This is a genomic window from Parapontixanthobacter aurantiacus, from assembly GCF_009827635.1.
Taxonomy (GTDB): domain Bacteria; phylum Pseudomonadota; class Alphaproteobacteria; order Sphingomonadales; family Sphingomonadaceae; genus Parapontixanthobacter; species Parapontixanthobacter aurantiacus.
In genome coordinates this window covers 287351-344139 of record NZ_WTYW01000003.1, presented here as the reverse complement: position 1 = coordinate 344139, position 56789 = coordinate 287351, and the positions used below count along the sequence as shown (strand labels likewise).

The window sequence follows — 56789 nt, the reverse complement described above, 5'->3', positions numbered from 1 at the left end:
ACGTCTTCTCGCCCTCGACCGAGAGAATGTCCGAAATCTGCATCACGTCGAGCATCGCGGCGACGCGCGGCGCGATGTTCTTGCCGGTCGTGGTGGCTGGCGCGAGGAAGGCGTCATGGTGGTCCATGAGACCTGCGATCAGCGGCGCGACGTTTTCGGCGAGGCCGTGTTCGTATGCGGGGTCGTCGGCGACATGGACCTTGCCCACGCCAGCGACCTTGGCGGCTTCCTGAGCCACCGCGTCGCAGGACGAACCCGCAACGAGGAGGTGAACTTCGCCGAGCTTGCTCGCCGCTGTGACGACGCTCAGCGTTGCGTCCTTCATGGACTGGTTGTCGTGTTCGACGAGTACGAGAGTCTTCATTTCTGGCGTTCCTTACAATCTTGTCCGTCCGGGACGGGGTCCATGCTGGGGGGGGAAGCACGGACCCGCAAAGGCGGCGGTCAGGCGATACCCAAGGCCTTCATCTTCATGACCAGCGCGTCGACGTCCTCGACCTTTTCGCCGGCCTGGCGAACAGGCGGTTCCGCGACGTTGGTGGTGGTGAGGCGTTTCGCTGTATCGACACCGTAATCGGCCGGCGTCTTCACATCGAGCGACTTCTTCTTCGCCTTCATGATGTTCGGCAGCGAAGCATAGCGCGGTTCGTTGAGGCGCAGGTCGGTCGTAACGATGGCGGGCATCGTCAGCTTCACCGTTTCGAGGCCGCCGTCGATCTCGCGCTTCACGATCACGCTGTCGCCGTCGATTTCGACCGTGTTCGCAAAGGTGCCTTGCGGACGCTGCATGAGCGCGGCCAGCATCTGTCCGGTCTGGTTGGAATCGTCGTCGATCGCCTGCTTGCCGAGCATTACGAGGCCCGGCTGTTCTTCTTCCGCGATGGCTTTCAGGATTTTGGCGACGGCGAGCGGTTCGACTTCATCGTCGGTTTCGACGAGGATGGCGCGGTCTGCGCCCATGGCAAGCGCGGTGCGCAAGGTTTCCTGCGCCTTGGCCGGGCCGACCGAGATCGCGACGATCTCTTCCGCCTTGCCCGCTTCCTTCAACCGGATCGCTTCTTCGACGGCGATCTCGTCGAAGGGGTTCATGCTCATCTTGACGTTGGCGAGATCGACGCCCGACCCATCGGCCTTGACGCGCGGCTTCACATTGTAGTCGATAACCCGTTTGACGGGTACGAGGATTTTCATGGAATGCCTTTCTTCCAAAGAATTTCTGCCCTCCGCCTAGCTTGCGCTTACGTAAACGTCAAGTCGCGCCCCGGCGGCGTTCATCTGCTGAACGCACGACCGGCACACAATATCCGCGCTGGCATTCGCGCCGGCGGGGCGCGCAGGGGCTCGGCCCGTCAGGCGGCCTCTTTGACTTCGGCGACGATCTTCTTCGCGGCATCGCCGAGGTCGTCAGCGCTGACGATGGGAAGGCCGGAATTCTCGAGGATTTCCTTGCCCTTTTCGACATTTGTTCCCTCGAGGCGGACGACCAGCGGAACCGACAGGTTCACTTCCTTCGCCGCCGCGACGATCCCGTCGGCGATGATGTCGCACTTCATGATCCCGCCGAAGATGTTGACGAGAATGCCTTCGACCGCATCGTCCTTGAGGATGATCTTGAAGGCCGCCGTCACCTTCTCCTTCGTCGCGCCGCCGCCGACGTCGAGGAAGTTCGCGGGGAAGGCGCCGTTCAGCTTGATGATGTCCATCGTCGCCATGGCGAGGCCGGCCCCGTTGACCATGCAGCCGATGTTCCCGTCCAGCTTGATATAGGCAAGATCGTATTCGCTCGCCTCGACTTCAGCCGGGTCTTCCTCGGTCTCGTCGCGCATCTTCTCGATGTCGGGATGGCGATAGAGCGCGTTGCCGTCGAAGCTCATCTTCGTGTCGAGGACCAGCAGCTCCGCATTGCCGTCGCCGTCCGGCTTCGTCTCGACCAGCGGATTGATCTCCAGCATCTCGCAATCCATCTCGATGAACGCGTCGTAGAGCTTTTTCGCCAGCTTCTGGCACTGCTTGTTGAGGTCGCCGGAAAGTTTCAGCGCGAAAGCCACCGCGCGGCCATGATGCGGCATGAATCCCTGCGCCGGATCGACGGTGATCGTCGTGATGCGCTCGGGCGTTTCGTGCGCGACGTCCTCGATATCCATGCCGCCTTCGGTCGATGCGACCATCGCGACCTGTCCGCTTGCCCGGTCGACGAGCAGCGCGAGATAATATTCCTGAGCGATGTCGACGCCGTCGGTCACGTAAAGGCGATTGACCTGCTTGCCCTCGTCGCCGGTCTGCACCGTGACGAGCGTATTGCCGAGCATTTCCTTCGCGGCTTCCTCGACCGCATCGACCGATTCGGCGAGGCGGACGCCGCCTTTCGCATTCGCGTCCAGCTCCTTGAACTTGCCCTTGCCCCGGCCACCGGCATGGATCTGCGCCTTCACCACATAAAGCGGTCCCGGCAGCTTCTTGGCGGCAGCGACGGCTTCCTCGACGCTCATCGCGGCATGGCCTGACGGGACGGCGACGCCGTGTTTCGCAAGCAGTTCCTTGGCCTGATATTCGTGGATGTTCATGAGGCTGATGTCCTTCGTCGCTGATTGGGCACGGCGGTCGCCATGCGCGAGGGGGCGTTTGGCCGACGCATAAGCATGTATCGCGGGTCTTGAAAAGTGGCAGCTTGCACCACAGTGCCTATCTTCATTCTCGCATAGACCGGGTTTCCTGATGATCGACCGTCCCCGCCTCGAACAGATCGTCGCCGAAGCGGCGCGCATCGCCCACGACCAGTGGCCGGGGGCGGGCCATGACGTCGAGATATGGGAGAAGGGGCCGGGCAATCCCGTCTGCGCCGCCGACCTGGCGGTGGACCGCTTCCTGAAGCGCGAATTGTCGGCTTTGTTGCCGAGTGCCGGCTGGTTGTCGGAGGAAACGGCGGACGATGCCGCCCGGCTGACGCGCGGGCTCGTCTGGGTGGTCGATCCGATCGACGGCACGCGCGATTTCATTCGCGGACGCACCGGCTGGGCGGTGTCGGTCGCGCTGATCAGCGAACGCCGCCCGCTGCTCGGCTATCTGGCAGCTCCTGCGAGGGACGAATTCTGGCAGGCCGAAGCGGGCCGCGGGGCCTTCCGTAACAAGGAGCGGCTTGCCGCATCGAACGCCACGTCCTTTGCGGGTGCGAGGATACCGTCCGACGGCCTTCCGAAGATCGACCGCATCCTGTCGCCGGTCGCCAAGCCCAACTCGATCGCGCTGCGCATCGCGATGGTGGCGGCGGGCGAGGCGGACATCGTGCCGACTCTGCGCTGGGGATTCGAGTGGGACGTTGCCGCGGCGACGCTTATCGCGCGGGAAGCGGGGGCGGCGGTCAGCGACGCCTTCGGACAGCCGCTCGCCTACAACCAGCGCGACCCGCGCTCCTTCGGCCTGCTGGTAAGCGCGCCCGCCATTCACGGCGATGCGGTGGCGCATGTCGCGGAGCGGGCGGCTGAATATGCGCGACGGAAGTAAGCGCCAGCCAAGCGCCCAAAACTGGCTTCGGCAATAAAGAAGGGGGCGCTCCCGGTTAAAGGAACGCCCCCTCACGGTTTTGCAACCCTGCCACGACCTTAAGAGGTCGCAGCCTTACTGCGGCTTCTTTTTTATTGCGCTCTCGCGGCGGCCACATCTTCCTGACTGATCGGCGTGATCTTGATTTCCACGCGGCGGTTCAGCGCACGCCCTTCCGGCGTGTCGTTGCTGGCGCGGAAATATTCCGGGTTCTCGCCATAGCCCTGCGTCGCCATGCGCGAGCGGGCGACGCCCTGCATCGCGAGATAGTCGGCCACGGCCTGCGCCCGGCGCTGCGACAATTCGAGATTATAGGCTTCGGAGCCGGTGCTGTCGGTAAAGCCGTACACGTCGATCAGGCTGTTGGGATAGTTCTTCAGCGTCTGCGCGACCGAATCGAGCGTAGTGCGGAAGGACGGGCTGATCGTCGCCGAATTCACCGCGAAGGTGACGCCGTCGGGCAGTTTCAGCAGGATCGCCTCCTGATCGCCGATTTCCTCGACCTCGACGCCCGTTCCTTGCGTCGCTTCGTCGAGTTCGCGGATCTGGTCGTCGAACTGCTTGCCGATGACCGCGCCCGCGCTGCCGCCGATGCCCGCGCCGATGATGCGCGCGGTCGAGCCGCCGATGACGTCGCCCAGCAGATAGCCGGCCGTGCCGCCCAGAACCGCTCCGATGCCGGTGCGGGAAATCTTGCGCTCGCCGGTGTTGGGGTCGGTGACGCAGGCCGACAGTCCCAGCAGAGAAATGCTGGAGAGTGCGGCCACGAGAACTTTCGATGTCTTCATTAACTTTCCTCCTCGAACAAGGCGCTTTCCCGCCACCGGCCCGGACGGTTTCATACCGTCATTCTGGTGCCTTGGCGGGATCGAACCGGTTGGGACGCGCCGACCAGCGCCTTGATGCACACAACACTGCTCGCACGAAGCCGTTCCGCACGAACGAGAAAAGGCGTGCGCGCCCGTCGATGCGGCTGGCATCGAGTGCGATTTCTGCTAGCGAGACCCAATCGTGACCCCGTTTCCCTGGACAGACCTGTTCATCATCGCCGGGCTGATCTTGCTCAACGGCGTCTTCGCCATGTCAGAGCTGGCGATCGTTTCGGCCCGCACCTCGCGGCTGCGTTCGGCTGCCAAGAAGGGGCGTGCGGGCGCGCAAACCGCGCTCGACCTTGCGGCGGATCCGGGCAAATTTCTCTCCACCGTGCAGATCGGGATTACGCTTATCGCGATCCTCACCGGAGCTTTTTCGGGGGCCAGCCTCGAAGGTCCGGTGGGCGAACGACTCGCTGCGATCGGAATTCCGGCGGACATCTCGCGTGAGGTAGCCTTCGTGGTCGTAATCAGCCTGACCACCTATTTCAGCGTGGTGGTGGGCGAACTCGTGCCGAAGCAGCTTGCCCTGCGGCTCGCCGGGCCGATTGCCATCTTCATGGCGGCGCCCATGGCCCTGCTCGCAAAGATCGCCGCGCCGGTCGTCTGGTTGCTCGACAAATCCTCCGGCGTCCTCATCCGCCTGCTCGGCGTCAGGCCGAGCGGGCAGGCCAGTGTCACGGCGGAAGAACTGCACATGATCTTCGCTGACGCCACCCGCTCGGGCGTCATCGAGACCGAGCAGCACCAGATGCTCGCTGGCGTCGTGCGCCTCGCCGAACGGCCCGTGCGCGAACTCATGACGCCGCGCACCGAACTCGACTGGCTCGATCTGAGCGCCGACCCCGAGACAATCCGCGAGACGATCTTCTCCTCCTCCCACTCGCTCCTGCCGGTGGGCGACGGCACGGCGGACAAGGTGGTGGGAGTCGTCAAGGTCCGCGACATGCTCGCCGAGTGGGTGAAGGGAAACGATGCGCCCGTTGCCCAGATGATGAAGCGAGCCGAGATCGTCCCGGACCAGCTCGATGCCGTCGATGCCCTGCGCGTCCTTCAGCAGGGCGAAGTGGCGATAGCGATGGTGCATGACGAATACGGCCATCTCGACGGGATCATCACGCCTGCAGACCTGCTGACCGCGATGGTCGGCAGTTTCGCGAGCGACAGCGACGACGGCGAAGTGCCGACGATCGTCGAGCGGGCCGACGGCTCCCTTCTCGTTTCGGGCGGTCTTCCGGCCGATACGCTCGCGAACCGGCTCGACATCGAATATGGCGAGGACCGCGAATTCGCGACCGCGGCGGGCTTCGTCCTCGCCGTCCTCAAGAAACTGCCGCAGGAAGGCGAATCGTTCGAGCAGCATGGCTGGCGCTTCGAGGTGGTGGACATGGACGGTCGCCGGATCGACAAGCTACTGGTGAGCCCGGTCGACGCTTCGGAGGACTGACGCTGCACAAAGTGTCGCACAAGGCAATTCGCGCTCGCTCGAAGTGATGGATTGCGAACTCGACTGAGCGCCGGACCGCCAGACAGGACGCAACATCAATCAATAAAAATCAGCGCCCCGTCAGGGGATTTGATCGAGATCAAAGAGCCGGGTTCGCGAAGGGCCTAACGATGCTCCTGCAAACGAAGGAGCACAGGCCATGTCCAGATATCTCGTCCGCGAACGCATTGCCCAGCATGCGAAGATCCTGCCCGCGATCGAGGTCGCGCCGCAGCCAGCCCTGCCGGAGGTCGATCGTAGTTTCGAAATGCCGCGCGCACTCTACGGTGCGATGGTGGCAGCGTTTCTCGGCTTCATCGGCGTGCTCGGCATCGGCCTGCAAAGTCCCGGTCTCGTCATCCCGATGGCGATCTTCGCTTTCTTCATCATCGCGGGGTTCGCCGTTCCGGCCATCTGGACCCGCCTCGCCCCCGATAGCGGCCAGAAGGCCATGACCGTCGAGCAGCTGATGCGCCGCGGCATCGCGACCCATACCGGGCGCTGCGAAGGTCTCGATGCGGCGGTCCAGATGCTGGTCCTGCCCGTCCTCATCCTCGGCTGGGCCATCGCTATTGTCATCATCGCGGCAACCGTCTGAGGCGGCAACTCAGTCGAACAGGTGGGAGAGGCGCGCGGGGTCGAGCAATTCGATCCCGCGTTTGCCCTCGCGCCTTATCGCGCCTTCCTGTTCGAGTGCGGTCAGCTGGCGGCTGACGGTCTCGATGGTGAGGCCGAGCATGTCGGCCATCTCGCCCCGCGATAGCGGCAATTCGAACCTCGCCGCCGGGTGACACGGCGAGTCGCTGGCGCTCTCGGCAAATTTCCAGAGCAGCGCGGCGACCCGCGCCTTGCCCGATCCGGCCATCACCAGCGATTGCATGGCCCGGCTGGCGTGCAGTTCCTCCTGCGTGCGCCGCAGCAATGCCCGCGCGAGTTCCGGATGCGCGGCAATCGCCGCGTCGAAGTCGCGATCGGCAAAGACGCACAAGCGGCACTCAGTCAGGGCCACCACGTCAAAATCGCTGAACGGCTGGAACAACTCGCCCACGAAGCCCGCCGGATGAACGAGGGCAAGGATCGTCTCGTGCCCCTCCGCATCGAAGCGCGTGACCTTCAGCGCTCCGTCGATCAGCGTGGCACAGACATCGGTGGCTTCGCCCGCGGCGAACAGTGTCTCTCCGGCGCGCAGCGTGCGATGCCTGCCGATGCGGGACAGTTCGTCGCGCCCGGCCTCGTCGAGGACGGAACAGGCGGCCCGGTCGCGGACCGGACAGGTTTCGCAGGCAAGGCTCACCGCCGGTCCACCTGCGCACCGGCGGCGCGGGGGGTCGGTGTCCTTACCATGCGCCCTATTGCGGGATGACTGCCTGCGCGAACTGGCCGTTGCCCGAAGGGGCGGCGATGATGTCGCGCGTCACCGTGCCCTTGGCGACGGTGTTGGTTTCCGGATCGCCGACGGAGGACCGGATGCCCGCTTCCGCTGCACCGGCGCGGTCGAGCGCGCTGGTTTCCACGCCGCTGCGCGGTGCGGTTCCGCCGAACAATGCCTCGAGCGTCTGCTCCGCTGCCGAATCGGCAGGGCGCGGCGCACCCTGGGAGGGCGGAACGACGTTGAAGTCCGGCGGCACGACGAGCGGCGCCTGACGCTGCACGGCGAATTCGTCGGGCCGTTCGCGCTCGAGAAAGCCGGTGCTGCCGCAGGCGGCAAGGCCGAGGGAAAGAGCGCCCGCAAGCGCGAATTTGCTCATATTCGTCATATCAGTTCTCCGCGCCACGGGGCGCATGGGTCGGCGTGTCGTCTTTCGCGGACGCCTTCGCAACGTCGTCATTCTGACGGACGAAGAAGGCGCGCACAAGGATGATTACGACGCCGATGGTAATGGCGGCATCGGCCAGGTTGAAGATCAGGAAGGGGCGGAACTCGCCGAAATGCAGATCGGCATAATCGATGACGTAGCCGAGCGAATAGCGATCGACGATATTGCCGAGCGCGCCGCCCAAGATCATGGCGAGCGCGATGATATCGCCGAGCAGCTTCTCGCGCAGCATCCAGACCGTCACGACGCAAGCGATCGCGGCGGTGACAAGGACGAGCGCCCAGCGCATCTCGATGCTGGTCGCCTCGAACATGCCGAGCGAGACGCCGTAATTCTGCGTCCAGCGCAGATCGAAGAACGGGATCAGTTCGATGACCCGCTCCTCGCGCAGATTGAGCGGTCCCGTGACATAGGCCTTCAACCCCTGGTCGAGGATGAAGATAATCGCTGCCAAAGCGAGGCCATAGACGCGATATTTGGCGATGCGTGTCATGCCGCTTCGTCCAGCTGCGCGACGACGTCCTCGCAGCGGTCGCACAGCGCCCCGTCCTCGGGAACGCTGGGCAGCAAGCGCCAGCAGCGGCCGCATTTGTGATTGTCGGTCTTCGTCACGGCGATTTCCTGCCCCCGCTCGACTGACGCGGTGATGAACAGTTCGGCAAGTTCCGCATCGTCGAAGCCTGCGGGAACGGCGCTTTCGGGCACGGTGACTTCGGCTTCCAGCCCGGACCGGATGATCTTCTCGCGGCGCAGCGGCTCGATCGCTTCCATCACGTCCTCGCGCAATGCGCGCAGAGCTTCCCAGCGGGCGGTGTCCATGCCGCTGACGTCGGGCAAAACCGGCCATTCGAGCAGGTGAACGCTGCCGCCTTCATCGACGGTTTGCGGATAGCGCGTCGTCCAGACTTCCTCGGCCGTGAAGACGAGGACCGGCGCGGCATAGCGGACGAGCGCGTGAAACAGCACGTCGAGCACCGCGAGATAGGCCTCGCGCTTGGGATCCGCGGGGCCGTCGCAATAGAGGCAGTCCTTGCGGATGTCGAAATAGAAGGCGGAAAGATCTTCGCTCGCGAATTCGGTCAGCGCGCGGACATAGGCTCCGAAATCGTAATCGGCGACGGCCTGGCGAAGGCGTTCGTCGAGGGCTGCCAGTTCGCCGAGCATATAGCGTTCGAGTTCGGGTAGCTCACCGACCGCGATGGGGGCGTAGGTGCCGCTAGACCCCTTCTCGGTGCCATTGTGCAATTCGTCCCGTTCGGGCAGCGCACCGAGCAAATAACGGAACGTATTCCGTAACTTGCGGTACTGATCGCCGACGCCTTTCAGGATTTCCTCGCCGATCCGGTGGTCTTCTGTGTAATCGACGGTCAATGCCCAGAGGCGGATGATATCGGCGCCGTATTGCTCCATGACGGTGAGCGGATTGACGGTGTTGCCGAGCGACTTGGACATTTTCATGCCCTTCGCATCCATCGTGAAACCGTGCGTTAACAAGGACTTGTATGGCGCGTGGCCGCGCGTCCCGCAGCTTTCGAGGAGGGAGGACTGGAACCAGCCGCGATGCTGGTCGGAGCCTTCGAGGTAAAGGTCAGCCGGGCTCGACAATTCGGGCCACTCCTCGCTTTCAAGGACGAAGGCATGGGTCGATCCGGAATCAAACCACACGTCGAGGATGTCCGTAACCATCTCGAATTCCTCGGGATTTCGGTCCGGTCCGAGAAATTCCGCGGCGCTGTTCTCGTGCCAGGCGTCGACTGTTTCACGTGAAATAGCTGCGGCGATGCGCTCGTTCACTTCCCGATCGACGAGCAGTTTGCCCGTTTCGCGGTGAACGAACAGGGCGATGGGAACGCCCCAGGCCCGTTGCCGACTGATGAGCCAGTCGGGCCTGCCCTCGACCATCGAAGCCAGCCGATTGCGCCCTTTTGCCGGGATGAAGCGGGTATCCGCTATCGCCTGCATCGCTGTTTCGCGAAGGGATTTGCCGTCCAGATGTTCCTTCGGCTCGTCGATGGCGATGAACCATTGCGGCGTGCAGCGATAGACGACCTTGGCCTTGGAGCGCCAGGAATGGGGATAGGAATGGCGGTAATCCGCGCTTGCCGAGAGCAGCGCACCTGCTTCGCGAAGGTCGCTGCAGATCGGTCCGTCGGGCGCGTTGAAGGGTTTGTTGATGACGCTGCGTCGCCGTTCGTCATCGCCGCCGAGCCAAGGCCAGTCGTCGCGATAGCGCCCGTCCGCCATGACCGCGAAAACGGGGTCGATGCCGTGCTTGCGGCACAGTTCGAAGTCGTCCTCGCCATGATCGGGGGACATATGGACGAGGCCTGTGCCGCTGTCGGTCGTGACGAAATCGCCCGCGAGCAAGGGCCGCGGCGTCGCGTAGAACCCGCCGAGATGCTGCATCGGATGGCGAACCATAGTTCCGGCAAGGTCGGAGCCGCTGCCCTGCCAATCGGTCAGGACGTCCCTAGCATCGATTCCAAGACGGCCCAAAGTCGCTGCTTTCAGGTCGGAAGCGACGAGAATATGACTGATTCCGAACCGTTTCTCTTTCGGCAAACGATTGAGATGGAGAAGCTCGTACTCGACATCCCGCCCATAGGCCAAAGCCTGGTTGACCGGGATCGTCCACGGCGTCGTCGTCCAGATCACCGCATGCGCGCCGACCAGCTCCGCAATGGGCGACTCCATGATCTCGAAGGCGACGTCGATCTGCGGGCTGTCGGTCAGGTCGTGATATTCGACCTCGGCATCGGCCAGCGCGGTTTCCTCGACCGGCGACCACATGACCGGCTTCGCACCGCGATAGAGCTGCCCTGTCTCTGCGAATTTGTGGAGTTCGCGCACGATCTGCGCCTCTGCCTCGGGGCGCATGGTGAGGTAGGGCTTGTCCCAGCGCCCGCCAATGCCGAGCCGCTTCAGCTGCTCCTTCTGGACCTCGACCCAATGCGCTGCATATTGTCGGCATTCGGCGCGGAATTCCGCGGGCGGCACGTCCTTCTTGTCGCGCTTCTTTTTGCGATACTGCTCCTCGACCTTCCACTCGATCGGCAAGCCGTGACAGTCCCAGCCCGGCACGTAAGGCGCATCCTTGCCGAGCAGCGTCTGCGTGCGAACGACGGCGTCCTTCAGCACGTGATTGAGCGCATGGCCGATATGCATGTCGCCATTGGCGTAGGGCGGACCGTCATGGAGAATGAACTTCTCGCGGGCTGTTCGCGCCTCGCGCAGCCGCTCATACATGCCGATCTCGTCCCAACGCTCGGCGATGCCCGGCTCCTTCTGCGGCAGGCCGGCCTTCATCGGAAAGTCGGTCTTCGGCAGGAAGACGGTGTCCTTGTAATCGCGCTTCGTATTCTCGGTCATGCTGGCCCTAATTCGCTTGGGCGCCGCTTAGAGCCCTTCGCGCATCCTCGCAATCCTTCTCCATCTGCGCGACGAGCTCGTCCAGGCTGTCGAATTTCGCCTCTGGCCGGATGAAGCGGTGGAAGGCCACCTCGATTTCCTGCCCGTAGAGATCGCCCGTAAAATCGAAGAAATAAGGCTCAAGCAGCTCCTTGGGCGGTTCGAACTGCGGACGAATGCCGATATTGGCCGCACCGTTCAGCCGCTCGCCTGTGGCGAGGATCCGCCCCGTCACCGCATAGATGCCGAAGCGCGGGCGCAGATAGTTCTCGATGGTAAGGTTCGCCGTGGGATAGCCGATTTCGCGGCCACGCTTGTCGCCATGTTCGACGATCCCGCGAATGGCGAAAGGGCGGGTGAGGAGGCGGGTCGCTTCCTCGCAATTCCCTTCGCGCAGGGCCGCCCTGATACGGCTGGAGGAGATGATCTCCTCCTCCGACTTCACTGCTCCGACGGTGCGTGTTTCGAGGCCCAGCCTGCCGCCGAGGTCGCGCAGCATGGCGACATTGCCCCTGGCGCCCTTGCCGAAGGTAAAGTCCTCGCCGGTCACGATGCCATGCGCGCCGAACCGTTCGACGAGGATATCGGCGATGAAATCCTCTGCACTCGTTCCTGCCAACTGCCCGTCGAAGTGAAAGACGAGCATCGCGCTTGCCCCGGCGGCGAGGTAAAGTTCCTGCCGCTGCTCCAGCGTGGTCAGGCGAAAGGGCGGTACGTCGGGCTTGAAGAAGCGGACGGGATGAGGGTCGAACGTCGCGATGATGGCGGGTCGTCCCTCGGCCCGCGCCCACTCGATGGCCTCTCCCGCGACCGCTTGGTGCCCCTTGTGGAAACCGTCGAAGTTGCCGAGCGCGATGATCGCGCCGCGCAGGGATGCCGGAATCGGCTCGCGATGATCGAGCCAGCGCATCAGGAATTGCGTTCCGCGCCGGCCCGGCCATAGGTCAGGAAGGAGAAGGCCGGCTTGTCGCTCTCTGCCTCAAAATCCTCGCGTCCGACAATTTCCCATTCGGCCCCAAGCGGCGGCATGAAGACGTCGCCGTCGAAGTCGGCATGGATCTGTGTCAGTTCGACGCGGTCGGCGCGAGGCAGGAAGACGTCGAAGATGGCGGCACCGCCGATGACGGCAATCTCCTCACCATGATTGGAGGCGAGAGCCAGGGCCTCCTCCAGCGACTGGGCGCGTTCGCAGCCTTCCGTTTTCCAGCTTGTCCGGCGGGTCAGCACAATATGGGGACGGCCGGGCAACAGCCCCGGCAGGCTTTGAAAGGTCTTGCGCCCCATGATCATCGGCTTACCCATCGTCAGCGCCTTGAACCGCTTCAGGTCGGCGGGCAGATGCCAGGGCAGGCGTCCCTCCTTGCCGATCGCCCCATTTGCGGAGCGCGCATAGACGAGAAAGATGGAGCGGCTCATGCACCCGCCCCGTTGCGCTCGAGCCGGGTGACGTGGCCCATCTTGCGGCCCTCTCGCGCTTCGCTCTTGCCGTAGAGATGCAGGTGGCAGTCGCGTGTCCCGAGGCAGCTCGTCGCATCCGCGAACCCGTCGCCGATGATGTTGTCCATCACGATGCGCGCTGCCGTCAGCGCGGTATCGCCCAGGGGCAGGCCGCAGATCGCGCGGATATGGTTTTCGAACTGGCTCGCGACGGCTCCCTCGATCGACCAGTGGCCCGAATTGTGAACGCGCGGGGCCATCTCGTTGAAGACCGGACCGTCGGCAGTCGCGAAGAATTCGAGCGTCAGGACGCCGACATATTGGAGGGCATCGGCGATCTTCCTGGCGAGTGCGCGCGCTTCGTCGATCTGTCCGGCAATCGCAGCGGGTGGGGGCAGGGTGGAGCGGGCGAGAATGCCGGAGCGATGCTCGTTGGCGGCGCTGTCGTAGAAGCGGACTTCGCCATCCTTGCCGCGCACCAGAATGACGGAGAATTCCGCTTCGAAAACCACGAAACCTTCGTAAATGAGCGGGTCCATCGGCAGATTGAGCGAGGACAGCGAAGTGCCCGCATCGATGCGCCACTGCCCCTTGCCGTCATAACCGTCGCGCCGCGTCTTCACGATGCCGGGCGTGCCGATCCGTTCGAGCGCGCCGCGAAGATCGTCATGTTCCTCCAGCGCAACATAAGGTGCTGGCCGACCGCCGAGTTCTTCGACGAATTGTTTTTCGAGCAGGCGATCCTGCGCCACTTCCAGCGCGCGGACCGGCGTGACGAGCTTGTCCGCGATCGCGTTCAGCGGGGCGGTCGGCACGTTCTCGAATTCCCAGGTCACGACGTCGCATCGGGCCGCGAAGTCCGCCATCGCTTCGGCATCGTCCCACGGTTTCGCGATCCAGTCCGCACTGAGTTCGGCGGCAACGCTGTCGGCTTCCGGCGAATAGGTGACGACGCGATAGCCGAACTGCGTCGCGGGTACGGCGAGCATTCGCCCAAGCTGTCCTCCGCCGAGGATGCCGATGGTACTGCCGACGGCGAGCATCAGTCTGTCGGACGCTCCGCCACGCCTTGCGTTTTCGCCTCGCGATAGGCCTTCAGTCGTTCGGCGAGCGCCGCATCGGAAAGCGCGAGGATCGAGGCGGCAAGGATACCGGCATTGGTCGCGCCGGCCTCTCCGATTGCCAGCGTTCCGGTGGGAACGCCGCCGGGCATCTGAACAATGGAGAGAAGGCTGTCGAGGCCGGACAGGGCCTTGGAACGTACCGGAACGCCGAGCACGGGCAGGTGAGTAAGCGCAGCGATCATGCCGGGCAAATGGGCCGCGCCGCCCGCCCCTGCGATCACGACATGGAAGCCCTCATCCGCCGCCCCCTTGCCGAATGCATGAAGGCGGTCGGGCGTCCTGTGAGCGGATACGATGCGCGCATCGTAGGCGACGTCCAGCTCGCCCAGCACCTCGGCAGCGCAGCGCATGGTCGGCCAGTCGGACTGGCTGCCCATCACGATCGCGATTTTCGCCTCTCCGCCGTTCATTCAGCCGTCCTTGAGATAATAGCGTTCGCCGGGCTTCATCGCATCGTCGAACTCGTAGACGATCGGCTGACCGGTCGGAATCTCGAGGCCGGTGATGTCGTCGTCCGAAATGTTCGAGAGGTGTTTTACGAGCGCACGCAGGCTGTTGCCATGCGCCGAGACGATGACCGTCTCCCCGGCAGAAAGCATCGGCAGGATCGAACTGGTAAAATAGGGCAGGACCCGCTCGATGGTCAGCTTCAGGCTTTCCGCCTTCGGCACAGGAATGCCGGCATAACGCGAATCGTTCGATAGGTCGTAGCCGCTGCCCTCCTCGATGTCAGGCGGCGGCACGTCGAAGCTGCGCCGCCAGATATGGACCTGTTCGTCGCCATGCCGGTCGCGCGTCTCCTGTTTGTCGAGACCCGTCAGTCCGCCATAGTGCCGCTCGTTCAGGCGCCAGTCCTTCGTCTCGGGAATCCAGAGACGGTCGGCCTTGTGAAGTGCGATGTGCAGGGTCCGGATCGCCCGCGTCTGGAAGGAGGTGAAGGCGACAGTCGGCAGGACGCCGCGCTCCTTCAGCAACTCTCCGGCAGCGGCGGCTTCCGCCTCGCCCTTTTCGGTGAGATCGACGTCCCACCAACCGGTAAAGCGGTTTTCCAGGTTCCATTGGCTCTGGCCGTGCCGGACAAGGATCAGTTTCGCCATGGGTTCGGGCCTGCCTTCATGCGTCGTTCGTGTTCGGGTCGGGCGCTTGCGTTACAATCGGCAGACCAATTTGCAAGGTCTATGGCGACCGTTCACGAGCATCGCCGTCTTCCGCTTCGCTCAAAGTCGCATCGTCCATCGCACGGGCCTGTGCCTTGCGCCGCTTCAGATTGGCACGAAGCTGCGCGGCAAGGCGTTCTTCGCGTTCGTTCCTGTCCGCCGGTTTGGTCATGCATCATTCCTAGGCGATCAGGTGGCCGCATCCAAGCTTTGCTTGACATTGTCCGCCATGCTGACAATAGCGCAGCCGCTCCGATTGAAGCGGGATATGCTGCTGTAGCTCAGTGGTAGAGCGCACCCTTGGTAAGGGTGAGGTCGGGAGTTCAATTCTCCCTAGCAGCACCATTCTCCCGCCCATCGGCCTTTCCCTTTTGCAGACAGCGCAACGCGGCCGGCTTCGATTCGCGGATCGGGCCAAACCGCTTGCACCATCGCGTCGAGTCAATAAGACGGACCCGCCGACAGGTCTCGAAACGCAATCGAACGGAGCCTCAACCATGGCCACTGCCGCCTCCGATCCTTCCGCGCAAGGGCGCGCCGACCCGGGCTCCGCGGTGCGAACGATCGATCCCGCCGACGAGCAGGCTTTCCTCGATGCGATCGAGACATGGGTCGCGCGCGAAGTGGTGCCATCGGTCAAGCGCTACGACCATGCCGACGAATGGCCCGGTCCGCTCGTCGAACAGATGGCGGAAATGGGGCTGTTCGGAGCGACGATTTCAAGCGAATATGGCGGCCTCGGCCTGCCCGCGACGACCTATGCCAAGATCGTGATGGCCATTTCGAGCCGCTGGATGGCGGTCACCGGCATCATCAATTCGCACCTCATCATGGCTGCGGCGATCGAACGGTTCGGGACTGAGGACCAGAAGCGAAAATGGCTGCCGAAACTGGCGAGCGGCGAATTGCGCGGCGGTCTAGCGCTGACCGAACCCAATGCCGGAACCGATCTTCAGGCGATCCGCACGGTCGCTGCGCAGCAAGCAGATGGCAGCTATCGCCTCAACGGCACCAAAACCTGGATCACCAACGCCATTCACGGCTCCTGCTTCGCCCTTCTCGCCAAGACCGATCCCGCCGCCGATCCTCGCTATCGCGGCATCAGCCTGTTCATTGTCGACAAGCGGGAGGGCGAAAGTGGACTGTCCACGGGCAAGAAGTTCGACAAGCTCGGCTACAAGTCGATCGATACGGCGGAATTGATTCTCGACGATTATCTCGTGCCGCAGGACCACTTGATCGGCGGGGTAGAGGGGCAGGGCTTCTTCCAGGCGACCGGCGGCCTCGAACTCGGGCGGATCAACGTCGCAGCGCGCGGAGCGGGGGTGGCTGAAGGCACGCTGAAACTCGCGGCAGACTACGCGCAGCAGCGCGAGACGATGGGCAAGCCGATCGCACAGCATCAGGCGATCCAGCTGAAGCTCGGAGAAATGGCGACCCGCGCACGTGCGGCGAAGCTGCTGACGCTCGACGCTGCCGAAGCTTACGACAAGGGTGAGCGGTGCGACATGGAGGCGGGCATGGCGAAATATTTCGCGTCCGAGGCGGCAGTGAAGAACAGCGAGGAAGCCATGCGCGTCTTCGGCGGATACTCCTATTCGAAGGAATATGACGTCGAGCGGTTCTATCGCGACTCGCTGTTCATGTGCATCGCGGAGGGGACGAACGAGATGCAGCGCATGATCATCGCGAAACAGTATCTGAAAGCCAATCCGGCATGATGCCGGGCTGTTACCGTCCATGACCGGCAAGCTCTCCGGCCTGACGGTCGTCGATCTGACCCAGTTCCTGCCGGGTCCGATGATGACGATGATGATGGCGGAGCAGGGCGCACGCGTCGTGAAGATCGAGCCGCCCGGCGGCGACCCTGCCAGAATGCAGGAGCCGTTCGAGAACGGCCATTCCATCTGGTTCGCAAACTGCAACCGCGGCAAGGAAGCGCGGATCCTCGACCTCAAGACCGGGGCCGGGAAGGACGCACTTGCACAGTTAATTCGCGAGGCGGACGTGTTCGTCGAGGGGTTCCGGCCCGGCACCATGGCGCGGCTGGGGTTCGGATACGAGGCGGTTCGCGAACTGCGCCCGGACATCGTCTATTGCTCGATCTCGGCCTTCGGACAGGACGGCACTTTGTCGCAGCATCCCGCGCACGATCTGGCGGTTCAGGCGCTGGCAGGCTTCCTCGCGGTCAATGACGACGATGAAGGTCGCCCGGTCGTGCCGGGGGTCGCAGCGTCGGACATGGCGGCCGGACTGACGGCGCTTGCTGCGGTAACGATGGCGCTGTTCGGCAGGGAGCGCAGCGGCGAGGGCGCCTATATCGATTGCGCCATGTTCGACGCGCTTCTGCCGTGGTGCGCGCATACTGCGGGCAGCGCGATCGCCGGCGGCGCGGCTCCGCAATCGACTAATCAGCGATCGCTCGGCGGTGCGGCACTGTATCGCGTCTACGAGACGAAGGACGCGCAACACATCGTGCTCGGCGGACGCGAGCTGAAATTCGCGCGCAACCTGCTAACCGCTCTGGAGCGAACCGATCTCCTTCCGTTTGCAGAGGCGCCTGCAGGGCAGCAGGGGCCTTTGATCACGTTTCTCGAAGAGACCTTCGCCCAGCAGACCCGTGCCGAATGGATCCGCTGGTTCGCCGACAAGGATGTCGCCTTCGCCCCGGTCCTCGATTTTCGCGAGGCGTTCGACGAGCCCCATGTCGCGGAACGGGGCCTGCTGTCGCGCTCGCAGGACGGAAGTCATAACATCGCACCGGCCATTCGCTTTGCCGGGCAGGATTGGAAACCGGGCGACGTTCCACAGATGGACGACCGATGAGCGATACGATGCTGGCCGCAATCGTCGCTCGACTGTCGCCTGAACCGGGCGAGGAAGAACGCCGCATTGCCCGCATCCTGCTGCTCGACTGGCTGGCCTGCCTTGCCGGTGCGCGGACCCACGAGGCGGGTGCGCTGGGCGGAGCGATCTCGTCTGCGGCGTGGGAGAAAGCGACCTATCCCGGCAATGCGCTCGGCCTGTCCGACCGCCACCCGGCGAGCGGTATCAGTCCCGGCCCGTTCATCTGGCCAGCCGCGATAAGCCTGCCGAGTGCAGGAATGCAGCAACGCCTCGACGCCGCGATCCGCGGCTACGAGGCGAGCATTGCTATTGCCGCGCTGTTCGACGGGCGCGACACAGGCTCCTGGAACGTGTCTGCCGCCGCGGGAATGTTCGGCACGGCAGCGGCTTTCGGTTCGCTCATCGGATTTGCCGGCATCGAGTATCGCAATGCCTTGGGCAATGTCGCCGCCGTTGCCGGATTGCTCGCTCCCGCCCGGACAAGAGACGTGCTCACCGAGCAATGGCAGACCTACCATGCCGTGCGCACCGGGCGCGATGCAGCGCTGCACGTCCATTACGGCGCGACCGGCTCCGACACGTTGCTCGACGGCGAATTCGGCCTCATTGCGGCTATGTCGGGATCCGAGGAGGCGTTGCCGGAAACCATAAGCGATTGGGCGATTGCCGGCGTCGGAGTGTTGCCGGTCATGGCGCTTCAGGACGCAGAAAACCTCGCTGACCGACCGGACGCGGCCTCGGTATCCGACAAGGTTCGGCACCTGACGAAATTCGGCGAATTGCCGGACGAGGAGGCGGACAAGGCGATCGGTCTGGCGTTGGAGAGCGACGATGTTGCAGCGCTCGACAATCTGTTGCAACGCTGGCTCTCATGACGGTCCGGCTCGAACTCGACGGCGATTGCGCGCACCTGCTGATCGATCGGCCGGAGCGGCGCAACGCGATCGACCTTGCCATGTGGGAAGAGGCTTTCATCCTCTTGCGGCAAGTCGAGGCGAACGACCGGCTCCGCCTCCTCGTCCTGCGCTCCGCGAATGGCGGGACCTTCAGCGCGGGTGCCGATCTGAAGCAGATGCGCGAGCATCGCGGCGATCCGGAGTGGGCGGCGGCGAACCAGGCGGCCATCAATCGCGTGCAGAGCAAGCTCGCGCGGGCCCGCTGCGCGACACTAGCCTTTGTCGAGGGCGACTGCATGGGCGGAGGATGCGGGCTGGCGCTTGCCTGCGATCTGCGCATAGCGACATCGGCGGCACGGTTCGCGATCACGCCGGCGCGGCTCGGTCTCGTCTATCCGCTGCATGACGTGAAGCTGCTGACCGATCTGGTCGGACCGGGTCATGCGCGGCGGCTGCTCTTCACCGGCATGGCGGTCGATGCCGACGAAGCGCTCCGCATCGGGCTCGTCGAGATGGTGGCCGAGGATTACGTCGAAGTCGCAGAGGCTATCCGTGCGGCCAGTCCGCGCTCCGTCCAGGCGATGAAGCGCTTCGTGCAGCGCGTGCTCGACGGCGAAGGGGCGGAAGACCGGCAAAGCCTCGACATCTTCGCGCAGGCATTCTCCGGACCCGATTTTGCGGAAGGCGCACGCGCTTTCGCCGAGAAGAGACCGCCGAAATTCTCCGACTGATCCGCCGGGCCGGGAAGGCTTCGCTCTTGCCAAAACTGCCGCCTTTTATCAGACAGGCGGGCATGGACGAAGCAGGCGCAATAGAGGGCGGCGCAATACCGCACGAAGGGGCGGTAGTCGAGCGACAGGATGAGCTGACGCCTTTGCATCCCGACCACGTCAAGGTGCTGCGGATTTCCGCTCTATTCTATCTCGTTCCCCTGCTCATCGCCGCCATCGTGTTTGAGCTGATCGGCTTTGCCCCGGCCGGGATATTCGTCGTGCCAGTGCTGGTCCTCGCGGTGTTGATCCTCTGGAGAGTGCCGCTGCGCCGCTATCACGCGAAAGGCTATGCGATGGGCAGCGACCGGTTGCGGGTCGTGCGTGGGCTGTGGTTTCGGAGCGACACGGTCGTCCCCTTCGGCCGGGTCCAGCATATCGACGTGCATCAGGGTCCGGTCGAGCGGCATTACGACCTCGCAACGCTCGTTCTACACACGGCGGGAACGCATAATTCGTCCGTTGCATTGCCGGGCCTGCTGAACGAGACTGCACTGGAGATGCGCGAGACGATCCGAGAGCGCATCAAGCGGGACACGATGTGATCGGGCCGGACGAGGAAGCCCGACCTGATCCGCTTGCCGGGGGCGATCAAGCCCGCGTCATCAAACTCGACGGCACGGCCCCGTCGCGCGCCGCCACGATCGCAAATGACGGCGAGGAGCAGCGCACCGACCCCAAGGGCTTCATCGCCAGTGGAGCGAGCCTTTCCTCAAACATGCTCCTGCCGCTTCTCGCTCTTGGCTACACGTTCAGTTCGGACGGCATCTCGATACCCTTCATCCTTTCGATGTTCGGTATTTTCCTCTGCGCGGCCATGGCGCTCGCCTATCTGAGCTGGCGGCGCCTTACGTACCGGGTCGGAGAGACCGATATCCGCGTGACGAGCGGCATCCTTTCGCGGCAGGCGCGGTCGGTCCCTTACGAGCGAATTCAGGACGTCAGCGTGGAGCAGTCGCTGGTCCCGCGACTGCTCGGCCTCGTCGCGATCAAGTTCGAGACGGGCGCCGGCGGCAAGGACGAACTGGCGCTCGCCTATCTGGGCGAGGCCGAAGGAGAGCGGCTGCGCGAACTCGTGCGCGAACGCCGCGACGGGCAGGCCACTGCTGCCCTAGCGAGCGCCGATGGTGATGCCGAGGCCGTGCCGGGTGACGCGGGCGAAGTCATCTTCGCGATGGACAGGCGGCGCGTGCTGACATTCGGCTTCTTCGAGTTCTCGCTGGCCGTCGTTGCGGCTGCCTTCGCAGCTGTGCAGCAATTCGATTTCGCCTTGCCTTTCGACATTTACGACTTCGATGCCTGGCAGGATCTTCTCGCAGGACCGGGCGCGGCACTTTATGGAATGGGGGCGATGGCGCAGGTCGTCGGCGGGATCGTGGCGGTCCTCAGCCTCGTCCTAATTGGCCTCGTCACGGGGCTCGTCCGCACGGTGCTGCGCGAATGGGACTTCACCCTGCTGCGAACCCCGAAGGGCTTCCGCCGGCGGCGCGGGCTCCTGACGCGGACCGACGTCGTCATGCCCGTCCACCGCGTACAAGCTCTGAAGATCGCGACCGGCGTCATCCGGCGGCGGTTCGGCTGGCATTCGCTGAAACTGGTCAGCCTCGCGCAGGATAGCGGCGGGGCGAGCCACGACGCTGCCCCCTTCGCCAGAATGGAAGAGATCGAACCGATCGTGCGCGCGGCGGGCTTCGATCCGGTTCCGGCAGCGACCGAATGGCGCCGCGGCAGTCTCAATCACGCCAAGGATGCGGCGTTCGTTACGGCTTTGCTGCTCCTGTCGATCGCCGGCGCAATTGCCGTTTTCCTGTTGTTCGGCGGGCAGGACATTGCGCGCGGATACTGGCTCGTTCCCTTCGGCCTCCTGTGTCTTTCAGGAGTGCTTGCCGCCTGGGAGATACTTGGCTGGTCGAAGCGGTTGAACGCTCTGGACGATCACCAGCTATATTTCAGACGCGGCATTCTTGCGGGCAAGACGGACATCGCAGATCGGGCCAAGCTGCAATCGGTCGAGATCTCGCGCGGTCCCATTGCGCAACGGCGCGGCTATGCCACCTTGAAGCTGGGTCTCGCGGGAGGCTCCTTCGTGCTCGAAGGCCTGCCGGTCGAACGGGCGCATGAATTGCGCGAGGCTTTGCTCGAAAGCATGACCAGAAGCGATTTTTCGGTCGTGGTCGCCGCCTAGAGCGCCCGAAGATCGCTCCATTCTGGATGCTCGTCGAACTTCTTTTCGACATAGGAGCACTGCGGAACGATCTTGAAGCCTTCCTGCCGTGCGTCTTTGATCAGCGCGTCGACCAGGGCGGCGGCAATGCCCCGACCTCCGATCTCCTTGGGAACGAGCGTGTGGTCGGCCACGCGGACATTCTCTCCGCGCTTCTTCCAAGTCAGGCGGCCGATTTTGTCGCTATTCGACAGATGAGCGCGATATTCGCCCTGCGATCCCTCGTCGTGATGCCGGATTTCAAGTCCTTCGTTGCTCATGCAGAAAATCTCCTTCTTGCCAAGAACGCCGCGCCCTCTACAGCCGTTCCGCCATGAGCGCCGATCGCCCCAAGCTGTTCCTCTCCGACAATTCCGCCAGTGTCCATCCCGCCATCTGGGAGGCGCTGCGGCGCGCCGACGAGGCCGATACGCCCTATGACGGCGATGCCGTTTCGACCGGGCTGGACGAGCGCATGGGGGAAGTGTTCGGGTGCGAGGTCGCGGTCCTCTGGGTGGCGACCGGAACGGCTGCAAACTGCCTTGCCCTTGCCACGATGGTACAGCCGCATGGCGGCGTGGTATGTCACGAGGAAGCGCATATCGAGATGGACGAAGGCGGCGCGCCCGGTTTCTACCTTCACGGTGCGAAGCTGCTGACCGTTCCGGGCGAGGGCGCGAAACTGGCGGTAGCGGATGTCGCGGCCCGGCTCGATGCGATCCGCGATGATGTTCACCAGGTGCAGCCACACGCGCTTTCCGTGACGCAGGCGAGCGAATATGGCCGCGTCTATCGGCCCGAGGAACTGATGGCGCTCGGCGAACTGGCACGGACGCGGGGACTGGGCTTTCATGTCGACGGTGCGCGCTTCGCCAATGCCGTCGCGCATCTCGATTGCGAGCCGATCGACGCCGTGGGCGCGGCGCAGGCTTTGTCCTTCGGCTTCGTCAAAAATGGCGGAATGACGGCGGAAGCCATCGTCTTCTTCGATACCGGCCTTGCCGACGTCGCCCGCTATCGCCGCAAGCGAGCGGGGCACCTGCAATCCAAGGGACGGTTCCTCGCCGCGCAGATCATGGCCATGCTGGAGGACGACATCTGGCTTGCCAATGCGCACCATGCGAACGCCGCCGCACAGGAAATCGCCGGAGCGTGCGGTAATCGGCTGCTGCACCCGGTCGAGGCGAACGAGATCTTCGTGACGACCACGCAGGAAGAGCGAGACGCGATCCGCAGGCAGGGCTTCGACTTTTACGACTGGGGCCGGGACGCTGCCCGGTTCGTCACCGCCTGGAACACACGCGATGAGGACGCGCGCGGTCTTGCCAAGGCCATCGCCAATCTATGACGGACGACACCGCCGAGCAAAGCCTGCTCCGACCGCGCATCGTCGTACCTTTTATCCTCACGGGCATCATCTGGGGTTCGACCTGGTGGGTCATTACCGACCAGATTGCCGGAATGCCGCCGAGCTGGTCGGTCGCGATCCGCTTTGCCGTCGCCACGCCCGCGATGTTCGTCCTCGCAAAACTCATGCGGCGCAATCTTGCCATCGGGCTCAGCGGACAGTTGCTCGCGCTCGCCATCGGCATCACGCAGTTCTGCGGCAATTTCAATTTCGTCTACCGTGCCGAGCAGCATCTGACCTCGGGCATCGTGGCCGTGATGTTCACCATGCTTATCGTCAGCAACGCCGCGTTCGGCTGGTGGCTGCTGGGCCAAAGAATCACCCGCAACTTCGTCCTCGGAACGCTGGTCGCGCTCGCCGGTATCTCGCTACTGCTGATCCACGAGGCGCGCCTGTCGCCGCTGGGCGGCAGCATCCCGCTCGGCATCCTTTGGGCCGTTCTCGGCATCCTTGCGGCCAGTATCGCCAACGTCGTGCAGGCGAACCAGACCGGGCGCGCGCTGCCGATGGTCAGCCTGCTGGCATGGTCAATGCTCTACGGCACCATTGCCGATTTCGCGCTCGCCTGGCTGACCGCCGGTCCGCCCGTGCTGCCTGACCGTGCCACGTTCTGGCTCGGTATCGGCTGGCTGGCGCTCGCAGGAAGCGTCGTGACCTTCCCGCTACACTACACCCTCGTTCGCGAGATCGGCGCGGGGCGGGCAGCCTATAATGGCATCGTGACGGTCATCGTCGCCATGCTGCTGTCCACCCTGTTCGAGAATTATCGCTGGAACCCACTGACGATCCTCGGAGCGCTGCTCGCGCTTGCCGGCCTCGTCATCGCACTGCGCGCCCGGCAGACCCCGCCGCCCGCACTAAAGCAGGCTGCGTAGCCCCTCGCGATAGGTCCTGTAGCGCGGACGCCAGCCGAGCACCCGCTTCGCCTTGCCGTTCGCTACCCGGCGGTTTTCGGCATAGAAGCGGCGAGCCATATCGCTGAGGCCCGCCTTGTCCATCGTCTGCAGCGGCGGGGGCGCCATGCCGAGCAGGCGGCAGGCTTCCTCGACCACCCTGTTCTGGCTCGTCGGCAGGTCGTCGGCGATGTTGTAGGCGCCTGACGGAGCGGCAACACCCGCAATCACTGCCGATACGATATCGTCCACATGGATGCGACTGAAGACGTGGCCGGGCAAGTCGATCCGGTGTGCGCTTCCGTTAGCGACGCGATCGAGGATGCTGCGGCCCGGACCGTAGATACCCGGCAGGCGGAAGACGTGCGCACCCAGCTTCACCCATAAAGCATCGGCTTCCGACCGAGCAGAGCGGCGGCCCGTTCCTGTCGGGCTGGCTTCGTCGACCCAGGCACCCTGCTGGTCGCCATAGACCCCGGTGGAAGATAGATAACCGTACCATGCCCGGCCGAAATCCCGGCCATAAGTGCTGAGGACGGGATCGAGGCCGCTCTCCCGGTCGGGCGGAACGCTGGAGAGAACATGCGTTGCCTGCGCCAGTTGCTCACGCACCGCCTCGGCATTCTCGAAGTCGATGTCGCCGTCGCTGCCGGTGGCGGCTACCGTCCAGCCATCTTTCCTCAGCGCTGCGGCAATGCGCTTCGCCGTATATCCGAGGCCGAAAATGAACATCTGCGCCATCGCCGCGTTGTTACTCACAAAGGCTTCGCTGGTAAACAGCGACCGGACAGATCAAAGGCATCACATGGATATTGCACGCACCCCCTCGACCCCTCCCGGCAACCCCCAGATGGCAGATGCCGCGCGCGAACCGAAGGCACCGCCGATCATTTATCGCAAGGATTACAAGCCCTATCCCTGGCTCCTCCCCTCCGTGCGGCTCGAATTCGACCTCGCGCTCGAAAGAACGCGGGTGGTCAACACGATGGAGGTGCGCCGCAACCCGGCGGGTGAGGCGACGCCGGTGCTGCGCCTCGATGGCGATAATCTCGAACCGCTCGAGGTCAGGATCGACGGCGAGGCAACGCAAAGCTGGACGATGGACGGACCCGCGCTGCTCGTCACTGTGCCGGGCGACGAGCATAGCGTCTCGATCGTCACCGAATTCGATCCCTCGGCCAATACCGTCCTGATGGGTCTTTACGCATCGAACGGGATGCTCTGCACGCAATGCGAGGCGGAGGGCTTCCGCCGCATCACCTTCTTCCCCGACCGGCCCGACGTTCTTTCGACCTACACGGTCAGAATGGAAGCCGAGAAGGAAAGCTTTCCGGTCCTCCTGTCGAACGGCAACCGGACGGATGCGGGCGACCTCACAGATGGCCGGCACTATGCCGAATGGCACGACCCGTGGCCCAAGCCGTCCTATCTCTTCGCCCTCGTCGTCGGTGATCTGGTCGCGAATTCGGACAGCTTCACCACGATGAGCGGTCGCGAAGTCGCCCTCAACATCTACGTGCGCGACGGGGATCTGGAGCGGACGCATCACGCGATGAGTTCGCTAAAGGCAAGCATGAAGTGGGACGAGGAAGCCTTCGGGCGCGAATACGATCTCGACCTGTTCAACATCGTCGCCGTGAGCGATTTCAACATGGGCGCGATGGAGAACAAGGGGCTGAACGTCTTCAACACGAAATACGTTCTCGCCGACCCGGAAACTGCCACGGACGGCGATTTCGACGGTGTCGAGGGCGTCATCGCTCACGAATACTTCCACAATTGGTCGGGCAATCGCGTGACGTGCCGCGACTGGTTCCAGCTGTCCTTGAAGGAAGGCTTCACCGTATTGCGCGACCAGCTGTTCAGCCAGGACATGCAGGGCGAGGCGGTCAAGCGGATCGAGGATGTGCGCGTCCTTCGCGGGGCGCAATTTCCGGAGGATAGCGGGCCGCTCGCGCATCCTATTCGCCCCGATTCCTATCGCGAGATCAGCAATTTCTACACCGCGACGATCTACAACAAGGGGGCCGAGGTCATCCGCATGATGCGCACCATGGCGGGGCCGCAGGCGTTCCGCAAAGGATGCGACCTCTATTTCGAGCGGCATGACGGCGAAGCGGCGACTTGCGAGGATTTCGTGAAAGCGATGGAAGACGGGGCCGGTCTCGACCTCACGCAATTTCGCCGCTGGTACGAGCAGGCGGGCACGCCGACGGTGACGGTACGGCTCGACCATTCGGGTGACGAGGCGACGCTCTCGCTGCGCCAGGACGTGCCGCCCACGCCCGGCCAGCCCGCCAAACACCCGATGCCGATCCCGCTGCGCATCGCGCTGTTCGACCGTGACGAGGGAACGCATCAGGGGGAGCAGCTGGTGATGCTCACCGAAAACGAGAAGACCATCACCTTCGACGGTTTCGCGAAAAAGCCCGTTCTGTCGATCAACCGCAATTTTTCAGCGCCGGTCATCATCGAGCGCAAGACCCCCCGCGACAAGCTCGTATTTCTTGCAGCGCGCGACGACGATCCCTTCGCCCGTTCCGAAGCGATGCAGGATCTCGTGGTCGGCCATCTGCTCGACGACGTGTCCGAAAAGCTGACCGACAGCGAGAGGGATGGGGTCCGTGCGGACATCGCGCAGGCCTATGCCGCGGTGATCGCGGACGAGGCGCTCGACGATCAGATGCGCGGCGAACTCATGCTGTTGCCGACCCAGACCTATCTCATGGAAAAGATGCGGATTGCCGATCCGGGCAGAATCTTTGCCGCTCGCGAAGGGCTGAAGGCCTATCTCGGCAAGGAATTGCAGGAGCAGTTCCATCGCCTTTACGAGCGCGTCGAACAGGTGCTCTTCTCGCTCGATCGCGAGGCGAAGGGTGCGCGCAAGGTCAAGAACCTCATCCTGACCTTCGCGGCGGCAAGCGACCCATCGAAAGCATCGGAACTCGCCGCCCACCAGTATAACCGCGCGGACAACATGACCGACCGGCAGGGAGCGCTCATGGTGCTGGCCGGCCTCGACGGGGTGGAGCGAACCAACGCGCTGATCGATTTCTACAACCGCTACGAGGACAATCCGCTGGTCATCGACAAATGGTTCTCGTTGCAGGCGATCTCCCTGCACCCCAATGCGATAGAACACGTGAAGGCATTGGCCGCGCACAAGGACTTTACCCTGCGCAATCCCAACCGGGTCCGCGCGCTTTACGGCTCCTTCACCGGCAATCCCCATGCGTTCCACGCGGAAAGCGGCGAAGGCTATCGTTTGATCGCGGACTGTATCCTCGCGCTCGATCCGCTCAATCCGCAGATTGCTGCGCGCTTCGTCCCGGCGCTCGGTCGATGGCGCAAGATGGAGCCGAAGCGTGCGAAGATGATGCGCAAGGAACTCGAGCGAATTTCGGAAGCCGACGCGCTTTCCCGCGATACGTTCGAGCAGGTGACCCGCTCTCTTGTCTGAACCGCTGCGTTCAGACCTCTTGAGTGCGGTTCCGCACGGCTTCTTCGGGTGGTGTAAACCCTCCGGCGAGGCGGGCGAGTTCGATGCCCGGCAGGCGGCGAATCGCGTCGTTGCCGCCGAGCAGGTCTCGCCGAAAGGCCGCCTCGCGACGGTGACGCAGGTCCATTCGGCGCGCACCGTGATCGTCGAGCAACCCTTCGCACCGGACGCCGCGCCGGAAGCCGATGCGTTGGTCACCGCTACGCCGCAAGTCCTGCTCGGAATCGTGACCGCCGATTGCGCGCCCGTGCTGCTGGCGGACGTCGAAGCGCGAGTGATCGGTGCCGCTCATGCAGGATGGCGCGGCGCGCATGGCGGGGTTCTCGAAAGCTGCGTCGAGGCAATGATCGAATGTGGAGCGCGGCGCGAGAGCATCGCCGCGGCCATCGGCCCGACCATAGCGCAGGAAAGCTACGAGGTGGACGATGACTTTCGCGCCCGCTTCGACGAGGTCGACGAGGCATTCTTCCGGCGCAGCCGCGAAGGGCACTGGCAATTCGACCTGCCGCATTACGTCGCCGCGCGCTTGCGAAGGGCGGGCGTCTTCGCGGTAGACGTGACCGGCAAGAACACTTTTGCGGAAGCAGACCGCTATTATTCCTATCGCCGCGCTTCGCAGACCGGCGAAGCGAACGACATGCGACAGATCAGCATTATCGGCCTGCCCGTCGATTAGTTGCCGCGCGTTTTTGCGCGGGCTTTGCAGTTGCACAAAAGCGTACCGGGTTTGCCAAAATGTCGGTTGGCAATCTTCGGCTTTGCGGCTATCAGCGCGCCCAAACGGGCCGTACCGTCGTGTGGCGGCCTCATAGCGAAACTGGCGATACCGCGCCTCTTCACGGCCTTGTGGCTTGCGGGGAGCGGATCGGGGCAAGGCAAAGGCAATGGCTGAATTACGCACTGAACCTACTGTCGGAACGACGCAGGAAACCGACGCCAAGGATGGCGTGCGCCGTCGCGACTTCATCGACATCGCCGCGCTCAGCGCTGGCGGCGTCGGAGCGCTGGCCGTTCTGTATCCGCTGATTTCGCAGATGGCCCCGTCGGAAGACGTACTCGCCGAGAGCACGACCGACGTCGATGTCAGCGCGATCGAGCCGGGACAGGCGATCAAGGACGTCTTCCGCAAGCAGCCGCTTTTCATCCGCCGCCTGACCGACGCGGAAATTGCGGAGGCGAACTCCACGCCGATCGGCGCCTTGCGCGATCCCGAAACGCTCGACGATCGCACGCTGGAGGGGCATCGCGACCTCCTCGTCACGATGGGCGTCTGCACCCATCTGGGCTGTGTTCCGCTGGGCGTCGCCGAGGGCGAAAATCGCGGTGATTACAACGGCTATTTCTGCCCCTGCCACGGTTCGCACTATGATGTCGCAGGCCGTATCCGCAAGGGCCCGGCACCGACCAATCTTCTCGTGCCGGAATACAATTTCACGTCCGACACGGTCATCCGCGTAGGCTGAGAATACGAAAGAGACGACGATGAGTTTTGCCTGGGCCAGACAGTACGAACCGAAGAACGGGTTCACCAAGTGGGTGGACGAGAAGCTGCCCTTGCCGCGCCTCGTCTACAACGCGGTGGGCGCCGGCTATCCGGTTCCGCGCAACCTCAACTACATGTGGAACTTCGGCGTCCTCGCCGGTTTCGCGCTCCTCCTTCAGATCGTCACCGGCGTCATCCTCGCGATGCATTACGCCGCGAATGCGGAAGTCGCCTTCGCCAGCACCGAACACATCATGCGCGACGTCAACTGGGGCTGGCTGATGCGCTATGCCCATGCGAACGGCGCCAGCTTCTTCTTCGTCGTCATCTACCTGCACATCTTCCGCGGCCTGTTCTATTCGTCCTACAAGGCGCCGCGCGAGATGATCTGGCTGCTCGGCGTGGTCATCTTCCTCCTCGTGATGGCGACCGCCTTTATGGGCTACGTCCTTCCGTGGGGTCAGATGAGCTTCTGGGGCGCGAAGGTCATCACCGGACTGTTCGGCGCGATCCCGCTGGTCGGCGAAAGCATCCAGGTCTGGCTGCTCGGCGGTTTCGCCCCCGACAATGCCGCCCTCAATCGCTTCTTCTCGCTGCACTTCCTGCTGCCCTTCGTGACGGCGGGCGTCGTCATCCTGCACATCTGGGCGCTGCACATTCCCGGATCGTCCAATCCGACCGGCGTCGAGGTGAAGAGCGAGAGCGACACGGTCCCGTTCCACCCCTATTACACGGCGAAGGACGGCTTCGGGCTGGGTATCTTCCTGCTCGCCTATTTCGCAATGGTCTTCTTCCTGCCGAACTTCCTCGGCCATGCGGACAATTACATCGAGGCGAACCCGCTCGCGACACCTGCGAACATCGTTCCGGAATGGTATTTCTGGCCGTTCTACGCGATCCTTCGAGCATTCACCTTCGACTTCATCCTGCCGGCTAAACTGTGGGGCGTCCTCGCGATGTTCGCGTCGATCCTGCTATGGTTCTTCCTGCCATGGCTCGACAAGTCGCCGGTCCGCAGCGGCCATTATCGTCCGCTGTTCCGCAAATTCTTCTGGTTCGGCCTCATTCCGTGCATCCTCGTGCTCGGCTATTGCGGCGGCGCGCACCTGTCCCCGATCACGATTGCGCTGAGCCAGATCGCAACGGCGTATTACTTCCTTCACTTCCTGGTGATCCTGCCGATCATCTCCTCCGTCGAGAAGCCGGAGCCGCTGCCGTATTCGATCACCGACGCGGTCCTTGGATCGGACAAGAAACCGGTCCTCGGCGAAAATACGACGCCTGCGGTTTAAGACGAGAGAGAAAGCACTCAGAACATGGTTCGTATTATCGGAATTCTCACCGGCCTCGTCTTCACGCTGGCCGTCCTCATTTCATTCGGCGTTGATACCTACAGCAATCTGACCACCGAGGCGGAGGAAACGGCGGAGCATCACTTCCACGCAGAGCCGCTTGACGTCTCGTTCCCGCATGACGGTCCCTTCGGCAAATGGGACACCGCGCAGTTGCAGCGCGGCTACGTTGTGTACAAGGAAGTGTGCTCGGCCTGTCACAGCCTGAAATACGTCGCCTTCCGCGACCTTGCGGACCTCGGCTATACCGAGGCCGAAGTGCAGGCATTGGCTGCAGAATGGCAAGTTCCCGGGATCGATCCGCGTACCGGCGAAACGGTGATGCGCGCGGCCGAGCCGACCGACTATTTCCCCTCGCCCTATCCGAACGATGTCGCCGCGGCGGCAGCGAACAACAATGCCATTCCGCCCGACCTCTCGCTGATGACGAAGGCGCGGCATGGCGGTGCGCCCTATGTGTATTCGCTGCTGACGGGCTACGAGGATCCGGCCACCTACTCGCATGACGGAGAGCGCCTGCTTGAAGCCTATCCCGATTTCGAGGTTCCGACCGGTCTCTACTTCAACCCGTATTTCCCGAACCTCAACCTCGCCATGGCCCCGCCGCTGACGACGACTGGCCAGGTGACGTATGAGGACGGAACCGAAGCGACCATCGCCCAAATGTCGAAGGACGTCAGTGCGTTCCTCAGCTGGACGGCCGAGCCGACGATGGACGATCGCAAGCAGACCGGCTGGCCGGTACTGGGCTTCGTCCTGTTCGCGACCATCCTCGCCTATCTGTCGAAAAAGCAGATTTGGGCGGCGGTGAAGCCGGCGAAGCGCAAGCACTGATCGCTGATAGCGGGAGCGCGGCGGCGGTGACACCGGATCGGCTGAAAGAGCTGGTCCGGACCGTGCCCGACTTCCCGGCGCGGGGCGTACAGTTCCGCGACATTACGACGCTCATCAATCACGGCGAGGGGTTCGCGGCGACAGTCGCCATGCTCTCCGATACCGTCGAAGGCAGCAAGGCTGCGCGGATCGTCGGAATGGAGGCACGCGGCTTCATCTTCGGAGCGGCGGTCGCAGCGCGCCTCTCTCTTCCCTTCGTTCCCATTCGCAAACCCGGCAAACTGCCAATCGACGCGCTGGGCGTGGATTACGCGCTCGAATACGGGACCGACAGGCTCGAACTCGACCCCGGCGCCTTTGAGGAAGGAGAGCGGGTCGCCATCGTCGACGACCTGATCGCGACCGGCGGCACGGCGCTGGCGGCGGCACAATTGCTGCGTCAGGCGGAAGTCGAGCCGGTTTGCGCCGCCTTCGTTATCGACCTGCCCGACCTTGGCGGAGCAGCGCGGCTCCGCGAGGCGGACGTTCCGGTCAGCGCGATCATGTCGTTCCCCGGGGACTGATCCTTAAGCGGTCCGGCTTCATCGCAGGCCAAACCGGAACCCCGTCAGCCATCGCTCATTCTGTTACTCGGACGTCCCCTCGCGACATTGGCGGTGGCGGTCCGGGGCACAAGCTGACATAAAAGGCGGTAATGGAAGCACAGGCACTCGTTATTGCGCTGGTCGGCGTCCTCGGCATCGGCGCGCAATGGCTCGCATGGCGGACGGGATGGCCGGCCATCGTCCTGATGCTTGCCGCCGGTTTCCTCGCCGGACCCGTCCTCGGCATCTTCGACCCCGAACTGACTTTCGGCCCGATGATGGAGCCGATGGTCGCCATCGGCGTCGCGCTTATCCTGTTCGAGGGCGGATTGAGCCTCGATTTCCGCGAATTACGCCATGCCGGCGACGGCGTGTGGCGGCTGGCGACGATCGGCGTGGCGCTGGGCTGGCTGTTCGGCTCGCTCGCCGGGAACTACATTGCCGGGCTGAGCTGGCCGGTCGCCGTGCTGTTCGGCGGCATCCTTATCGTGACCGGGCCGACCGTCGTCATCCCCTTGCTGCGCCAGTCCTCGATTCAGTCGCGCCCCGCTTCGATCCTGAAATGGGAAGCGATCGTCAACGATCCGACCGGTGCGCTGTGCGCAGTCATCGCTTACGAGTATTTCCGCAAGCTCGGTGAAGTGCCCGATGCCACCCTGTTCGCCGTCGTTCCGCCGCTGATCATCGCTGCCGTCATCGCCGGCCTCATCGGCTACGCCGCGGCGGTCGTCATTGCCTGGGCGTTCCCGCGCGGCCTCATTCCCGAATATCTCAAGGTACCCGTCCTGCTGGTCGTGGTAATCGGCGTGTTCGTACTGTCGAACCTCATCGAACACGAAGCCGGATTGGTCGCGGTGACGGTGATGGGCGTCGCGCTTGCGAACATGAACGTCTCCAGCCTCAGGAGCATCCACCCGTTCAAGCAGAACATCGCTGTGCTGCTCGTCTCGGGCATCTTCATCCTGCTGTCTGCCTCGCTCAATTATTCCGACATGGCGTTCTTCAACTGGCGCTTCGCCGCGTTCCTGCTGGCGCTGCTGTTCATTGTGCGCCCGGCGACGGTCCTCATCAGCCTTCTCGGCAGCAGCGTTCCGTGGAACGAGCGGTTGCTGCTCGCCTGGATCGCGCCGCGCGGTATCGTCCTCGTCGCCATTTCCGGTCTGTTCGCGATCCGCCTCACTGAACTCGGCTATGAGGGCGGCAACGTGCTGATCGGATTGAGCTTTGCCGTGGTCGTCGTGACGATCGTGGCGCATGGCTTTTCCATCGATCTCGTCGCACGCCTGCTCAAGGTGAAGGGCAATACGCGGCCCGGCCTCCTGATCGTGGGCAGCACGCCGTTCTCCATCGACCTCGCGGAAAAGATGCAGGCGCTGAAAACGCCCGTGATGATCGTCGATGCCAGCTGGCAACGCCTTGCCGCCGCGAGGCGCAAGGGTTTGCCCTTCTATCACGGCGAAATCCTGAACGAGGCGACGGAGCACAATCTCGACCTCTCGCCCTATCACGTGCTGGTCGCGGCGACCGACAACGAGGCCTACAACGCACTCGTCTGCAACGAATTCGCCTACGAGATCGGGCGCGATTCGGTTTATCAGCTGGGCGATGCCGGGGATGACGAGAACCGTCATGCAATCCCGCTGTCGATCCGGGGAAGGGCGCTTTTCGAAAGTGGCTTCGGCGTCGCGGAAGTGACCGATCTGTCGAAACAGGGCTGGGTGCTGCGCAAGACGAAGCTGTCGGAGGAGTTCACCTTCGAGAACGCGCTCGAAAAGCTGCCGCCCGATACGCATTACCTGTTGCTGCTGCGCGAAGAGGGGCGGATGCGCTTCTTCACCCATGCCGCGCGGCCGGAGCCGAGAGCGGGCGACACCATCGTCAGCTTCTCCCCGCCCCATACCAAGACCCCGGAAGAGAAGGCCGCCAAGCGCGAAAGCAAGAGCGGCGGCAATCCCCAGCCGGCTCAATGACGAAGAGGTTTTCCATGCGCTCCCGCGCCGCCACTGCCCTGATTCTGACCACCGCATTTTCCCTGTCGCTGTCCGCGTGCAATCGCGACCGGGAACGGGACGGACCGCTGATCGGCGGCGAGGAGCAGATCGAGGAAGAGCCGGTGCCGGAGGATCAGCCGCGCAAGTCCATCTTTCGTGACGACCTGCAGCAGCCCGAACTCGAACCCGAATTGCTGGAGCCGCTGACGGTCACCGTTCCGTTCGGCGATGCCGATGCCGCGATGTCGGAAGAGGCGCTGACCGAGCTTCGCCAGGCGCTCGACTCGGAACAGTTCGAAAGTGGCGGCACGATCGTCCTGCGCGGGCACACGGACAGCGCCGGTCGCGACGCGGCCAATCTGCGCGCAAGTCAGCGCCGGGCAGAGCGCGTTGGCGAGTGGCTCATCGACAGCGGCGTCGATGCGGAGCGCATCACCATCATCGCGATGGGCGAGCAGAACCCCGTCGAACCCAATGCGTTGCCCGACGGAACGCCGAACGAGGAAGGGCGGGCGGCCAACCGCCGGGTCGAAGTGACGTTCGAAGTCCCGGAAGGTGCGCGGGTCCGCCAGGACGAGCCGCAAGTGGGCGACGCGCCCGCGCTGATGCAGGATCAGGCGCTCTAGCCTAGCTTTCGCTCGCCGCCTCTTCGCGCAGCCCAGCAAGCATTTCCAGGATCGGCGCTGCCAGTTCCTGACGGCAGATGAGCAGGTCGGGCAGGTAAACGTCTTCCCGGTTGTAGCGCATCGGCGATCCGTCGAGGCGGCTGCAATGGAGGCCATGCGCGGTGGCCACCGCGATCGGCGCACAACTGTCCCATTCGTACTGACCGCCCGAGTGTAGATAGATTTCCGCTTCGCCTCTCACCACCGCCATCGCCTTGGCGCCCGCCGAGCCCATCGGCAGGAGATCGGCGCCGATACTTTCCGCCACTGCCAGCGCTTCCTTTGCGGGGCGGGTCCGGCTGACCACCATGCGCGGCGTATCGGGTGCAGGCGGCAGATCGCGCGGCTCGTCGCTGCGAAGCACGGTTCCCCCGGCCAATCCCGGCAGGCCGACCGCGCCCGTTACCGCTTCGCCGCCAACCGCCAGGCCGACATGCACGGCCCAGTCGCTGCGGCGCTCTCCGAATTCGCGCGTGCCATCGACCGGATCGATGATCCATACACGCTCATATTCGAGGCGCTCCTTCGTGTCCTTGCTCTCCTCGGACAGATAGCCGTCGCCGGGGCGCGCTTCCCTGATCAGGGGCATCAGCAGGCGGTTTGCGGCAGCATCGCCTTCATTGCCGAGGTCCTTGCCCGACAGGCTCGACCGCTCGCGCAGTTCGAGCAGCAATTCGCCCGCGCGCTGCGCCAGTTCGGCGGCCAGTGCGCCGTCGCTCAGTTTTGCAAGATCGCTCATTTGAGGGGGAGGATCTTCTCGATGATCGCGGCAGCGGCCTCGTCCGCGGTCATCGCGACGGTATTGACCGTTATCTCGGGATTTTCGGGCGGTTCGTAGGGGCTGTCGATGCCGGTGAAGTTCTTCAGTTCGCCCGCCCGGGCTTTCTTGTAGAGGCCCTTCACGTCGCGTTCCTCGGCCACTTCAAGCGGCGTATCGACGAAGATCTCGATGAACTCGCCCTCCGGCATCATGTCGCGGACCATCTGCCGTTCCGCGCGGAAGGGCGAGATGAACGCAGTCAGCACGATGAGGCCGGCATCGGTCATCAGCTTGGCGACCTCGCCGATGCGCCGGATGTTCTCGATCCGGTCGGCCTCGGTGAAGCCGAGATCGCGGTTGAGACCGTGGCGCACATTGTCCCCGTCAAGGAGGAAGGTATGCCGGTTCATCACCGACAGCCGCTTTTCGACAGCATTGGCGATGGTCGACTTGCCCGAACCCGACAGGCCGGTGAACCACAGCACACGCGGCTGCTGGTTCTTCATCGCGGCGTGATCGGCGCGCGAAATCTCGAGCGGTTGCCAATGGACGTTGTTGGCCCGCCGCAGGCTGAAATTGAGCATGCCGGCCCCGACGGTCGCATTGGTCAGCTTGTCGATCAGGACGAAACCGCCCATCTGCCGGTTCTCGGCATAGGGTTCGAAGGTGATCGGCTTCTCGGTATGCAGTTCCGCGACGCCGATGGCATTGAGCGCCAGCGTCTTTGCCGCCAGCTTCGCCCGCGTATCCACGTTGATCTCGTATTTGGGCTGCTGCACCTTTGCCGTGACCGTCTGCGTGCCGAGCTTCAGCCAGTATCCGCGACCCGGCTTCATCGCCTCCTCGCCCATCCAGACGATCGTCGCTTCGAACTGGTCGGAGGTCTCCGGCGGGTCGTCCGATGCAGCGATCACGTCGCCGCGGCTGCAATCGACTTCGTCTTCCAGCACCAAGGTGACCGATTGGGCTACCTGCGCCTCCTCGCGGTCGCCGTCGAAGGTTGAGATGGTCTTGATCACGGAGGTGCGTCCCGACGGCACGATCCGCACCGTGTCGCCGATTTTGACGACGCCGCTGGCGATCTGGCCGGAGAAGCCGCGGAAGTCGAGATTGGGGCGATTGACCCATTGCACCGCCATGCGGAAAGGCTCTTCGCCAGCCGATGCACCGCGTACCTCGACCTGTTCGAGATGGCTCATCAGGCTTGGCCCGGTGTACCAGCTCGTATTGTCCGAGGGCGCCTGCGTGATGTTGTCGCCCCTGAAGCCCGAGAGGGGGATCGGCACGAAGTCCGTTATCCCGATGTCGCTCGCGAATTCGCGGTAATCCTCGACGATTTTGTCGAAGACGTCCTGCGAATAATCGACGAGGTCCATCTTGTTCACCGCCAGCACGACGTTTTTGATGCCGAGCAGGTGGACGATGTAGGAATGGCGGCGCGTCTGGGGGAGGACGCCCTTTCGCGCATCGATCAGGATGACGGCGAGATCGGCGGTCGATGCGCCCGTCACCATGTTGCGCGTATATTGCTCGTGACCCGGCGTGTCGGCGACGATGAACTTGCGCGCCGTGGTCGAGAAGAAGCGATAGGCGACGTCGATCGTGATGCCCTGCTCGCGCTCTGCCGAAAGCCCGTCGACGAGCAGCGCAAAATCGAGCTCGCCGCCTTGCGTGCCGACTGACTTGCTGTCCGCCTCCAACTGGCCGAGCTGGTCCTCGAACACCATCTTGGAATCGTAGAGGAGGCGTCCGATCAGGGTGGACTTGCCGTCGTCCACGCTGCCGCAGGTGATGAAGCGCAACAGGCTCTTGTCCTGATGCTGCGCGAGGTAATGCTCGATATTCTCGGCGATGAGAGCGTCGGGCTGGTAGGCGTTGTCGGATAGCTCGTTCATCAGAAATAGCCCTCCTGTTTCTTCTTCTCCATCCCGGCACCGCCTTCGTCCCGGTCGATGACGCGGCCCTGCCGCTCGCTCGTCGTCGTCAGCAGCATTTCCTGCACCACTTCGGCGAGCGTCGACGCCTCGCTTTCCACGGCCCCCGTCAGCGGAAAGCAGCCGAGCGTGCGGAACCTGACGGAGCGCGTGGTGATTTCGGGACGGCGCCCCATCACCCGCTCCAGCCGCTCGACGTCGTCGGCCATCAAAAGCTGCCCCTCATGCACGAAGGTCGGGCGGGGCGCGGCAAGGTAGAGCGGCACGATGTCGATCCCCTCGCCCATGATGTATTGCCAGATATCGAGTTCGGTCCAGTTGGACAGCGGAAAGACGCGCATCGATTCGCCCTTGGACAGGCGCGTATTGTAGACGTTCCACAATTCGGGCCGCTGCGCCTTCGGGTTCCAGCCGTGGCTCGCATTGCGGATCGAGATGACGCGCTCCTTCGCGCGGGATTTCTCCTCGTCGCGGCGCGCCCCGCCAAAGGCCGCATCGAAGCCGTAATGGTCGAGCGCCTGTTTCAGCCCCTGCGTCTTCCACATGTCGGTATGGAGCGAGCCATGATCGAACGGGTTGATGCCCTGTTCCTTCGCTTCCTCATTCTGCCAGACGAGCAGCTCCATCCCGCTCGTCTCGGCCATGCGGTCGCGCATCGCGTACATGTCTCGGAACTTCCACGTCGTATCCACGTGGAGCAGCGGAAAGGGCGGGGCGGAAGGATGGAACGCCTTGCGCGCCAGATGCAGCATCACCGCGCTGTCCTTGCCCACGGAATAGAGCATGACGGGCTTGTGCGCGGTGGCGACGACCTCGCGCATGATATGGATGCTTTCGGCTTCGAGCCGTTCGAGATGGGTAAGGGTGCGGGGCATGAGGCTCGCTGCTAGGGGATGGGCGGCGCGATGAAAACATAGAATGCGTTGCGCTAAGGAAAGGTCCGAGCGCTGCCGGTGACCGCAATCGGACAAGCCAATTCGCGTGTTGACGGATGGGGGCAAGCCGCAGTATCGGCGCTTCATGCGGCCTCGTGCAAAGCACGCGAGCGGGTATAGCATAGTGGTAATGCTCTAGCCTTCCAAGCTAGCTAGAGGGGTTCGATTCCCCTTACCCGCTCCAGCCGCTTCTCCGGTTCCATCATCGAACGTCGCGTCGCCTTGACGATGTCTTAGCGATTGCGCGCCTATGAGCGGGCGCAGCGATGCGGCACGATCCTTCCCTGCACCCGGCGACCCACACCGCCATTTCGCGCAGCGAGTTGCTCGGCGCGTTCAGCTATGCGCTCGACATGACGGAGGGGCAGCCCGCCGGACACTCGCTGCGCTGTTCCTATATCGCCCTGCGCCTCGCCGATCTGCTCGGGCTGGAGCGGGAAGAGCGGGCGGAGCTGCGCTATGCCGTGCTGCTGAAGGATCTGGGCTGTTCGAGCAATTCGGCACGCATCGCGGAACTCTATCTGACCGACGACCGCGCCTTCAAGCAGAGCTGGAAGACCATCGCCCCCGGCCTTCCTGCAACCTTGCGGTTCGTGTTCGAACAGACCGGACGCGAGGCGTCGCTCGGCAGGCGCATTTCGGCGGTGAAGCACATCCTGACGCATGGCGACGACGTGGCGCAGGAGATGATCGAAAGCCGCTGCACGCGCGGCGCGGCGATCGCCCGCGACCTGCGCTTTCCGGAAGTCGTCGCGACCGCGATCTTTCACCTCGACGAGCGGTGGGACGGTTCGGGCCGACCCGACCGGCTGGCAAGTGACGCAATTCCGCTTTATTCCCGCATCGCGCTGCTCGCGCAGGTGGTGGACGTCTTTTACCGGCAGGGCGGCAAGGAGGCGGCCTGCTTCGAAATTTCCCGGCGTTCGGGCAGCTGGTTCGATCCCCGCCTTGCCGCCACGTTCGCGCGGCTGGCGGAGGAACCCGGCTTCTGGATCAATCTGTCCTCTCCCTTCCTCGAAGCAAAGCTGGCGGGCGAAGCCGACGACGCGCAGGAACCGGTCGACGAGGACTATCTCGATGCCGTCGCCGCTGCTTTCGGCAAGGTGATCGACGCGAAAAGCCCCTTCACTTCCGGTCATTCGGAGCGGGTGGCCGACTATGCGGAGCGGATGGCGAGCGGAATGGGCCTCGTCCCCTCGCGCGTGCGCCAGTTGCGCCGGGCCGCGGCATTGCACGATGTCGGCAAGCTCGGCGTGTCGAGCACGATCCTGGAAAAACCGGGGCGTCTCGATGCGGAGGAATGGTCGGAAATGCGCGACCATGCCGTCCATACTCACGCGATCCTGTCGCATATCGGCGCTTTTTCGGAGATGGCGCGGATTGCCGCCTCGCATCACGAGAAGCTCGACGGAACGGGCTATCCGTTGGGGCTCGCCGATCAGAACATCGTGCGAGAGACGCGGATCATCACGACTTGCGACTTCTACGACGCGCTCACGGCCGACCGCCCCTATCGCGCGGCGATGCCGCAGGAAAAGGCGCTGGCGATCATCGGCAGCGAGGTCGGCACCGCGCTCGATGCGGAATGTTTCGAAATGCTCAAGCAGATCGTCTGCGACTAGCTTATCGTCTGGTTCGCAATGGCCGCGGCGGGGGTGATCTCGCGCGGCGATCGGCTAGAGACGCGGGATGCCCGTCATCGGTTGCCTGCTGCTGATCGTCCTGCCGCTGCTCGGCGTGATTGTCGGCAGTGCGATCGGCGGCGACACGGCCATGACGATCGGCGCACTTGCCGGTGTCGCCCTCGCTCTCGGTTTCTTCGTGGCGAGCGCCATTGCGCTCAAACGCGCGCGCAAGTGACGCCAGCCGCCTAGCGCGGCAACTCGCTCTTGCCCATCAGCGCCTCGTCCACCGCGCGGGCGGCCTGCCGTCCCTCGCGAATGGCCCAGACGACGAGGCTCTGTCCGCGCCGCATGTCGCCGCAGGCATAGACCCCCGGCTCGCTGGTTGCGTAGAGCAATTCGTCGGCTTTCACATTGCCCCGCTCGCATAGTTCGACATTCGCCTTGTCGAGCAAGCCGCGCTTGGTCGGGCCGGTAAAGCCCATCGCCAGCAGGATGAGGTCGGCGGGAAGGGTGAATTCGCTGCCCGGAATTTCCTGCTTCTGCCGGTCCTTCCACTCGACGCGGACGCATTCGAGGCCGGTGACGTTGGTGCCGTCGCCTACCACGCGCTTCGTCAGGATCGACCAGTCGCGATTGGCGCCTTCCTCGTGGCTGGAGGACGTACGCAGCTTCAGCGGCCAGTCCGGCCAGGTCAGCGCCTTGTCTTCCTTTTCCGGCGGCTTGGGCATGATTTCCAGCTGTGTGACGCTTTTCGCGCCCTGCCGGTTGGAGGTGCCGACGCAATCCGAGCCCGTGTCGCCGCCGCCGATGACGATGACGTCCTTGCCCTTCGCCGATAGCGTGCCGCGCGGGGCGGCGCGGACTTCGTCATCGCCCGCATTGCGCTTGTTCTGCTGCGTCAGGAATTCCATCGCCAGCCTGACGCCCGAGAGTTCCGCACCGGGGATGTCGAGCTGCCGCGCTTCCTCGGCTCCGCCCGCCATGACGATGGCGTCGAAATTGTCCTTCAGCGCCGACCAGGAGACATCGACGCCGACTTCCGCGCTCGTCTTGAAGGTGACGCCCTCGGCTTCCATCTGCACGCAGCGCCGGTTAATGAGGTGCTTTTCCATCTTGAAGTCGGGAATGCCGTAGCGCAGCAGGCCGCCGATCCGGTCGTTCTTCTCGAAGACCGTGACGGCGTGACCGGCCCTCGCAAGTTGCTGAGCACAGGCGAGGCCCGCCGGGCCGGAGCCGACGACCGCGACCGACTTGCCGGTGGCTTTCTGCGGGATCTGCGGCTTGACCCAGCCCTCGTCCCAGCCGCGATCAATGATCGCCGCCTCGATGCTCTTGATGGTCACCGGCGAATCGATGATGTTGAGCGTGCAGGCCGCTTCGCACGGCGCGGGGCATATGCGGCCCGTGAACTCCGGGAAGTTGTTGGTCGAATGCAGGATGTCGAGCGCGTTCTTCCAGTCGCCTTCATAGACGAGGTGGTTCCAGTCCGGGATGATGTTGTTCACCGGGCAGCCATTGTGGCAGTATGGAATGCCGCAATTCATGCAGCGCGAGGCCTGTTCCCGCAGCACCGGCTCGTCGGGGGTGTGGATGAACTCCTTGTAATGCTTCAGCCGTTCCTCGGGCGCGACGTAATCGCGCTCGCGCCGGTCGACTTCGAGGAAACCCGTTTCCTTACCCATTATTCCGCAGCCTCCATTGCCGCCTCGTCGCGTTCCGCCTCGAGCGCCTTCAGCGCCTCGCGATAGTCGCGCGGCATCACCTTGACGAATTTGCCGAGCGCCGTGTCCCAGTCATCGAGCAATTCGCTCGCCCGTTTGCTGCCGGTATGCAGCTGATGGCGTTCCACGAGGATGCGCAGGCGCTCTGCATCGTGGCGCAGCATGTCGCCCATTCCCGCATTGTCGACCGAGATGCCGCGCTGTTGCGGCCTGCCGAGGCCCACATCCTCTACATTGCCCGGCGTCACGGGTTCGAGATCGACCTGCGCCATGTTGCACAGCTTCTCGAAATCGCCGTCCGGGTCATAGACATAGGCGACCCCGCCACTCATCCCGGCGGCAAAGTTGCGGCCGGTCTTACCGAGGATGCAGACGACCCCGCCGGTCATGTATTCGCAGGCGTGATCGCCCGTTCCCTCGACCACCGCGACCGCGCCCGAATTGCGGACCGCGAACCGCTCTCCCGCGACGCCCTCGAAATAGGCCTCGCCCGCGATTGCGCCGTAAAGGACGGTATTACCCGCGATGATGTTGTTCGTCGGATCGAGCCGCGAGCCTTCCGGCTGGCGCACGATGATCCGCCCGCCCGACAGGCCCTTGCCGACATAGTCGTTCGCATCGCCCGTCAGTTCGAGGGTGAGGCCATGTGCCGCCCATGCGCCGAAGCTTTGCCCGGCGACCCCTTTGAGGCGGATGCGGATAGTGTCGGCGGGCAGGCCCTGATGTCCGTACCGCTCCGCGATCCGGCCCGACAGCATCGTGCCGACCGTGCGATTGACGTTGCGGATCGGGAAGTCGAGTTGGACCGCCTCGCTATTTTCCAGCGCCGGCTGGCAGGCTGCGATGAGCTCGTTGTCGAGCGCCGCTTCGAGGCCGTGCTGCTGCACCTCGGTATGGCGAAGCGAGGCGCGTCCTTCGCTCGCGCTGCGGTCGAGGATACGCGAGAGATCGACGCCGTTCGCCTTCCAGTGGCGCTTTACCCGGCGCATGTCGATGAGATCGACCCGGCCGACCATGTCCTTGACGCGGGCGACGCCCATCTCGGCCATGATGCCGCGCAGTTCCTCGGCGACGTAGAAGAAGTAGTTGATGACGTGTTCCGGCGTGCCGGTGAAGCGGGCCCGCAAGACGGGGTCCTGCGTCGCGACCCCGACGGGGCAGGTGTTGAGGTGGCACTTCCTCATCATGATGCACCCTGCTGCGATCAGCGGGGCGGTGGCGAAGCCGAACTCGTCCGCGCCCAGCAGCGCGCCGATGGCGACGTCGCGCCCGGTTCTGAGGCCGCCATCGACCTGCACGGCAATCCGGTTGCGCAGATCGTTGAGAAGCAGCGTCTGCTGCGTTTCGGCAAGGCCGATTTCCCACGGGCTGCCCGCATGGGTGAGGCTGGTCAGCGGGGACGCGCCGGTGCCGCCCTCATAGCCCGAAATGGTGACGTGATCGGCGCGCGCCTTCGACACGCCCGCGGCGACCGTGCCGACGCCCACTTCGGAGACGAGCTTCACCGAGATGCGCGCCTTGGGCTGCACGTTCTTCAAATCGTGAATCAGCTGCGCAAGATCCTCGATCGAATAGATGTCGTGATGCGGCGGGGGCGAGATGAGACCGACGCCCGGCGTCGAATGACGCACCGCGCCGATCCGCTTGTCCACCTTGTGGCCGGGCAGCTGGCCGCCTTCGCCGGGTTTCGCGCCCTGCGCCATCTTGATCTGGATGTCGTCGGAATTGACGAGATATTCGGTCGTGACGCCGAACCGCCCGCTGGCAACCTGCTTGATGCGACTGCGCATGGAATCGCCGTTTTCGAGCGGCACGAAGCGCGCCGGTTCCTCGCCGCCTTCGCCCGTGTTGGAGCGTCCGCCGATGCGGTTCATCGCGATGGCGAGCGTCGAATGCGCCTCGTGGCTGATGGAGCCGAAGCTCATCGCGCCGGTGGAGAAGCGCTTCACGATTTCCGAAGCCGGCTCCACCTCGTCGAGCGGGAGGGGCGTCTCCGCCTTCCTGAAATCCATCAGCCCGCGGATGGTCAGCAGCCGCTCGGACTGCTCGTTCACGCTTTTCGCGAACTCCTCGTAATTCGCATGACCGCCATTTTCCGGCCCGCCGCGCACCGCGTGCTGCAGATTGGCGACGTTGGCAGGCGTCCAGGCATGGTCCTCACCGCGCAGGCGGAACTGGTAGATACCCCCGACATCGAGCATGTTGCGATAGAGCGGATCGTCACCATAGGCATTCGCGTGGCGGCGCACCGCCTCTTCGGCCACTTCGTCGAGGCCGATCCCCTCGATCGTCGTCGCCGTGCCCTTGAAATAGGCATCGATGAATGCGCTCGACAATCCGACCGCGTCGAAGATCTGCGCGCCGCAATAGGACTGGTAAGTGGAAATGCCCATCTTGGACATGACCTTCAGGATGCCCTTGCCGACGGCCTTTACGTAATTCGCCTCGACCGTCGCGGGATCGAGGTCGGGGAATTTCGATGCGCGCAGCGCCTCCATCGTTTCGAACGCGATGTAAGGGTTGATCGCTTCCGCGCCGTAGCCCGCCAGCACGCAGAAATGATGCACTTCGCGCGGCTCGCCGCTTTCCACGACGAGGCCGGTCTGCATCCGCAGGCCCTGCCGGACGAGGTGCTGGTGCACGGCGGCGGTCGCCAGCAGCATGGGCATCGGCACGCGGTCGGCGTCCTGCTTCCTGTCGGACAGGATGAGGATGTTGTGATCCTGCAGCACCGCCTCGGTCGCGGCCCAGCACATTTCCTTCAGCGCCATGGCAAGGCCGTCCGCCCCGGTGGAGGCTTCCCAGGTGCAGTCGATCGTTTCGGTCCGGAACGCGCCGTCCAGCGATTGCTCGACGGAGCGGATCTTCGCGAGGTCCGCGCTGGTCAGGATCGGCTGCATCATTTCGAGCCGCTTGTGAAGGCCCGCGTCGCGTCCCAGAAGGTTGGGGCGCGGCCCGATCATCGACAGCAGGCTCATCACCAGTTCCTCGCGGATCGGGTCGATCGGCGGGTTAGTCACCTGCGCGAAGTTCTGCTTGAAATAATCGTAGAGGAGGCGCGCCTTGCTCGACAGCACGGCGAGCGGCGTATCCGTCCCCATCGAGCCGATCGGATCGCCCCCTTCTTTCGCCATCGGTTCGAGGAAGCGGGTAATGTCCTCCTGCGTGTAGCCGAAGGTCTGCTGCGCTTCGAGCAGGGTAGGGGTCTCGAGATTCTCGTCCTGCGGCAGATTGTCGAATTCCGGCTCGATCAGTTCGAGGTCGGCAAGCTTGTATTGCGCTTGTTCCAGCCACTTCTCGTAAGGATGCGCATTGGCGAGACCGGCCTTCAATTCGCCGTCCTCGATGATGCGGCCTTCCTCGAGATCGATGAGCAGCATCTTGCCCGGTTGCAGACGCCACTTCCGGGTGATGTCTTCTTCCGCGAACGGCAGGACGCCGCTTTCGGAGGCGAGCAGGATGAGATCGTCCTTCGTCGTGCAATAACGCGCCGGCCTCAGGCCATTGCGGTCGAGGGTCGCACCGATCTGCCGCCCGTCGGTGAAGGCGACCGCCGCCGGGCCGTCCCACGGCTCCATCAAGGCAGCGTGATATTCGTAGAAAGCGCGCCGGGCCGGGTCCATCAGCGCATTCTTCGCCCATGCCTCGGGCATCAGCATCATCATCGCATGGGCAAGGCTGTAACCGCCCGCCAGCAGCAATTCGAGCGCGTTGTCGAGGCAGGCGGTGTCGGACTGGCCGTGCGGAATGAGCGGCCACATCTTGTCGAGGTCGGACCCCAGTAATTCGCTTTCCATCGTGCGGCGGCGCGCATTCATCCAGTTCACATTGCCGCGCACCGTATTGATTTCGCCATTATGCGCCATGAAGCGATAGGGGTGGGCGAGCCGCCAGCTCGGGAAGGTGTTGGTCGAGAACCGCTGGTGAACGAGGCCGAGCGCGGAAATGCAGTCGGGGTCGCGCAGATCGTCGTAGAAGCTGCCGACCTGGTTCGCGAGCAGCAGCCCCTTGTAGACGATGGTGCGGCTGGAAAAGCTCGGGATGTAGGTCGTCGTGAGCGCGGGAAGGTCGTGCTTTTCCGCCAGCTTCGCGAGCGGATTGAGCGTTTGCTTGCGAATGACGATCAGCTTGCGCTCGAACGCGTCCTGATCGGCACATTCCTCGCCCCGTGCGATGATGCATTGCCGGATGACCGGCATGGAATCGACGACCGCCTTGCCGAGCCCGTCGAGCGTGGTCGGCACGTCGCGCCAGCCGATGACCCGCTGCCCTTCCTTGACGACGAACTTTTCGAGTTGCTGCGTGACGAAGTCGCGGGCGGCCTCGTCCTGCGGCATGAAGCACATGGCAACCGCATAGTGGCCCGGTTCGGGCAGCGCATGGCCTTCATTGTCCGCCCATTTGCGGAACAGGGGATCGGGAACCTGCAACAGGATGCCCGCCCCGTCACCCAGCAGCGGGTCCGCGCCGACCGCGCCGCGATGGTCGAGATTGGCGAGGATCTCCAGCGCCTGCCCGACGATGGCATGGCTTTTCTCGCCCTTGATATGCGCGATGAAGCCGACGCCGCAGGCATCGTGTTCGTTCGCTGGATCGTAGAGGCCGGTGGCTGCTGGAAGACCCATTCACATTCCTCGAATACTTCGCGCGGGGCATTCTGGATCGCGCGACGTCCGCCGTGCCGGTGGCGGGGAACTGGCCGTCCGACGGTTACGCGCTACGATCCTGTCTCGAAATGCCATTGTGCAGTTTCGAAAGATATTTTGCAACTGCGAGCAAGTGAAGGAATCTTTCACACTCGTAAAGCGCCAGGCGCTTTTCCCGTGCCGCCGGGCGCAGGCGAGGCGCTATTTCTTGCGCCGGGCCTCTTCGAGCCGCTCGATCGCCGCGCGCAGGCGGTCGCTGAGAACGGGTTCGTCACCGGCTGCCATGTTGGATGTCTGGGACGGCGTTGGAGATGGGGCCGGGGAGGGCGGTGGTGAAGGGGGCGCGGACGCGGGACGCTCCGGACGATCGGGCGGGGCGACCTCGCGCTTCGCCGCATCGAGCCGCTGAAGGAGGCTTTCGAGCGACCCGTCCTCCTTCAGCGGATGGCGGATCGTTTCCGAGGGGATTGCATCGGTATCGACGAATTTCGCAAAGCTGGTCGGCGGGCCGACATCCCGGTCCGGTTCCTCCGGTGCGGGTTCTTCTTGCGCGGGTTCGGGAGCGGGTTCGGGATCGGGGGGCGTCGCGTCGCTTTCGTCTGCGGGGTCGGAGGGGTCTTCGGGCAGAGTATCGGTGGGCGGCGCGACGTCGGCATCGCTGCTTTCGGCATCGGCATCGCTTGCGTCGGGCTCGACATCATTGAGGGTGTCTTGTCCATCCTTGTGCGTCGCTGCGTCGGCAGCCGGCTGATTGGTTGCCTCTCCGCCATAGGATACTGAAATGCTTGGCTCATTCGTTCCTTGTTCGGCTTCCGAGGGGGCCGCATCGCTGTGATCGAGCGGTACGGTTGCGATGGCGGGGCCGGGGGTTGGCTCCGGTTCGATTTCGCCTTCCGCTTCCTCGCTCAGGTCGAAAATGGCATCTTCAGCTTCCGCGAAATCGGGGGCGACGAGCGGATCGTCCTCATACTCTTCGGTAATTTCTTCAACGGATACAACGTCTTCGTACTCCGCGTCTTCCGTGTAGGTTTCCCGTGAAACATTCACGCCGAACTCGCTCTGGGGGATCGGATCGAAGCTGTAGCGCTGCATCTTCTTGCGCCGCCGCCACCTCAGGAACCGTGCCAGCAGCAGGCCTAGTGCGATACCGACGACCAGCCCGATGATGATGCAGAGAATTCTGCCCGCTATTCCCGTTTCGGCGCCGCCCCGCGTCAGGGCGCGCAGCCCGATCTGCGCAAGGAACGCGGCATTGTAGCTTGACGGCACGACCGCCGCGAGACCGCTGAAAAGCGTCGCGAACCACAGCGCAAGTGTCGCGGGAAAGCCGCGATGCGCGATCAGGGAAGTGCCGTCCTTCGTCACCGCTTTCTTGTCAAACTCGCGCTCTGGGCCAATCGTGGTGCGACACGCCGCGACCCTCTTCGCAAGGCAGACGATGCGAAGGGCCGAAGCGTTTGCGCCGCTTTCCTATCATGCGGGTGGTAAACGTTAAGATAATCGTCCGAGTCGCGGGTCTTTCTCGGCGAAACCCGCCATCGCCCGCACCCCGGCGGACCTGCGCCGTCTGCCTTGCCGTAGGGTCGCCGGCGCTGCCATTGCGCTCATCCGCCAGTTCCGTCATTACACGCAGCAAGAAGTCCGGCACGAAGCCGCACCCCCCGAAGGAGAGCCTATGACCCCCCAGGAAATTGCAGCGAAGAAAGGCGAGACCATCGGCACGTCCGAATGGGTCGAAATGAGCCAGGAACGCATCAACCAGTTCGCCGATGCGACCGGCGATCACCAGTTCATCCATATCGACGAGGAAAAGGCGAAGATGACGCCGTTCGGCGGGACCATCGCCCACGGCTTTTTGACGCTCTCGATGATCCCCTATCTCACCGCGAACAGCGATGTTCCGCGGGTCGAGGGCATCAAGATGGCCGTCAATTACGGCGGCAACAAGACGCGCTTCATCAACCCCGTGCGGTCGGGTAAGCGCATCCGTTCACAGATGAAACTGCTCGACATGACCGAGAAGCGTTCCGGCCAGTGGCAGCAGACGATGGAAATCACGATCGAGATCGAGGGCGAGGACAAGCCCGCACTGATCTGCGAATGGATCACCATGTATTTCGTCTGAGCGCCGCGTTCCGACACTCCCCCAAGAAATCCGTCCCCGTTCGATCGCGGGACTTAGCAAGAGGTTCCTTAAATTATGCGTGATGCAGTCATCGTTTCCACCGCCCGCACCGGCATGGGCAAGGCCTATAAGGGTGCGTTCAATTCCACGCCGGGCGCGACGCTCGGCTCCTATGCGCTGAAGCCCGCCATCGAGCGGGCCGGGATCGAGCCGGGCGAAGTGGACGACGTGTTGTGGGGCGCGGCCCTTCAGCAGGGCGCGCAGTCCGGCAATTTGGGACGCCAGGTGGCGCTTCGGTCCGGCTGTCCCATCGGCGTGTCGGGAATGACGATCGACCGGCAGTGCTCCTCCGGCCTCATGACCGTCGCGACCGCGGCCAAGCAGGTCATTGTCGACCGCATGAACGTCGTCGCTGCCGGCGGACAGGAATCGATCAGCATGGTGCAGACGCCGGAAATGCGCGTCATGCCCGATCCCGAATTGATCGCGATGCACGGCGCTATCTACATGCCCATGCTGCAGACCGCCGAGACCGTCGCCAAGCGTTACGGCATCAGCCGCGAGGCGCAGGACGAATACGCGCTCCAGTCGCAGCAGCGTACGGCAGCGGCGCAGGAAGCGGGCAAGTTCGACGACGAGATCGTCTCCGTCTCGACCAAGCACAAGGTCAAGAACAAGGAGACGGGTGAGGTTACGGACGAGGACGTCACCATCGCCAAGGACGAGGGCAACCGCCCCTCCACCACCCTGGAAGGCCTCTCGCAGTTGCAGCCGGTTCTCGGCCCCGACACGACGATCACCGCCGGCAATGCGAGCCAGCTGTCGGACGGTTCAGCCGCAGTCGTCGTGATGGAAGCCAAGGAAGCGGAGAAGCGCGGTCTCAACCCGCTCGGCCGCTATATCGGCATGGCCGTCGCCGGGACCGAACCTGACGAGATGGGCATCGGCCCGATCTTCGCCATTCCCAAGCTGCTCGAGCGGTTCGACATGAAGGTCGACGACATCGACCTGTGGGAATTGAACGAGGCGTTCGCGGTGCAGGTCCTGTATTGCCGCGACAAGCTCGGCATCGACAACGACAAGCTGAACGTGAACGGCGGCTCCATCTCGATCGGCCACCCCTACGGCATGACCGGCGCCCGCTGCGTCGGCCACATCCTGCGCGAAGGACAGCGTCGCAAGGCGAAATACGGCGTCGTCACCATGTGCGTGGGCGGCGGCATGGGCGCTGCCGGGCTGTTCGAAATCTTCTGATCGGCCCGCCGGAAACGGCATCGCATCGAAAAAGGGCGGCGTCGGCATCGGTCGGCGCCGCCCTTTTCATTGAGCGGCTTTAAAAGCCCCTCAGCGTCGGCGAGACCTCCTGCTTGCCGCAAAACCGCTTTGCGCGCATGATCGGGCGCATGGGCATTGTCGAACTTCTGGGCATTGCAGGCAGTATCAGCCTGCTATCGGGCTGGCGGCTCTATCTCTCCATCGCCGCGACCGGGCTTGCGATGCGGTTCGGGGCGATTCCGCTGCCCGAGCAACTGGCAGCCCTCGACGCGCTCGCCAATCCATGGATCATCGGGATTGCCCTGTTCGGGGCGGGGGCGGAGTTCTTCGCCGACAAGGTCATGTGGCTCGATACGCTATGGGACAGCGTTCATACGCTGATCCGGCCGGTCGGCGGCGCATTGCTCGCGCTTGCTATCGTCGATCCGGGCGATCCTGCGTGGCAGGTCATCGCGTTCCTGCTCGGCGGCGGCGGTGCGCTGCTCGCGCATGGCGGTAAGGCGGGCGCGCGCGCCGTGGTCAACGCCAGCCCCGAGCCGGTCAGCAACATCGCCGTGTCGAGTATGGAGGACATTGCGAGCGTGGGTGCGCTGTGGATCGTCTACGAGTACCCTTACGTGGCCGCTGTCGTCGCGGTCATTCTCCTGGCGATAGCGGTCGGATTGCTGCTGATCGCGCGCCGCCTCGTCCGGCGGCTGTTTCGCCGCGACCCGGTTCGGGACGGCAGTCCGCCCTGACGCCGCGCCAGCGGCTCAGGCGTGCGCTGCGAAGAACTCCTCCAGCACCGGGGCAACCTTCGAACGCCAGCGCGATCCGTTGAAGATGCCGTAATGCCCGGCACCTTCTGCCATCAGGTACTGCTTCTTCTCGGGCGACAATCCGGTTGCGAGATTGAGAGCCGCCTTCGTTTGGCCGAGGCCCGAAATGTCGTCCCGCTCGCCCTCGACCGCCAGAATCGCGGTATCGGTAATCGCACCGAGATCGACGATCTGCCCGCGATGAGTGAACTCTCCCTTCGGAAGAGAATGCTTCTGGAACACTTCCTCGACGGTCTGGAGGTAGAACTCCGCCGTCATGTCGCAGACGCTGCGATATTCCTCGTAGAAATCCTTCGTCGCCTGCGCGCTTTCATTGTCGCCCTCGGTCAGATGCTTGAACATCTCGTAATGGCTGAGGATGTGATTGCCGAGGTTCATCGTCATGAAGCCGGCGAGCTGCATGAAGCCGGGATAGACCCGCCGCCCTGCGCCGCGATATTGCATTGGCACGGTGGCGATGACGTTCTGCCTGAACCAACTTAGCGGCCTGTCCATGGCGAGGTCGTTGACGGATGTCGGCGATTGCCGCGTATCGATCGGTCCGCCCATCATGGTAAGCGTCTTCGGTCGGGCAGGGTTCTCGCGCGCATTCATATAGGCGGTGGCAGCCAGCGCCGGGACCGAAGGCTGGCAGACCGCGACCATGTGCAATCCGCCCGTTCCCGTGCCGTTCTCGTGAATGAACTCGAGATAAGCGATCAGATAGTCGATGTAATCGTCGAGGTCGAAGCGGCCGGCTTCGGTTGGCACCTGCTTCGCATCGTGCCAGTCCGTGATGTAGACCTCGCAGGTCTGGACGAGACGCTCCACCGTTCCGCGAAGAAGCGTGGCAAAATGGCCGCTCATCGGTGCGACGAGGAGAACGCGCGGCGCATCCTCGGGCAGGGCATCGTGCGTGAACCGCACGAGATCGCCGAAGTCACGGTTGAGGACGATGCTTTCGACGACCTGATGCTGGGTGCCTTCGACTTCGACGCTATCGATCCCGAAGGCGGGCTTGCCGCGCGGCGCGGCGGCATGGGCGAAGACTTCGAGCGCGGATGCAGCGGCCGGTCCCATGCCTGAATAGGCGAATGGATTGACCGGGTTGGTCAGCATCTCGGCGCCGATGCTGGCCCAAGCGCTGGCACTGCTGAGCCAGGATTTCTGCATCTCGTGCGCGTGATAGAGCAAATGGACGTCCTTCCTGCAAACCCTCTTCGGGCATACTTCATCTTTGAATGTCGGGCTCACCCCCGATCTTTGAACGGTACGATGTGCACTCAAAGTTCCAATTGTGCAATGCACACAGCCCCGGACGGTTTCGAAACGATACGGACCATTGCGCGTCTGTCACAGTGGATTTCGGGGCGCGATCCGCCTACATGGTTCTCATGGCACAAGGCGATGCGACACCAACCGCGGGCGATGGGAGCGGCGATGCTCCGGCGCAGCGCGAGATCCGGCGTCCGACGAAACTGCGACGGCGCAATGCGGAGCCCAAGGCGCGCTCGTTGAAGCCCTTGCGGATGGTGGCCGAGGCGCTGTCCAACTACCCGACGCAGATGGCCTTGGCTGCCATCGCCCTGCTGATCACCGCGGCCGCGACGCTGGCAATTCCGGCAGGCTTCAAGATGATCATCGACCGCGGGTTTTCCGCCGGCGGGGATGCCGCCGATATCGGACGCTGGTTCCGGTATCTCTTGATGATCGTCGTCGTCCTCGCTGCGGGTACGGCGATGCGCTTTTACTATGTCAGTTGGCTCGGCGAGCGGGTCGTCGCCGATATCCGGCGGCGGGTGCACGAGAATTTGCTACGACTTGCCCCAGCCTTCTACGAAGAGAACAGCCCGAAGGAGATTTCCAGCAGGATGACCTCCGATACGGCGCTGATCGAGCAGGTCGTCGGCACGACCGTATCGGTCGCGCTCAGGAACACGCTGATGGCGATCGGGGGAACGGCCTATCTGTTCTTTCTCGCCCCGCAGCTGACGCTCGGGCTTTTGCTGGTCATCCCGGCGATTATCATCCCGATCACGATCTTCGGCAAGCGCCTGCGCGCCATTTCCCGCACTAGCCAGGACCGGGTTGCCGATGTCGGCGCGATGGTGACTGAAGTTCTCTCGTCCATGAAGATCGTGCAGGCCTTCAATCAGGAGGGACGAGAGACCACGCGCTTCGCCGACAAGGTCGAGCAGACCTTCGATGTGGCGAAGCGGCGCATTCTCATTCGCGCGGCCATGACGTCGATCATCATCATGCTGGTATTTGGCTCGATCACCGCGCTGATGTGGCGCGGCGCGATCGGCGTGGCCGAGGGAACGATCAGCGGCGGGACTATCGCGGCTTTCGTTCTGACAGGTGGCCTCGTTGCCGGTGCGTTCGGCGCGCTGACCGAGGTATATGGCGATCTTCTGCGCGGGGCGGGGGCGGCCAGTCGCCTCTCCGAACTCCTCGAAGAACAGCCGACCATCGCCATCCCTTCGCGACCCGAGACGCTGCCGACGCCGGCGCGTGGCAGCCTGTCCTTTCGCAACGTCACGTTCCGCTATCCGACGCGCCCCGATACGGCTGCGTTGCAGGACTTCACGCTGGAAATCGAAGCGGGCGAGACGGTCGCCATTGTCGGACCGTCAGGTGCTGGCAAAAGTACGATCTTTCAGCTGGCGGAGCGGTTCTACGATCCGCAGGCGGGCACAGTGCGCCTCGACGGCGTTCCGCTAACGAGTGTCGATCCCGCCGCGATCCGCTCGCGCATGGCGCTCGTCCCTCAGGACGGGGTGCTGTTCAGCGCCAATGCGCGCGACAATTTGCGCTACGGGAACTGGCAAGCGAGCGATGCGGAGATCTGGGAAGCTGCGAAAGCGGCCAATGCGGAAGATTTTCTGAGGGCGCTGCCGGAAGGTCTCGACACTTTTCTGGGCGAAAGCGGCACGCGCCTGTCGGGCGGGCAGCAACAGCGCATGGCGATTGCCCGCGCCATCCTGCGCGATGCCCCGATCCTTCTGCTGGACGAAGCGACCAGCGCGCTCGATGCGCAGTCGGAACGGCTGGTGCAGGACGCGCTCGAACGCCTGATGATCGGCCGGACCACGCTGGTCATCGCGCACCGCCTCGCGACGGTTCGTGCAGCCGATCGCATCATCGTGATGGAGGACGGCCGCATCGTCGAGCAGGGTTCGCACAACACGCTGACGAAAGCGGGCGGATTGTATGCGGAACTGGCCGCGCTTCAGTTCACGAGCGAAGCCGCCTGAGTAACCGGCACGGTCGCGCAGCGACTAAGTATCGGATATTCGTTCAGCTTTTCGACAAACGACATCTGCTATTCGGCAAGCGTATTCGCCTCCGCGCGTTCTGCGCGTATCTGAAGGCGAGCAATACCGAATTGAGGACTGTATTCTATGAACAAGCGGATATTGACCGGCGCGGCAAGCGTGCTGGCCCTTCTTTGCAGCACGCCCGCCCTGGCTGACGACCACAACGAAACCGACATGGCGCAGGAAAGCGAAACGCCGACGATGACCTTCGGGACGTGGGGCGTCGATCCGTCGCTGCTCGACCAGTCCGTCGATCCGGGCGACAATTTCTTCGAATACGTCAACGGCAAGTGGGTCGCTGCGAACGTACTACCGGGCGAATACGGCCGCTTCGGAGCGTTCAACGTGCTCGGCGAAAAATCGCGCAGCGACGTGCGCGCATTGATCGACGAACTCGTCGCATCCAACCCGGCCCCCGGATCGGCGGAAGCGCGCATCGTCGATTCCTACAACGCCTATCTCGATACGGCAGCGATCGATGCAGCCGGCATGGCGCCGGCGCAGCGTTATCTCGGCGAAATCTACGGCGCGGAAAACCTCGAGGAACTGGCACGGCTGTTCCCGCAGGCGGGCTATCCCGGCCTCATCTCGATGGGCGTCACCGTCGATTCCAAGAACCCGGACAGTTACGTCGTCTCGACGGGCTTCAGCGGAATGGGCCTGCCCGATCGCGACTATTACCTGGTCGATAACGAGCAGAACACAAAGATCCGCGCAGCCTACATGGATTACCTGACTTTTCTGCTCGATCAGGCGGGATATGACGACCCGGCGCAGGTCGCACAGACGGTCTATGCTTTCGAGCGCGACGTTGCCGAACTGGAATGGGACCGCACCGCGATCCGCAACAGCGACCTGACTTACAACAAGCTGTCGAAAGCCGAGCTGATGCAGCTTTCCGGCGATTTCCCCATTGCCGCCCTGATGCAGCAGACAGGTTTCGACGATCAGGACACGTTCCTCATGTCGCAGCTTCCGCCGACCGACGAGGAACTGGCAGCCGCGGGCATTGACCCTGCCGACGCGCCGGGGATGATTGGCGGCGGAACGCCTGCCATGATGAAGCTGCTGACGGAAACCCCGCTGGCGACGATCAAGGCGTATATGGCGACCCGCTTCCTGTCGGATAACGCATCCGTTCTGCCCAGCGAGATCGATCAGGCGAAATTCAACTTCTATGGGAAGACCCTGTCAGGCACTGAAATGCAGGAGCCGCGCTGGAAACGCGCGATCGGCAATACGCAGGGCGAACTCGGCGAAGTTCTCGGCAAGCTGTATGTCGAGCGCTACTTCCCCGAGGAAAGCAAGGCGGCGATGGACGACCTCGTCAAGAACCTGCGCGTCGCCATGCGCGAAAGCATCGCGCAGAACGACTGGATGACGGAAGAAACGAAGGAGCAGGCCTACGCCAAGCTCGATTCCTTCAATCCGAAGATCGGTTATCCCGACGAGTTCGAAACCTATGAGGGGCTGGCAATTTCCGGCGACGATCCGCTCGCAAACCGGATTGCCGCGACCCAGTGGCAGATCGAGGACAACCGCTCCAAGCTCGGAACAAATGTCGACAAGACCGAATGGTTCATGCTGCCGCAGACGGTGAATGCCTATTACAACCCGGTATTCAACGAAATCGTCTTCCCGGCGGCTATCCTTCAGCAGCCCTTCTTCGGACCGAATGCCGATCCGGCCGTCAATTACGGCGGCATTGGCGCGGTCATCGGTCACGAAATGGGTCACGGCTTCGACGATCAGGGCGCGAAATATGATGCGACCGGAACGCTGCGCAACTGGTGGGCTGAAAGCGATCTCGAAAAGTTCACTGAACTCGGCAACATGCTGGCCGAGCAGTATGACAGCTATTGCCCGTACGACGAGGGCGAGACCTGCGTGAACGGACGCTTCACTCTCGGCGAGAATATCGGCGATGTCGGCGGCCTTTCGATGGCATACCGCGCCTATCGTCTTTCGCTCGACGGCAAGGAAGCGCCAGTGATTGATGGGTTGACCGGCGACCAGCGGTTCTTCCTCGCCTGGGCGCAGGTCTGGCGTTCGATGCAGCGCGAGGAAACGGGGCGTCAGCGTCTGCTCACCGATCCCCACTCGCCGGAGACGTACCGGGTGAACGGCGCCGTGCGTAATCACGATGCCTGGTACAAGGCATTCAACGTGACGCCGGACGACGAATTGTACCTCCCGCCCGAAGAGCGTGTCTCGATCTGGTAAGTACCTGCTCGAACAACAGAAAGAACTGAGCCCGTTCCGTCTTCAAGTCGGGACGGGCTTTCTTTTGCTGCGGATCGTCGTGTTTCGCGTTGACTGTTCTCCGTAACACCGCTTGAGCGCCAGCTATGAACCTGACGCTGACCGCCTTCCTGCTCGGCATTCTCGAGGGACTGACCGAGTTCCTCCCGGTATCGAGCACGGGCCATCTTATCCTTGCAACCGAACTGTTCGGCTACGACCCCGCCCAGTGGGCGCAATTCAACATCGTCATTCAGTTGGGCGCGGTGCTGGCGGTGGTCGTGTCATACTGGTCGCTGTTCTTGGACATGGGGCGCGGCCTCCTGCGCCGCGAGACGGAGGCGTTGCGCTTCACACGCAATATCCTGCTCGGCTTCTTGCCGGCGGCAGTCATCGGCGTCTTCGCCAAGGATGCGATCGACATCATGCTGCAATCGCCGTTGGTCGTAGCGGTCGCGCTGGTCATCGGCGGAATAGCGATTTTGCTGGTCGAGCGCATGATCAAGCCGAGAGAGGATACAGGCGTCGCCGCGCTTTCGATGAAGACGGCGCTGGGCGTCGGCTTCGTTCAATGCCTCGCGATGATCCCGGGAACCAGTCGCTCCGCATCGACCATACTCGGGGCGCTCGCCTTGGGGGTTGGTAGAAAGACGGCAGCCGAATTTTCTTTCTTCCTTGCCGTTCCCACCATGCTGGGAGCTGCGACTTACAAGATATTGTCCGAACCCGACGCCCTTTTGTCGGGGACAAGTGCGGTGGGATGGGATGAGATCGCCATCGGGTTCTTCACCAGCTTCGTCGTCGCGCTGCTCGTGATCAGGGCGTTCGTCGCTTATATTTCCAAGCACGGTTTCGCTCCGTTTGCATGGTATCGCATTGTTCTCGGAAGCTTCGCCTTCCTGTGGCTAATGGGTAACTGACGCCGACATCGGGACCGTTTCATTATGACAAAGCGATGAAACGAAGCGTCGAGATCGGAACCTAATCGCGCGCACCCCCGTTCAACTTCCAAACGTGATTACAGGAAGTACTATGGGTGTTCTTGTTCTGATGATCGTCGGAGCAGTCCTCGGTTGGCTGTTCTCCATCATCGTAGATTTATCGGATACGCGGCGCATCGCACTCAACGTGGGTGCGGGAATGG

General features: G+C 63.5%; 51 protein-coding genes and 2 tRNA genes (2 of these 53 running past the window's edge). 30 read left to right on the top strand and 23 right to left on the bottom strand.

Translation table 11 applies throughout. The features are described 5' to 3' along the window. The 3 genes from GRI38_RS12005 to sucC form a co-directional block, all read right to left on the bottom strand. Positions 1-364 carry the beginning of an electron transfer flavoprotein subunit alpha/FixB family protein gene (locus tag GRI38_RS12005; RefSeq protein ID WP_160684256.1) on the bottom strand. 569 nt of this gene lie to the left of the window's left edge, so the window shows 364 of its 933 coding nt (coding positions 1-364); it begins with the start codon at positions 362-364; its stop codon lies beyond the left edge, outside the window. 80 nt (positions 365-444) lie between these two features. Next, entirely contained in the window at positions 445-1191 is a 747-nt protein-coding gene (locus GRI38_RS12000; protein WP_160684253.1) for an electron transfer flavoprotein subunit beta/FixA family protein, read from the bottom strand. A gap of 158 nt (positions 1192-1349) precedes the next feature. Then, positions 1350-2564: an ADP-forming succinate--CoA ligase subunit beta gene (gene sucC / locus GRI38_RS11995; protein ID WP_160684250.1), complete on the bottom strand. Its 1215-nt coding sequence runs from the start codon at positions 2562-2564 to the stop codon at positions 1350-1352. Between the two features lie 151 nt (positions 2565-2715). On the opposite strand from sucC, the gene GRI38_RS11990 reads away from it, so the two are divergent. Further along, positions 2716-3501: a 3'(2'),5'-bisphosphate nucleotidase CysQ gene (locus GRI38_RS11990; protein WP_160684247.1), complete on the top strand. Its 786-nt coding sequence runs from the start codon at positions 2716-2718 to the stop codon at positions 3499-3501. Between the two features lie 131 nt (positions 3502-3632). Here the strand turns inward: GRI38_RS11990 and GRI38_RS11985 are convergent, their stop codons facing one another. Further along, positions 3633-4328, bottom strand: coding sequence for a YiaD family glycine zipper/OmpA-like lipoprotein (locus GRI38_RS11985; protein WP_160684244.1), 696 nt, complete (start codon positions 4326-4328; stop codon positions 3633-3635). 223 nt (positions 4329-4551) lie between these two features. Here GRI38_RS11985 and GRI38_RS11980 point away from each other — a divergent pair, with 223 nt between their 5' ends. Together GRI38_RS11980 and GRI38_RS11975 are read left to right on the top strand one after the other, a co-directional pair. Next, positions 4552-5859, top strand: coding sequence for a CNNM domain-containing protein (locus GRI38_RS11980; RefSeq protein WP_160684241.1), 1308 nt, complete (start codon positions 4552-4554; stop codon positions 5857-5859). A gap of 199 nt (positions 5860-6058) precedes the next feature. Beyond that, the gene (locus tag GRI38_RS11975; RefSeq protein WP_160684238.1) at positions 6059-6496 is read left to right on the top strand and encodes a hypothetical protein; all 438 of its coding nucleotides are present in this window, start codon (positions 6059-6061) and stop codon (positions 6494-6496) included. Positions 6497-6505: 9 nt separating this feature from the next. Here GRI38_RS11975 and GRI38_RS11970 read toward each other — a convergent pair whose 3' ends face one another. The 10 genes from GRI38_RS11970 to GRI38_RS13975 all read right to left on the bottom strand — a co-directional run bounded on the left by GRI38_RS11970 (position 6506) and on the right by GRI38_RS13975 (position 15013). Then, positions 6506-7192, bottom strand: coding sequence for a helix-turn-helix domain-containing protein (locus GRI38_RS11970; RefSeq protein ID WP_160684235.1), 687 nt, complete (start codon positions 7190-7192; stop codon positions 6506-6508). Positions 7193-7247: 55 nt separating this feature from the next. Next, the gene (locus GRI38_RS11965; RefSeq protein ID WP_160684232.1) at positions 7248-7655 is read right to left on the bottom strand and encodes a DUF3035 domain-containing protein; all 408 of its coding nucleotides are present in this window, start codon (positions 7653-7655) and stop codon (positions 7248-7250) included. 1 nt (position 7656) lies between these two features. Next, positions 7657-8208, bottom strand: a complete 552-nt coding sequence (lspA, locus tag GRI38_RS11960; protein WP_160684229.1) for a signal peptidase II — start codon at positions 8206-8208, stop codon at positions 7657-7659. Further along, complete coding sequence (ileS, locus tag GRI38_RS11955) at positions 8205-11084, bottom strand: isoleucine--tRNA ligase (RefSeq protein WP_160684226.1); 2880 nt, start codon at positions 11082-11084, stop codon at positions 8205-8207. The genes lspA and ileS overlap by 4 nt, the downstream gene beginning before the upstream one ends. Positions 11085-11091: 7 nt before the next feature. Then, positions 11092-12033 (bottom strand): bifunctional riboflavin kinase/FAD synthetase, encoded by a 942-nt coding sequence (locus tag GRI38_RS11950; protein ID WP_160684223.1) that lies wholly within the window; start codon positions 12031-12033, stop codon positions 11092-11094. Further along, positions 12033-12539, bottom strand: a complete 507-nt coding sequence (locus tag GRI38_RS11945) for a dihydrofolate reductase (RefSeq protein ID WP_160684220.1) — start codon at positions 12537-12539, stop codon at positions 12033-12035. The genes GRI38_RS11950 and GRI38_RS11945 overlap by 1 nt, the downstream gene beginning before the upstream one ends. Further along, complete coding sequence (locus tag GRI38_RS11940) at positions 12536-13603, bottom strand: 5-(carboxyamino)imidazole ribonucleotide synthase (protein WP_160684217.1); 1068 nt, start codon at positions 13601-13603, stop codon at positions 12536-12538. Before GRI38_RS11940 ends, GRI38_RS11945 begins: the two co-directional genes overlap by 4 nt. Next, on the bottom strand, positions 13603-14094 hold the full coding sequence (purE, locus tag GRI38_RS11935) for a 5-(carboxyamino)imidazole ribonucleotide mutase (protein WP_160684214.1): 492 nt from the start codon (positions 14092-14094) through the stop codon (positions 13603-13605). The genes GRI38_RS11940 and purE overlap by 1 nt, the downstream gene beginning before the upstream one ends. Further along, entirely contained in the window at positions 14095-14781 is a 687-nt protein-coding gene (gpmA, locus tag GRI38_RS11930; RefSeq protein WP_160684211.1) for a 2,3-diphosphoglycerate-dependent phosphoglycerate mutase, read from the bottom strand. Positions 14782-14860: 79 nt separating this feature from the next. Next, positions 14861-15013 carry a hypothetical protein gene (locus GRI38_RS13975; RefSeq protein WP_202389972.1) on the bottom strand — a complete coding sequence of 51 codons (153 nt, stop codon included), beginning with the start codon at positions 15011-15013 and terminating at the stop codon, positions 14861-14863. Positions 15014-15111: 98 nt separating this feature from the next. On the opposite strand from GRI38_RS13975, the gene GRI38_RS11925 reads away from it, so the two are divergent. The 7 genes from GRI38_RS11925 (at position 15112) to GRI38_RS11895 (ending at position 21539) form a co-directional block, all read left to right on the top strand. Continuing rightward, positions 15112-15186: transfer RNA gene (locus GRI38_RS11925), tRNA-Thr, on the top strand. Between the two features lie 152 nt (positions 15187-15338). Next, positions 15339-16562, top strand: a complete 1224-nt coding sequence (locus tag GRI38_RS11920) for an acyl-CoA dehydrogenase family protein (protein ID WP_160684208.1) — start codon at positions 15339-15341, stop codon at positions 16560-16562. Between the two features lie 19 nt (positions 16563-16581). Then, a complete protein-coding gene (locus GRI38_RS11915) occupies positions 16582-17667 on the top strand; it encodes a CaiB/BaiF CoA transferase family protein (protein ID WP_160684205.1) in 1086 nt (361 codons plus the stop codon). Beyond that, positions 17664-18563 carry an MmgE/PrpD family protein gene (locus tag GRI38_RS11910; RefSeq protein WP_160684202.1) on the top strand — a complete coding sequence of 300 codons (900 nt, stop codon included), beginning with the start codon at positions 17664-17666 and terminating at the stop codon, positions 18561-18563. The genes GRI38_RS11915 and GRI38_RS11910 overlap by 4 nt, the downstream gene beginning before the upstream one ends. Next, a complete protein-coding gene (locus GRI38_RS11905) occupies positions 18560-19315 on the top strand; it encodes an enoyl-CoA hydratase/isomerase family protein (RefSeq protein WP_160684199.1) in 756 nt (251 codons plus the stop codon). Before GRI38_RS11910 ends, GRI38_RS11905 begins: the two co-directional genes overlap by 4 nt. A 62-nt stretch (positions 19316-19377) precedes the next feature. Continuing rightward, entirely contained in the window at positions 19378-19899 is a 522-nt protein-coding gene (locus tag GRI38_RS11900) for a PH domain-containing protein (protein WP_160684196.1), read from the top strand. Further along, positions 19896-21539 carry a PH domain-containing protein gene (locus GRI38_RS11895; protein ID WP_337191287.1) on the top strand — a complete coding sequence of 548 codons (1644 nt, stop codon included), beginning with the start codon at positions 19896-19898 and terminating at the stop codon, positions 21537-21539. The genes GRI38_RS11900 and GRI38_RS11895 overlap by 4 nt, the downstream gene beginning before the upstream one ends. On the opposite strand, the gene GRI38_RS11890 is transcribed toward GRI38_RS11895, so the two are convergent. Beyond that, complete coding sequence (locus GRI38_RS11890) at positions 21536-21838, bottom strand: GNAT family N-acetyltransferase (protein ID WP_160684193.1); 303 nt, start codon at positions 21836-21838, stop codon at positions 21536-21538. The genes GRI38_RS11895 and GRI38_RS11890 overlap by 4 nt on opposite strands. Before the next feature lie 53 nt (positions 21839-21891). Here GRI38_RS11890 and GRI38_RS11885 point away from each other — a divergent pair, with 53 nt between their 5' ends. Then, positions 21892-22905 carry a threonine aldolase family protein gene (locus GRI38_RS11885; protein WP_160684190.1) on the top strand — a complete coding sequence of 338 codons (1014 nt, stop codon included), beginning with the start codon at positions 21892-21894 and terminating at the stop codon, positions 22903-22905. Next, entirely contained in the window at positions 22902-23840 is a 939-nt protein-coding gene (locus GRI38_RS11880; protein WP_160684187.1) for a DMT family transporter, read from the top strand. Before GRI38_RS11885 ends, GRI38_RS11880 begins: the two co-directional genes overlap by 4 nt. Here GRI38_RS11880 and GRI38_RS11875 read toward each other — a convergent pair. After that, a complete protein-coding gene (locus GRI38_RS11875; RefSeq protein WP_160684383.1) occupies positions 23823-24599 on the bottom strand; it encodes a Rossmann-fold NAD(P)-binding domain-containing protein in 777 nt (258 codons plus the stop codon). The genes GRI38_RS11880 and GRI38_RS11875 overlap by 18 nt on opposite strands. Before the next feature lie 64 nt (positions 24600-24663). Here GRI38_RS11875 and pepN point away from each other — a divergent pair, with 64 nt between their 5' ends. The 8 genes from pepN (at position 24664) to GRI38_RS11835 (ending at position 34227) form a co-directional block, all read left to right on the top strand. Beyond that, positions 24664-27318: an aminopeptidase N gene (gene pepN / locus GRI38_RS11870; RefSeq protein WP_160684184.1), complete on the top strand. Its 2655-nt coding sequence runs from the start codon at positions 24664-24666 to the stop codon at positions 27316-27318. Beyond that, positions 27311-28033, top strand: coding sequence for a peptidoglycan editing factor PgeF (pgeF, locus tag GRI38_RS11865; protein ID WP_160684181.1), 723 nt, complete (start codon positions 27311-27313; stop codon positions 28031-28033). The genes pepN and pgeF overlap by 8 nt, the downstream gene beginning before the upstream one ends. Positions 28034-28241: 208 nt before the next feature. After that, complete coding sequence (gene petA, locus GRI38_RS11860; protein ID WP_160684178.1) at positions 28242-28820, top strand: ubiquinol-cytochrome c reductase iron-sulfur subunit; 579 nt, start codon at positions 28242-28244, stop codon at positions 28818-28820. Between the two features lie 19 nt (positions 28821-28839). After that, positions 28840-30132 carry a cytochrome b gene (locus GRI38_RS11855; RefSeq protein ID WP_160684175.1) on the top strand — a complete coding sequence of 431 codons (1293 nt, stop codon included), beginning with the start codon at positions 28840-28842 and terminating at the stop codon, positions 30130-30132. Positions 30133-30156: 24 nt separating this feature from the next. Then, positions 30157-31026 carry a cytochrome c1 gene (locus GRI38_RS11850; protein ID WP_160684172.1) on the top strand — a complete coding sequence of 290 codons (870 nt, stop codon included), beginning with the start codon at positions 30157-30159 and terminating at the stop codon, positions 31024-31026. A 26-nt stretch (positions 31027-31052) separates the two neighbouring features. Next, positions 31053-31589 carry an adenine phosphoribosyltransferase gene (locus tag GRI38_RS11845; protein ID WP_160684380.1) on the top strand — a complete coding sequence of 179 codons (537 nt, stop codon included), beginning with the start codon at positions 31053-31055 and terminating at the stop codon, positions 31587-31589. 131 nt (positions 31590-31720) lie between these two features. Then, on the top strand, positions 31721-33580 hold the full coding sequence (locus GRI38_RS11840; RefSeq protein WP_160684169.1) for a cation:proton antiporter: 1860 nt from the start codon (positions 31721-31723) through the stop codon (positions 33578-33580). A 14-nt stretch (positions 33581-33594) separates the two neighbouring features. After that, entirely contained in the window at positions 33595-34227 is a 633-nt protein-coding gene (locus tag GRI38_RS11835; protein ID WP_160684166.1) for an OmpA family protein, read from the top strand. Position 34228: 1 nt separating this feature from the next. Here the strand turns inward: GRI38_RS11835 and GRI38_RS11830 are convergent, their stop codons facing one another. The 3 genes from GRI38_RS11830 to cysD are packed head-to-tail and all read right to left on the bottom strand — an operon-like array spanning position 34229 to position 37835. Further along, positions 34229-35005 carry a 3'(2'),5'-bisphosphate nucleotidase CysQ gene (locus tag GRI38_RS11830; protein ID WP_160684163.1) on the bottom strand — a complete coding sequence of 259 codons (777 nt, stop codon included), beginning with the start codon at positions 35003-35005 and terminating at the stop codon, positions 34229-34231. Continuing rightward, entirely contained in the window at positions 35002-36921 is a 1920-nt protein-coding gene (gene cysN / locus GRI38_RS11825; protein ID WP_160684160.1) for a sulfate adenylyltransferase subunit CysN, read from the bottom strand. Before cysN ends, GRI38_RS11830 begins: the two co-directional genes overlap by 4 nt. After that, on the bottom strand, positions 36921-37835 hold the full coding sequence (gene cysD / locus GRI38_RS11820; protein WP_160684157.1) for a sulfate adenylyltransferase subunit CysD: 915 nt from the start codon (positions 37833-37835) through the stop codon (positions 36921-36923). Before cysD ends, cysN begins: the two co-directional genes overlap by 1 nt. 170 nt (positions 37836-38005) lie before the next feature. On the opposite strand from cysD, the gene GRI38_RS11815 reads away from it, so the two are divergent. The 3 genes from GRI38_RS11815 to GRI38_RS13970 all read left to right on the top strand — a co-directional run bounded on the left by GRI38_RS11815 (position 38006) and on the right by GRI38_RS13970 (position 39755). Beyond that, positions 38006-38079 (top strand) — tRNA-Gly (locus tag GRI38_RS11815). Between the two features lie 82 nt (positions 38080-38161). After that, on the top strand, positions 38162-39517 hold the full coding sequence (locus tag GRI38_RS11810; RefSeq protein WP_160684154.1) for an HD-GYP domain-containing protein: 1356 nt from the start codon (positions 38162-38164) through the stop codon (positions 39515-39517). 67 nt (positions 39518-39584) lie between these two features. Then, complete coding sequence (locus tag GRI38_RS13970) at positions 39585-39755, top strand: hypothetical protein (RefSeq protein WP_202389971.1); 171 nt, start codon at positions 39585-39587, stop codon at positions 39753-39755. 10 nt (positions 39756-39765) lie between these two features. Here GRI38_RS13970 and GRI38_RS11805 read toward each other — a convergent pair whose 3' ends face one another. From GRI38_RS11805 to GRI38_RS11795, 3 genes are all read right to left on the bottom strand, one after another. Next, complete coding sequence (locus GRI38_RS11805) at positions 39766-41202, bottom strand: glutamate synthase subunit beta (RefSeq protein ID WP_160684151.1); 1437 nt, start codon at positions 41200-41202, stop codon at positions 39766-39768. After that, on the bottom strand, positions 41202-45866 hold the full coding sequence (gene gltB, locus GRI38_RS11800) for a glutamate synthase large subunit (RefSeq protein WP_160684148.1): 4665 nt from the start codon (positions 45864-45866) through the stop codon (positions 41202-41204). Before gltB ends, GRI38_RS11805 begins: the two co-directional genes overlap by 1 nt. Positions 45867-46088: 222 nt before the next feature. Beyond that, positions 46089-47252, bottom strand: a complete 1164-nt coding sequence (locus tag GRI38_RS11795) for a hypothetical protein (protein ID WP_160684145.1) — start codon at positions 47250-47252, stop codon at positions 46089-46091. Positions 47253-47562: 310 nt separating this feature from the next. Between GRI38_RS11795 and GRI38_RS11790 the strand changes: the two genes are divergently transcribed. From GRI38_RS11790 to GRI38_RS11780, 3 genes are all read left to right on the top strand, one after another. Continuing rightward, positions 47563-48012, top strand: a complete 450-nt coding sequence (locus GRI38_RS11790) for a MaoC family dehydratase (protein ID WP_160684142.1) — start codon at positions 47563-47565, stop codon at positions 48010-48012. A 75-nt stretch (positions 48013-48087) separates the two neighbouring features. After that, entirely contained in the window at positions 48088-49266 is a 1179-nt protein-coding gene (locus GRI38_RS11785; RefSeq protein WP_202389970.1) for an acetyl-CoA C-acyltransferase, read from the top strand. A 149-nt stretch (positions 49267-49415) separates the two neighbouring features. Further along, positions 49416-50024, top strand: a complete 609-nt coding sequence (locus tag GRI38_RS11780; RefSeq protein WP_160684374.1) for a DUF4126 domain-containing protein — start codon at positions 49416-49418, stop codon at positions 50022-50024. A 15-nt stretch (positions 50025-50039) separates the two neighbouring features. Here GRI38_RS11780 and GRI38_RS11775 read toward each other — a convergent pair whose 3' ends face one another. Beyond that, positions 50040-51278, bottom strand: coding sequence for a polyhydroxyalkanoate depolymerase (locus tag GRI38_RS11775; protein ID WP_160684139.1), 1239 nt, complete (start codon positions 51276-51278; stop codon positions 50040-50042). Positions 51279-51469: 191 nt separating this feature from the next. Here GRI38_RS11775 and GRI38_RS11770 point away from each other — a divergent pair, with 191 nt between their 5' ends. The 4 genes from GRI38_RS11770 to GRI38_RS11755 form a co-directional block, all read left to right on the top strand. Continuing rightward, positions 51470-53341 carry an ABC transporter transmembrane domain-containing protein gene (locus GRI38_RS11770; protein WP_272916444.1) on the top strand — a complete coding sequence of 624 codons (1872 nt, stop codon included), beginning with the start codon at positions 51470-51472 and terminating at the stop codon, positions 53339-53341. 147 nt (positions 53342-53488) lie between these two features. Next, positions 53489-55627, top strand: a complete 2139-nt coding sequence (locus GRI38_RS11765; RefSeq protein WP_160684136.1) for a M13 family metallopeptidase — start codon at positions 53489-53491, stop codon at positions 55625-55627. Positions 55628-55752: 125 nt separating this feature from the next. Then, on the top strand, positions 55753-56565 hold the full coding sequence (locus GRI38_RS11760; RefSeq protein WP_160684133.1) for an undecaprenyl-diphosphate phosphatase: 813 nt from the start codon (positions 55753-55755) through the stop codon (positions 56563-56565). Between the two features lie 112 nt (positions 56566-56677). After that, positions 56678-56789 carry the 5' end (the start) of a GlsB/YeaQ/YmgE family stress response membrane protein gene (locus GRI38_RS11755; RefSeq protein WP_160684130.1) on the top strand. 143 nt of this gene lie beyond the right edge of the window, so the window shows 112 of its 255 coding nt (coding positions 1-112); its start codon is at positions 56678-56680; its stop codon lies beyond the right edge, outside the window.

What these genes read in the sequence shown, in the direction of transcription:
- GRI38_RS11920 (WP_160684208.1), top strand. Translation starts at nt 15,339, where the DNA reads ATGGCCACTGCCGCCTCCGATCCTTCCGCGCAAGGGCGCGCCGACCCG.
- GRI38_RS11905 (WP_160684199.1), top strand. Translation starts at nt 18,560, where the DNA reads ATGACGGTCCGGCTCGAACTCGACGGCGATTGCGCGCACCTGCTGATC.
- GRI38_RS13975 (WP_202389972.1), bottom strand. Translation starts at nt 15,013, where the DNA reads ATGACCAAACCGGCGGACAGGAACGAACGCGAAGAACGCCTTGCCGCG.
- GRI38_RS11910 (WP_160684202.1), top strand. Translation starts at nt 17,664, where the DNA reads ATGAGCGATACGATGCTGGCCGCAATCGTCGCTCGACTGTCGCCTGAA.
- gltB (WP_160684148.1), bottom strand. Translation starts at nt 45,866, where the DNA reads ATGGGTCTTCCAGCAGCCACCGGCCTCTACGATCCAGCGAACGAACAC.
- GRI38_RS11780 (WP_160684374.1), top strand. Translation starts at nt 49,416, where the DNA reads ATGGGCATTGTCGAACTTCTGGGCATTGCAGGCAGTATCAGCCTGCTA.
- GRI38_RS13970 (WP_202389971.1), top strand. Translation starts at nt 39,585, where the DNA reads ATGCCCGTCATCGGTTGCCTGCTGCTGATCGTCCTGCCGCTGCTCGGC.
- GRI38_RS11900 (WP_160684196.1), top strand. Translation starts at nt 19,378, where the DNA reads ATGGACGAAGCAGGCGCAATAGAGGGCGGCGCAATACCGCACGAAGGG.
- GRI38_RS11950 (WP_160684223.1), bottom strand. Translation starts at nt 12,033, where the DNA reads ATGCGCTGGCTCGATCATCGCGAGCCGATTCCGGCATCCCTGCGCGGC.
- cysN (WP_160684160.1), bottom strand. Translation starts at nt 36,921, where the DNA reads ATGAACGAGCTATCCGACAACGCCTACCAGCCCGACGCTCTCATCGCC.
- GRI38_RS11965 (WP_160684232.1), bottom strand. Translation starts at nt 7,655, where the DNA reads ATGACGAATATGAGCAAATTCGCGCTTGCGGGCGCTCTTTCCCTCGGC.
- purE (WP_160684214.1), bottom strand. Translation starts at nt 14,094, where the DNA reads ATGAACGGCGGAGAGGCGAAAATCGCGATCGTGATGGGCAGCCAGTCC.
- GRI38_RS11975 (WP_160684238.1), top strand. Translation starts at nt 6,059, where the DNA reads ATGTCCAGATATCTCGTCCGCGAACGCATTGCCCAGCATGCGAAGATC.
- GRI38_RS11840 (WP_160684169.1), top strand. Translation starts at nt 31,721, where the DNA reads ATGGAAGCACAGGCACTCGTTATTGCGCTGGTCGGCGTCCTCGGCATC.
- GRI38_RS11760 (WP_160684133.1), top strand. Translation starts at nt 55,753, where the DNA reads ATGAACCTGACGCTGACCGCCTTCCTGCTCGGCATTCTCGAGGGACTG.
- GRI38_RS11850 (WP_160684172.1), top strand. Translation starts at nt 30,157, where the DNA reads ATGGTTCGTATTATCGGAATTCTCACCGGCCTCGTCTTCACGCTGGCC.
- GRI38_RS11830 (WP_160684163.1), bottom strand. Translation starts at nt 35,005, where the DNA reads ATGAGCGATCTTGCAAAACTGAGCGACGGCGCACTGGCCGCCGAACTG.
- GRI38_RS11915 (WP_160684205.1), top strand. Translation starts at nt 16,582, where the DNA reads ATGACCGGCAAGCTCTCCGGCCTGACGGTCGTCGATCTGACCCAGTTC.
- GRI38_RS11785 (WP_202389970.1), top strand. Translation starts at nt 48,088, where the DNA reads ATGCGTGATGCAGTCATCGTTTCCACCGCCCGCACCGGCATGGGCAAG.
- GRI38_RS11835 (WP_160684166.1), top strand. Translation starts at nt 33,595, where the DNA reads ATGCGCTCCCGCGCCGCCACTGCCCTGATTCTGACCACCGCATTTTCC.
- GRI38_RS11855 (WP_160684175.1), top strand. Translation starts at nt 28,840, where the DNA reads ATGAGTTTTGCCTGGGCCAGACAGTACGAACCGAAGAACGGGTTCACC.
- GRI38_RS11880 (WP_160684187.1), top strand. Translation starts at nt 22,902, where the DNA reads ATGACGGACGACACCGCCGAGCAAAGCCTGCTCCGACCGCGCATCGTC.
- sucC (WP_160684250.1), bottom strand. Translation starts at nt 2,564, where the DNA reads ATGAACATCCACGAATATCAGGCCAAGGAACTGCTTGCGAAACACGGC.
- pepN (WP_160684184.1), top strand. Translation starts at nt 24,664, where the DNA reads ATGGATATTGCACGCACCCCCTCGACCCCTCCCGGCAACCCCCAGATG.
- GRI38_RS11940 (WP_160684217.1), bottom strand. Translation starts at nt 13,603, where the DNA reads ATGCTCGCCGTCGGCAGTACCATCGGCATCCTCGGCGGAGGACAGCTT.
- cysD (WP_160684157.1), bottom strand. Translation starts at nt 37,835, where the DNA reads ATGCCCCGCACCCTTACCCATCTCGAACGGCTCGAAGCCGAAAGCATC.
- GRI38_RS11885 (WP_160684190.1), top strand. Translation starts at nt 21,892, where the DNA reads ATGAGCGCCGATCGCCCCAAGCTGTTCCTCTCCGACAATTCCGCCAGT.
- GRI38_RS11770 (WP_272916444.1), top strand. Translation starts at nt 51,470, where the DNA reads ATGGTTCTCATGGCACAAGGCGATGCGACACCAACCGCGGGCGATGGG.
- GRI38_RS11985 (WP_160684244.1), bottom strand. Translation starts at nt 4,328, where the DNA reads ATGAAGACATCGAAAGTTCTCGTGGCCGCACTCTCCAGCATTTCTCTG.
- lspA (WP_160684229.1), bottom strand. Translation starts at nt 8,208, where the DNA reads ATGACACGCATCGCCAAATATCGCGTCTATGGCCTCGCTTTGGCAGCG.
- GRI38_RS11810 (WP_160684154.1), top strand. Translation starts at nt 38,162, where the DNA reads ATGCGGCACGATCCTTCCCTGCACCCGGCGACCCACACCGCCATTTCG.
- GRI38_RS11765 (WP_160684136.1), top strand. Translation starts at nt 53,489, where the DNA reads ATGAACAAGCGGATATTGACCGGCGCGGCAAGCGTGCTGGCCCTTCTT.
- GRI38_RS11790 (WP_160684142.1), top strand. Translation starts at nt 47,563, where the DNA reads ATGACCCCCCAGGAAATTGCAGCGAAGAAAGGCGAGACCATCGGCACG.
- petA (WP_160684178.1), top strand. Translation starts at nt 28,242, where the DNA reads ATGGCTGAATTACGCACTGAACCTACTGTCGGAACGACGCAGGAAACC.
- GRI38_RS11890 (WP_160684193.1), bottom strand. Translation starts at nt 21,838, where the DNA reads ATGAGCAACGAAGGACTTGAAATCCGGCATCACGACGAGGGATCGCAG.
- GRI38_RS12000 (WP_160684253.1), bottom strand. Translation starts at nt 1,191, where the DNA reads ATGAAAATCCTCGTACCCGTCAAACGGGTTATCGACTACAATGTGAAG.
- GRI38_RS11875 (WP_160684383.1), bottom strand. Translation starts at nt 24,599, where the DNA reads ATGGCGCAGATGTTCATTTTCGGCCTCGGATATACGGCGAAGCGCATT.
- GRI38_RS11805 (WP_160684151.1), bottom strand. Translation starts at nt 41,202, where the DNA reads ATGGGTAAGGAAACGGGTTTCCTCGAAGTCGACCGGCGCGAGCGCGAT.
- gpmA (WP_160684211.1), bottom strand. Translation starts at nt 14,781, where the DNA reads ATGGCGAAACTGATCCTTGTCCGGCACGGCCAGAGCCAATGGAACCTG.
- GRI38_RS11990 (WP_160684247.1), top strand. Translation starts at nt 2,716, where the DNA reads ATGATCGACCGTCCCCGCCTCGAACAGATCGTCGCCGAAGCGGCGCGC.
- GRI38_RS11945 (WP_160684220.1), bottom strand. Translation starts at nt 12,539, where the DNA reads ATGAGCCGCTCCATCTTTCTCGTCTATGCGCGCTCCGCAAATGGGGCG.
- ileS (WP_160684226.1), bottom strand. Translation starts at nt 11,084, where the DNA reads ATGACCGAGAATACGAAGCGCGATTACAAGGACACCGTCTTCCTGCCG.